Origin of the sequence: Corynebacterium dentalis (assembly GCF_900232865.1) — a bacterium.
Classification (GTDB): Bacteria; Actinomycetota; Actinomycetes; order Mycobacteriales; family Mycobacteriaceae; genus Corynebacterium; species Corynebacterium dentalis.
The window spans coordinates 1-57,671 of sequence record NZ_OCTS01000005.1 but is presented as its reverse complement, the minus strand read 5'-3'; the positions used below and the strand labels follow the sequence as shown (position 1 = coordinate 57,671).

50 protein-coding genes (1 of these 50 running past the window's edge) are annotated in these 57,671 nt (G+C 59.3%); 18 read left to right on the top strand and 32 right to left on the bottom strand.

Annotated elements, in window-relative coordinates; all coding sequences use genetic code 11:
- Together CS919_RS06215 and galE are read left to right on the top strand one after the other, a co-directional pair.
- Positions 1-396, top strand: the 3' portion of a protein-coding gene (locus tag CS919_RS06215; RefSeq protein WP_099298633.1) for a metal-dependent transcriptional regulator. Its footprint begins 321 nt before the window's first position; the window shows 396 of its 717 coding nt (coding positions 322-717); its start codon lies off the left edge, out of view; the stop codon is at positions 394-396.
- Between the two features lie 10 nt (positions 397-406).
- Complete coding sequence (gene galE, locus CS919_RS06210) at positions 407-1,432, top strand: UDP-glucose 4-epimerase GalE (protein ID WP_099298632.1); 1,026 nt, start codon at positions 407-409, stop codon at positions 1,430-1,432.
- On the opposite strand, the gene CS919_RS06205 is transcribed toward galE, so the two are convergent.
- On the bottom strand, positions 1,386-2,639 hold the full coding sequence (locus CS919_RS06205; RefSeq protein ID WP_143341763.1) for a DUF4192 domain-containing protein: 1,254 nt from the start codon (positions 2,637-2,639) through the stop codon (positions 1,386-1,388). The two genes, galE and CS919_RS06205, sit on opposite strands and share 47 nt — an antisense overlap.
- A gap of 142 nt (positions 2,640-2,781) precedes the next feature.
- On the opposite strand from CS919_RS06205, the gene CS919_RS06200 reads away from it, so the two are divergent.
- Together CS919_RS06200 and CS919_RS06195 are read left to right on the top strand one after the other, a co-directional pair.
- Positions 2,782-3,885: a PAC2 family protein gene (locus CS919_RS06200; RefSeq protein ID WP_099298630.1), complete on the top strand. Its 1,104-nt coding sequence runs from the start codon at positions 2,782-2,784 to the stop codon at positions 3,883-3,885.
- Complete coding sequence (locus CS919_RS06195; RefSeq protein ID WP_099298629.1) at positions 3,885-6,455, top strand: DEAD/DEAH box helicase; 2,571 nt, start codon at positions 3,885-3,887, stop codon at positions 6,453-6,455. Before CS919_RS06200 ends, CS919_RS06195 begins: the two co-directional genes overlap by 1 nt.
- 12 nt (positions 6,456-6,467) lie before the next feature.
- Here the strand turns inward: CS919_RS06195 and CS919_RS06190 are convergent, their stop codons facing one another.
- Positions 6,468-7,439 (bottom strand): hydrogen peroxide-inducible genes activator, encoded by a 972-nt coding sequence (locus tag CS919_RS06190; RefSeq protein WP_099298628.1) that lies wholly within the window; start codon positions 7,437-7,439, stop codon positions 6,468-6,470.
- A gap of 20 nt (positions 7,440-7,459) precedes the next feature.
- Entirely contained in the window at positions 7,460-9,559 is a 2,100-nt protein-coding gene (locus CS919_RS06185) for a neutral/alkaline non-lysosomal ceramidase N-terminal domain-containing protein (RefSeq protein ID WP_234990851.1), read from the bottom strand.
- Positions 9,560-9,677: 118 nt separating this feature from the next.
- Here CS919_RS06185 and hrpA point away from each other — a divergent pair, with 118 nt between their 5' ends.
- A complete protein-coding gene (gene hrpA, locus CS919_RS06180; protein ID WP_268803748.1) occupies positions 9,678-13,769 on the top strand; it encodes an ATP-dependent RNA helicase HrpA in 4,092 nt (1,363 codons plus the stop codon).
- A gap of 51 nt (positions 13,770-13,820) precedes the next feature.
- Here hrpA and nrdR read toward each other — a convergent pair whose 3' ends face one another.
- The gene (nrdR, locus tag CS919_RS06175) at positions 13,821-14,276 is read right to left on the bottom strand and encodes a transcriptional regulator NrdR (RefSeq protein WP_099298826.1); all 456 of its coding nucleotides are present in this window, start codon (positions 14,274-14,276) and stop codon (positions 13,821-13,823) included.
- Between the two features lie 773 nt (positions 14,277-15,049).
- Here nrdR and lexA point away from each other — a divergent pair.
- Together lexA and CS919_RS06165 are read left to right on the top strand one after the other, a co-directional pair.
- Positions 15,050-15,817 carry a transcriptional repressor LexA gene (gene lexA, locus CS919_RS06170; RefSeq protein ID WP_099298626.1) on the top strand — a complete coding sequence of 256 codons (768 nt, stop codon included), beginning with the start codon at positions 15,050-15,052 and terminating at the stop codon, positions 15,815-15,817.
- A 47-nt stretch (positions 15,818-15,864) separates the two neighbouring features.
- Positions 15,865-16,680, top strand: coding sequence for a DeoR/GlpR family DNA-binding transcription regulator (locus tag CS919_RS06165; protein WP_099298825.1), 816 nt, complete (start codon positions 15,865-15,867; stop codon positions 16,678-16,680).
- A 30-nt stretch (positions 16,681-16,710) separates the two neighbouring features.
- Here CS919_RS06165 and CS919_RS06160 read toward each other — a convergent pair whose 3' ends face one another.
- Entirely contained in the window at positions 16,711-17,961 is a 1,251-nt protein-coding gene (locus tag CS919_RS06160; protein WP_234990857.1) for a uracil-xanthine permease family protein, read from the bottom strand.
- A gap of 105 nt (positions 17,962-18,066) precedes the next feature.
- Positions 18,067-19,533 carry a GTPase HflX gene (hflX, locus tag CS919_RS06155; protein ID WP_099298624.1) on the bottom strand — a complete coding sequence of 489 codons (1,467 nt, stop codon included), beginning with the start codon at positions 19,531-19,533 and terminating at the stop codon, positions 18,067-18,069.
- 68 nt (positions 19,534-19,601) lie between these two features.
- On the opposite strand from hflX, the gene CS919_RS06150 reads away from it, so the two are divergent.
- Positions 19,602-20,402: a hypothetical protein gene (locus CS919_RS06150; protein WP_099298623.1), complete on the top strand. Its 801-nt coding sequence runs from the start codon at positions 19,602-19,604 to the stop codon at positions 20,400-20,402.
- Between the two features lie 13 nt (positions 20,403-20,415).
- Here the strand turns inward: CS919_RS06150 and dapF are convergent, their stop codons facing one another.
- Positions 20,416-21,309, bottom strand: a complete 894-nt coding sequence (gene dapF, locus CS919_RS06145; protein ID WP_099298622.1) for a diaminopimelate epimerase — start codon at positions 21,307-21,309, stop codon at positions 20,416-20,418.
- Positions 21,310-21,314: 5 nt separating this feature from the next.
- Positions 21,315-22,247, bottom strand: a complete 933-nt coding sequence (gene miaA / locus CS919_RS06140) for a tRNA (adenosine(37)-N6)-dimethylallyltransferase MiaA (protein ID WP_099298621.1) — start codon at positions 22,245-22,247, stop codon at positions 21,315-21,317.
- Positions 22,248-22,427: 180 nt separating this feature from the next.
- Between miaA and CS919_RS06135 the strand changes: the two genes are divergently transcribed.
- Positions 22,428-23,786, top strand: a complete 1,359-nt coding sequence (locus tag CS919_RS06135; RefSeq protein ID WP_099298620.1) for a DUF349 domain-containing protein — start codon at positions 22,428-22,430, stop codon at positions 23,784-23,786.
- A gap of 19 nt (positions 23,787-23,805) precedes the next feature.
- Here CS919_RS06135 and CS919_RS06130 read toward each other — a convergent pair whose 3' ends face one another.
- Positions 23,806-24,534 carry an Rv2732c family membrane protein gene (locus tag CS919_RS06130; protein WP_228073683.1) on the bottom strand — a complete coding sequence of 243 codons (729 nt, stop codon included), beginning with the start codon at positions 24,532-24,534 and terminating at the stop codon, positions 23,806-23,808.
- Positions 24,527-26,140 carry a tRNA (N6-isopentenyl adenosine(37)-C2)-methylthiotransferase MiaB gene (gene miaB / locus CS919_RS06125; RefSeq protein ID WP_099298823.1) on the bottom strand — a complete coding sequence of 538 codons (1,614 nt, stop codon included), beginning with the start codon at positions 26,138-26,140 and terminating at the stop codon, positions 24,527-24,529. Before miaB ends, CS919_RS06130 begins: the two co-directional genes overlap by 8 nt.
- A 130-nt stretch (positions 26,141-26,270) precedes the next feature.
- On the opposite strand from miaB, the gene CS919_RS06120 reads away from it, so the two are divergent.
- The 5 genes from CS919_RS06120 to CS919_RS06100 are packed head-to-tail and all read left to right on the top strand — an operon-like array spanning position 26,271 to position 30,005.
- Positions 26,271-26,999, top strand: a complete 729-nt coding sequence (locus tag CS919_RS06120; protein WP_099298822.1) for an amino acid ABC transporter ATP-binding protein — start codon at positions 26,271-26,273, stop codon at positions 26,997-26,999.
- A gap of 32 nt (positions 27,000-27,031) precedes the next feature.
- Positions 27,032-27,901 (top strand): glutamate ABC transporter substrate-binding protein, encoded by an 870-nt coding sequence (locus tag CS919_RS06115; protein WP_099298619.1) that lies wholly within the window; start codon positions 27,032-27,034, stop codon positions 27,899-27,901.
- A gap of 18 nt (positions 27,902-27,919) precedes the next feature.
- The gene (locus tag CS919_RS06110) at positions 27,920-28,606 is read left to right on the top strand and encodes an amino acid ABC transporter permease (protein ID WP_099298618.1); all 687 of its coding nucleotides are present in this window, start codon (positions 27,920-27,922) and stop codon (positions 28,604-28,606) included.
- Positions 28,606-29,544 (top strand): amino acid ABC transporter permease, encoded by a 939-nt coding sequence (locus CS919_RS06105; RefSeq protein WP_099298617.1) that lies wholly within the window; start codon positions 28,606-28,608, stop codon positions 29,542-29,544. Before CS919_RS06110 ends, CS919_RS06105 begins: the two co-directional genes overlap by 1 nt.
- A 14-nt stretch (positions 29,545-29,558) precedes the next feature.
- A complete protein-coding gene (locus CS919_RS06100; protein ID WP_099298616.1) occupies positions 29,559-30,005 on the top strand; it encodes a DUF6918 family protein in 447 nt (148 codons plus the stop codon).
- Positions 30,006-30,030: 25 nt separating this feature from the next.
- Here the strand turns inward: CS919_RS06100 and recX are convergent, their stop codons facing one another.
- The 3 genes from recX to CS919_RS06085 all read right to left on the bottom strand — a co-directional run bounded on the left by recX (position 30,031) and on the right by CS919_RS06085 (position 32,160).
- The gene (gene recX / locus CS919_RS06095; protein ID WP_099298615.1) at positions 30,031-30,633 is read right to left on the bottom strand and encodes a recombination regulator RecX; all 603 of its coding nucleotides are present in this window, start codon (positions 30,631-30,633) and stop codon (positions 30,031-30,033) included.
- Entirely contained in the window at positions 30,617-31,747 is a 1,131-nt protein-coding gene (gene recA / locus CS919_RS06090; RefSeq protein WP_099298614.1) for a recombinase RecA, read from the bottom strand. Before recA ends, recX begins: the two co-directional genes overlap by 17 nt.
- Positions 31,748-31,953: 206 nt before the next feature.
- On the bottom strand, positions 31,954-32,160 hold the full coding sequence (locus CS919_RS06085) for a DUF3046 domain-containing protein (RefSeq protein ID WP_099298613.1): 207 nt from the start codon (positions 32,158-32,160) through the stop codon (positions 31,954-31,956).
- Between the two features lie 99 nt (positions 32,161-32,259).
- Between CS919_RS06085 and CS919_RS06080 the strand changes: the two genes are divergently transcribed.
- The 3 genes from CS919_RS06080 to CS919_RS06070 are packed head-to-tail and all read left to right on the top strand — an operon-like array spanning position 32,260 to position 34,184.
- Positions 32,260-32,895 carry a biotin transporter BioY gene (locus CS919_RS06080; protein ID WP_099298821.1) on the top strand — a complete coding sequence of 212 codons (636 nt, stop codon included), beginning with the start codon at positions 32,260-32,262 and terminating at the stop codon, positions 32,893-32,895.
- The gene (locus tag CS919_RS06075) at positions 32,882-33,568 is read left to right on the top strand and encodes an energy-coupling factor ABC transporter ATP-binding protein (protein WP_099298612.1); all 687 of its coding nucleotides are present in this window, start codon (positions 32,882-32,884) and stop codon (positions 33,566-33,568) included. The genes CS919_RS06080 and CS919_RS06075 overlap by 14 nt, the downstream gene beginning before the upstream one ends.
- Positions 33,552-34,184 carry an energy-coupling factor transporter transmembrane component T family protein gene (locus tag CS919_RS06070; RefSeq protein ID WP_099298611.1) on the top strand — a complete coding sequence of 211 codons (633 nt, stop codon included), beginning with the start codon at positions 33,552-33,554 and terminating at the stop codon, positions 34,182-34,184. Before CS919_RS06075 ends, CS919_RS06070 begins: the two co-directional genes overlap by 17 nt.
- 56 nt (positions 34,185-34,240) lie before the next feature.
- Here the strand turns inward: CS919_RS06070 and CS919_RS06065 are convergent, their stop codons facing one another.
- From CS919_RS06065 to CS919_RS06000, 14 genes are all read right to left on the bottom strand, one after another.
- A complete protein-coding gene (locus CS919_RS06065; RefSeq protein WP_099298610.1) occupies positions 34,241-35,092 on the bottom strand; it encodes a PspA/IM30 family protein in 852 nt (283 codons plus the stop codon).
- Positions 35,093-35,196: 104 nt separating this feature from the next.
- Positions 35,197-35,601: a helix-turn-helix domain-containing protein gene (locus CS919_RS06060; RefSeq protein WP_099298609.1), complete on the bottom strand. Its 405-nt coding sequence runs from the start codon at positions 35,599-35,601 to the stop codon at positions 35,197-35,199.
- Positions 35,602-35,644: 43 nt separating this feature from the next.
- Complete coding sequence (locus tag CS919_RS06055) at positions 35,645-36,208, bottom strand: CinA family protein (protein WP_099298608.1); 564 nt, start codon at positions 36,206-36,208, stop codon at positions 35,645-35,647.
- A 14-nt stretch (positions 36,209-36,222) separates the two neighbouring features.
- Positions 36,223-36,831, bottom strand: a complete 609-nt coding sequence (gene pgsA / locus CS919_RS06050; RefSeq protein WP_234990850.1) for a CDP-diacylglycerol--glycerol-3-phosphate 3-phosphatidyltransferase — start codon at positions 36,829-36,831, stop codon at positions 36,223-36,225.
- A gap of 115 nt (positions 36,832-36,946) precedes the next feature.
- The gene (locus tag CS919_RS06045; RefSeq protein WP_099298607.1) at positions 36,947-37,981 is read right to left on the bottom strand and encodes a TerC family protein; all 1,035 of its coding nucleotides are present in this window, start codon (positions 37,979-37,981) and stop codon (positions 36,947-36,949) included.
- A gap of 292 nt (positions 37,982-38,273) precedes the next feature.
- Positions 38,274-41,363: an FtsK/SpoIIIE family DNA translocase gene (locus tag CS919_RS06040; protein ID WP_099298606.1), complete on the bottom strand. Its 3,090-nt coding sequence runs from the start codon at positions 41,361-41,363 to the stop codon at positions 38,274-38,276.
- Positions 41,364-41,460: 97 nt separating this feature from the next.
- Positions 41,461-42,150 carry a TIGR03085 family metal-binding protein gene (locus CS919_RS06035; RefSeq protein ID WP_099298605.1) on the bottom strand — a complete coding sequence of 230 codons (690 nt, stop codon included), beginning with the start codon at positions 42,148-42,150 and terminating at the stop codon, positions 41,461-41,463.
- Between the two features lie 18 nt (positions 42,151-42,168).
- Complete coding sequence (locus CS919_RS06030) at positions 42,169-44,415, bottom strand: ribonuclease J (RefSeq protein WP_099298604.1); 2,247 nt, start codon at positions 44,413-44,415, stop codon at positions 42,169-42,171.
- A gap of 7 nt (positions 44,416-44,422) precedes the next feature.
- Positions 44,423-45,325: a 4-hydroxy-tetrahydrodipicolinate synthase gene (gene dapA, locus CS919_RS06025; RefSeq protein WP_099298603.1), complete on the bottom strand. Its 903-nt coding sequence runs from the start codon at positions 45,323-45,325 to the stop codon at positions 44,423-44,425.
- 105 nt (positions 45,326-45,430) lie between these two features.
- A complete protein-coding gene (gene thyX / locus CS919_RS06020; protein ID WP_099298602.1) occupies positions 45,431-46,183 on the bottom strand; it encodes an FAD-dependent thymidylate synthase in 753 nt (250 codons plus the stop codon).
- A 6-nt stretch (positions 46,184-46,189) separates the two neighbouring features.
- A complete protein-coding gene (gene dapB, locus CS919_RS06015; protein WP_099298601.1) occupies positions 46,190-46,933 on the bottom strand; it encodes a 4-hydroxy-tetrahydrodipicolinate reductase in 744 nt (247 codons plus the stop codon).
- Between the two features lie 107 nt (positions 46,934-47,040).
- Positions 47,041-49,308 (bottom strand): polyribonucleotide nucleotidyltransferase, encoded by a 2,268-nt coding sequence (locus tag CS919_RS06010; protein WP_099298600.1) that lies wholly within the window; start codon positions 49,306-49,308, stop codon positions 47,041-47,043.
- A gap of 244 nt (positions 49,309-49,552) precedes the next feature.
- Positions 49,553-49,822, bottom strand: a complete 270-nt coding sequence (gene rpsO / locus CS919_RS06005) for a 30S ribosomal protein S15 (RefSeq protein WP_099298599.1) — start codon at positions 49,820-49,822, stop codon at positions 49,553-49,555.
- A gap of 221 nt (positions 49,823-50,043) precedes the next feature.
- Positions 50,044-51,036 (bottom strand): bifunctional riboflavin kinase/FAD synthetase, encoded by a 993-nt coding sequence (locus CS919_RS06000; RefSeq protein WP_099298598.1) that lies wholly within the window; start codon positions 51,034-51,036, stop codon positions 50,044-50,046.
- 142 nt (positions 51,037-51,178) lie between these two features.
- On the opposite strand from CS919_RS06000, the gene truB reads away from it, so the two are divergent.
- Positions 51,179-52,048 carry a tRNA pseudouridine(55) synthase TruB gene (gene truB, locus CS919_RS05995; RefSeq protein ID WP_234990856.1) on the top strand — a complete coding sequence of 290 codons (870 nt, stop codon included), beginning with the start codon at positions 51,179-51,181 and terminating at the stop codon, positions 52,046-52,048.
- Positions 52,049-52,060: 12 nt separating this feature from the next.
- Here truB and CS919_RS05990 read toward each other — a convergent pair whose 3' ends face one another.
- From CS919_RS05990 to infB, 5 genes are all read right to left on the bottom strand, one after another.
- Complete coding sequence (locus CS919_RS05990; RefSeq protein ID WP_099298819.1) at positions 52,061-52,696, bottom strand: 4'-phosphopantetheinyl transferase family protein; 636 nt, start codon at positions 52,694-52,696, stop codon at positions 52,061-52,063.
- 86 nt (positions 52,697-52,782) lie between these two features.
- Positions 52,783-53,655 (bottom strand): metallophosphoesterase family protein, encoded by an 873-nt coding sequence (locus CS919_RS05985; protein WP_234990849.1) that lies wholly within the window; start codon positions 53,653-53,655, stop codon positions 52,783-52,785.
- A gap of 112 nt (positions 53,656-53,767) precedes the next feature.
- Positions 53,768-55,102, bottom strand: a complete 1,335-nt coding sequence (locus tag CS919_RS05980; RefSeq protein ID WP_099298596.1) for an MATE family efflux transporter — start codon at positions 55,100-55,102, stop codon at positions 53,768-53,770.
- Positions 55,102-55,548 carry a 30S ribosome-binding factor RbfA gene (rbfA, locus tag CS919_RS05975; RefSeq protein WP_099298595.1) on the bottom strand — a complete coding sequence of 149 codons (447 nt, stop codon included), beginning with the start codon at positions 55,546-55,548 and terminating at the stop codon, positions 55,102-55,104. Before rbfA ends, CS919_RS05980 begins: the two co-directional genes overlap by 1 nt.
- Positions 55,549-55,708: 160 nt before the next feature.
- A partial coding sequence (gene infB / locus CS919_RS05970; RefSeq protein WP_099298594.1) for a translation initiation factor IF-2 occupies positions 55,709-57,671 on the bottom strand: 1,963 nt, incomplete at its 5' end.

Below are 57,671 nucleotides of genomic sequence, written 5' to 3'. Positions count from 1 at the left end.
ATGAGCGATGAGGTGGAGCGCCGTCTGGTTACCGTCTTGGACAGCGTCAGCACTTCCCCATTTGGCAACCGCATCCCCGGCTTGAATTCTCTGTTGGAGGATGAGCCAGAGGCCGATGAGCTGCGCGTCAAGATCGCTCCTGAGGTGGAAGGTGATTTCATCCGCGCCTCAGAAATTGAATCCACTGAACCCATCTCCGCGGTTATCCTGAACTTCAATGAGATCGTGCAGGTGGAGCACAAGATCATGGCTAAGCTCAGCGCTTTGTCCATCACTCCGGGTTCCACCGTGAACGTTCGATACAGCGATGACGGCCTCACTATCGGCAGCCCCGAGGGCGAAATGCTCATCCCAGATGAGCTGTGCCATGCCATCTGTCTTCGCCTAGAAAGCTAATTTCACTCGCATGACTGCGCTTCCCGATTCCACTTCACTTGCTCCCGGCAGCCACGTCCTCGTGACTGGAGCCGCAGGTTATGTGGGCAGCGTCTGTGCCACTGTCTTGGTGGAATTGGGTTATCGAGTGACCGTGGTTGACGATCTGTCCACGGGTAACCGGTCCGCTATTCCCGCGGAGGCAACGTTCGTAGAGGGCGATATCCGGGATGTGGCTGAAGAGGTTCTCGGTAATTCAGATATCTCCGCCGTTTTCCACTTCGCGGCTCGTTCCCTGGTGGGCGAATCCGTGGAAAAGCCTGCCGAGTATTGGCACCACAACGTGGTCACCACCCTGGAACTGCTGGATTCCATGCGCGGACATGGAGTGAACAACCTCGTCTTTTCCTCTACGGCCGCCTGCTACGGCGAGCCGGAGCAAGTTCCCATCACCGAGGACATGCCCACCCAGCCCACGAATCCCTACGGCGCATCAAAGTTGACGATCGATAGCATCATCACCAGCTACGCCGCTGCCTATGGGCTGGGCGCCACCAGCTTGCGCTACTTCAATGTCGCTGGCGCATACGGTTCGGTGGGGGAAAATCGCGAGGTGGAAACCCACCTCATCCCCCTTGTTTTGCAGGTTGCCTTGGGGCATCGCGAGCACATTTCCATGTTCGGTACGGATTGGCCCACCGAAGATGGCACTGCAGTGCGCGACTACATCCACATCCGGGACCTCGCGGATGCCCATATCTTGGCCGCAACCTCCAACACTCCCGGTGCCCACAGAATCTTCAACCTGGGCAGCGGAGACGGATTCAGCGTCAAGCAAGTTGTAGACACGTGCCGCGAAGTCACCGGGCACCCCATCCCTGCAGTGGAGGCTCCTCGCCGTGCGGGCGACCCAGCCACCCTCATCGCCTCTAGCGCGAAGGCCATCGCTGAGTTGGGCTGGCAACCATCTCGCTCTGATCTGCACACCATCGTCTCTGATGCGTGGGCCTTCACGCAGAATCTGGGAGATCAGGCACACTCGGCACGCAAGCACTAAACGCGTCCCAGTCGACGGCCTGTTCCAAACAGTTGAGGAACGTCGCGTAGTGCTGTGTGAATTCTCGACGCAAGCGTTCAGTCGTTTCCGCTTCGTCCGGCAAGCCCCAGTTGATGGCCCAAAATACTCCATGTTCGGCAACCCGGATCATCTGGGCTTTGCTCTTGCCTTCCATGTGGCCCTGCCATAGATGGCCACGCATGAGCGTGGTCAGTGCATCGATCTCCCCCGCCCTGCTTGGCCTGCGCAGTTCTTCCCCACAGCGCTGCAACGTGTGGAACGCTGGCATGCCTTCCCCGTTGCCGGCCAGCACCGTGGACAAAAGCGCCAGGATTCTACGCCTGACTTGAGTGCGCGTCTTGCGCGCCGTTTCCGCCAGCAGTTCTCGCACAATGGGCGCCCGGTCCCCCACGCTCAACGTCACCAGCAGTGGATGCAGGCGCTCGTCACGAGATAACGCTGCGATTGCCAGCAGTACCTTGCGGCGGGTACAGGCCTGTTCCAGGGCAGCTTCACCGCGAACAATCTCGGTAATGGACTCCATAACGGTGATGGCATCGCGCACAATGGCTAGAGATTCTTTTTCTGATTCCCCGGAGTCCACAAACGTCCGTGCGTAGAGGGGCTGGATGTTCGTCGTAGGATCCAACCAGTGATCGAGCTCGGCTCGGCTCGAAAACACCTTGGCTCCATGTACTGCACTGTGCGAATGCATGGGGTTGTCCGTCAGAGGTGCAATCTCACCAGTTTCCTCGGACTCTAGGTCGATCCACGTAGCCCCAGTTTCAATCGCTGTTGCCCACCAGGATCCGAGTACCCGCATGTCTCGATCGTCGAGGATCTGGTCGGCACACTCTGAGTACTCTTCCGCCACGTCTCGGTGCGGGTGCACGCAGTACAGCAACGCACGAACGTCCTCCATGTCACACAGAGCGTGATCCATTGCGCGCACGGCATCGTCAATAGATTCTTCGGCGAGATCTGCACGCACCACAGGTCCTACTCGGAAGCGTGTGGAATGTGGAGCCTCTGGGATGATTCCCACGATGATCAGTGAACGATCTGGGACGAAGCCCATCATGGAGGGAAGTGCGGCGAAGATTGCTCCGGGATCGGATCCGATAAGAATCGGGTGGTGCGGAATATCGGGGTCGGTGGTGGTGTTGGATGAAGTGTCATCGAAGAACGTCATGGGGTTATCTTCCACGGATCACATCCCGCATCGCTTTCCCGCAGTGGGAAGCAGAATGGGTTTTCCCAGCACGGTGTGGATAACCCTCAAGCTGTGAATAGTCGTCCGATACGGCTGCTAACCTAGACAAATACCTGAGCGAGAAGGGAGCGCCAGCATGACCACCAATGATCGCCCGGCATTTGATCGCTACAACCAACCAGACAACGGACGCAAAAAGGATTCCATGTATGAATTGGAATTCCCTGGTCCGCTGTCTACTCACGGGCAGCAAGAATCCCTTCCGATGGTCGTGGCTCTTGAGGGCTACGCTGATGCTGGTCAAGCCATCAACCAGGCCTCTACTCACCTCCTGCAGGCCTTGGACCACAGCCCCGTTGCCTCGTTCAATGTGGATGAGTTGATCGACTACCGCTCTCGTCGTCCCAGCGTGACCTTGGATCACTCCAGCGTGGCAGATCGGGAGAGCTTGGCACTCACGTTGAATCTGGTCAAGGACACAGAAGACCGCCCCTTCCTGCTGCTTTCCGGGCCAGAACCGGATCTCAAATGGGAAACGTTCAGCCGTTCCGTGGTGGACCTGGCCAAGCGCTGCTCCGTAGACCGCGTGGTCACTCTGTATGCCGCACCCATGACGGTGCCGCACACTCGCCCACTGATGATCAGCGCCCACGCCTCGGATCGCTCCTTAGTCAAGGACTTCCACACGTGGGAAGCACGCATGATCATTCCTGGTTCGGCGGCTTTGGAGATCGAGCTGAACCTGAAAAAGGCCGGCATCGAGACCGTCGGCGTGACTGCGCACGTTCCGCACTACATCTCCGCTTCGGACTACCCAGAGGCTACCCGGGCACTGCTTTCCGCCGCGGGCAAGGTCACTGAGCGCGAGATTCCACTGGGAGCTTTGGACGCTGACATCGACCGCATGAAGCGCCAACTTGCTGATCAGGTGGAAGAAAACCAAGAGATCGCCGCGATCGTGGGCGCTCTGGAGCAGCAGTACGATCTGGAGGCAGAGCGCCAGCGCAAGCGTCGGGAGAACAACCTTCTGGCACCCGGTGAAGACATTCCTACGGGAGACGAACTAGGCGCAGAGTTTGAGGCGTTCCTCGCCGAAATGTCCACGAGTCCAGGGGAACAAGCTGAATCCCAGGGATCTGGCGGTGCCGCTGAGCAGAATGACTCCGAGCAGGAAGACTCGGCGGAAAGTACTGAGGAAGATCAAGCTTGGCGTCGAGAAGAAGGAAATGAGGACAGTTAGTGGGCGTTGCCGCTGACCTCGCTCGTCTACTCCCGGACATCGAGGAAGTTCCAGAAAGCCTGGTCGACGATGCCATTCTGGAATCTTTTCTCGGATGGACCAGGGACCGTGGAATCACCCTCTACCCTGCCCAGCAAGAGGCAGCCACGGCGCTTGTCGCGGAGGACAACGTCATCCTGGCCACGCCAACCGGTTCGGGCAAATCCATGGTGGCGATCGCCGCGCACTTCGTGGCGCTGGCACGCAAACAGCGCAGCTTCTACACCGCCCCCATCAAAGCCCTGGTCAGCGAGAAATTCTTCGACCTGTGCCAGACGTTCGGCCCGGAAAACGTCGGCATGATGACCGGCGATGCGACCGTCAACGGCAACGCTCCCATCATCTGCGCTACTGCGGAGATCGTTGCCAACATTTCGCTCCGCGACGGCGCGAATGCCCGCATCGACCAAGTGGTCATGGACGAGTTCCACTACTACTCCGAACCCGATCGCGGTTGGGCGTGGCAAGTACCGCTTTTAGAACTTCCGAACGTCCAGTTCCTGCTGATGAGCGCCACGCTCGGCGACACGCAATGGCTGCAGGAAGACCTCACCCGCCGCACCGGCCGCACCACCACCCACGTCACGGGCAGCGTCCGCCCTGTCCCCCTGGAATTCCAGTACGTCTACACGCCGATCCACGAGACGGTGGAGAGTCTTCTCGACGCAGGCCTCGCCCCGATCTACATCGTGCATTTCACCCAGCGAGAGGCTGCCGAGCACGCCCAGGCGCTGACCAGCGTGTCGATGATCGATGCCGAACGGAAGCAACAGATTGCCGAGGCGATCGGTGATTTCCGCTTTACGTCCGCCTTCGGCAAGGTGCTGTCTAAGCTGCTGCGCAAGGGTATCGGCATCCACCACGCGGGTATGTTGCCGAAGTATCGTCGCCTGGTGGAGAGACTGTCTCAACAGGGCCTGCTCAAGGTCATTTGCGGTACAGACACCCTCGGCGTGGGCATCAATGTGCCCATCCGCACGGTGTTGTTTGCCGAGCTGGCGAAGTACGACGGTATCCGACATCGCATCTTGAAGTCCCGCGAATTTCACCAGATCGCCGGACGTGCCGGACGCGCGGGCTACGACACGCAGGGAACCGTGGTGGTTCAGGCGCCCGAGCACGAGGTGGAAAACTTCCGCCTCCGTCAGCGTGCGGGCTCCGATCCGACGAAGCTAAAGAAGCTTCGCAAGAAGGCCGCCCCGGAGGGCCGTGCGACGTGGTCGGAAAAGACATTTGAGCGCCTGACCACCGCAGAGCCCGAGGAATTAGTCAGCCAATTCCACGTCAGCAACTCAATGCTGTTGAACGTCGTGGCACGTCCCGAAGGGACATATGGCGCGTTGCGTCACCTCATTCGTGGCAATCACGATACGCGGACGAAGCAAAACGCCTCCATTCACCGGATCATCGAGCTCTACCGTGGCGTGCTGCGGGCTGGCGTCGTCGAAGAATACGACGACCCACAGACTCCGACCGGAAAGAACGCGCGGCTGACAGAGGATATGCCGGTCAATTTTGCTCTCAATCAGCCACTGTCTCCCTTTGCCTTGGCCGCATTAGATCTTCTTGATCCCGAATCGGACACGTACACGATGGACATCATCAGCACGTTCGAAGCCGTGCTGGATGACCCGCGACAGATTCTGACCGCCCAGATGAAGGCCGCGAAATCCGAAGAAATCGCAACGCTGAAGGCCGAAGGCGTGGACTATACCGAACGCATGGCGCTGCTGGAAGAAGTCACGTGGCCCAAGCCCTTGGAAGAGCACCTCGAAAATGCCTTCGAGATGTTTTGTGAAGGCAGCCCGTGGGCCCGAGATTTCGATATCAGCCCGAAGTCCATCGTCCGGGACATGATTGATAAGGCGATGACGTTCTCAGACTTCATTGCCACCTATGGCCTGGCCCGGTCCGAAGGCGTGCTGCTGCGCTATCTCACGGATGCATGGAAGACACTCGATCACTCTGTGCCCGCCAAGCACCGCACGGAGCAGTTGGAAGACGTCATCGTGTGGCTTGGCGAGCTGATCCGACAGGTGGACTCCTCACTCATCGAAGAGTGGGCGACGATGGGCGACGAAGATACGCCGCTCACCGAAGAGCAAGTGGCTGAGATCGCATTTGGCGTGGAAGATGCGTCCTTGCTGTCCTCCAACCCGCGTGCCTTGACGACTATGGTGCGCAACTTGTTCTTCAGGCACGTGGAGCTGTTCGCCTTCGAGCGCGAAAACACGCTGGCTGCATTGGACGACTATATGGATTCCCCACCAGAGTGGCCCGCTGCGATGGACGATTACTTCGAGGAGTACGCCGACCTCGGACTCGATGCTGATGCGCGTTCGGGCGCGATGATCCGCATCCAACGCGGTCAAGGCTGGGATGGGCCAGACAACAACCTGTGGTTGGTCCGGCAAACCTTAGATGACCCAGAGAAGGACCACGGTTGGGCTTTCGAGGGAGAGGTTGACCTCGCAGCTACCGATGAAGCTGGCGAAGTGCGATTGCGTGCGCTGCGCATAATCCAGGGCTAGCAGCCTGTGGAACTAGCGCGCCAAACCATGGGATTCGAGAAATTCGTGGCTTTCCGCCTCCGCGTCCCGATACGCGCTTGTGAGCATTTCGCTTAACTCCGCGTAGTCACTGGTTCGCGTGGTGCTCGCACGAAACGCCAGAACCACGGAGCGGCTCGCGGTGTGTGCTCCACCGGCGAAGCGAGCAAACGCCAGGTGTGGGCGGCGGCATTCAGCGGCCACTGCGCTCAAGGGAACCAGCGTGGCTCCAAAACCAGCCGCCACTAGTTGCATCACGGTGGTCAGGCTGGCCGCTCGAGTCAACGCCGTGCGGGGATCCACAGGGATATCCACCGCGTGGCAAATGTCCACCACTTGGTCTGTCAGGCAGTGTCCGTCGTCAAGTAAAAGAATGTTTTCCCCGGCGATCTCGCTGAGCGCCAAATCTGTTCGTCCCGCCAGCGGGGAATCGTACGGAACCACAAGCACGAATTCTTCGTCGTAGAGCTCGATGGAATCAAAAGTGGTGCTATCCACAGAACCGCCGAGTACCGCTACTTCCAGATTTCCGGAACGCAAGCCCTCCTCCAGCGCGTGAGTTCTGTCTTCCACGATCTGCGGCTGCAGCTCCGGCGCGGCCTCGGGAAGCCGGCCCAGCAAATGCGGCAGCAGGTATGGGGCGATGGTCGGGATGATTCCCACCATTAGATCCCCCACCAGTCCGCCTTGTGCGCCGCGGGCCTGCCCCACGAACGCATCGAGGCTTTCCAGCGTGGCCTGGGCAAACGGCAACAGGGTTCTGCCGATGGGTGTGATGATCACCTTGCGCGTGGAGCGTTCCACGAGCTGCACTCCCAGTCCGGTTTCTAACGCCGCGAGCCCCTGCGACAGCGAGGGTTGGGAAATGCCCAAGTGTCGCGCTGCCGCACCAAAATGCTTGAACTCCGCGATGATCGCGAAAGTTCGCAGCTGGGCGAAGGTCGGCCGAAAGTCTTTATAAACCACCCTTTCACCCTACCTAAGCGTTAGACCACGGTAATGGTAGTTTTCGCCTCATATGGCGTGAGTTGCCCGCCAATGGACTTGGAATCACCACGGAAGCTCAAGGCGTACTTGCCTGGCTTCATCTCTGCGGTATTCCACGAGACGGTGACGGTGGTACTCCCCCACGAGTTCGCGAAGGTAATGAGCGTGGATTCGCTGGAATCGTTGGCCACCACTGCGCCGTCCTCATCGGTGATGGTCAAATACCCTTCGCCGTGGCGCAGGTTGTTGTTTGGGTTGGCGCCCACAAATTTTGCGGTGGCGCTGTTTCCCGACGTCACCACGCCCGGCTGTTGCACGATATCGCCAAACTTCTTGCCGAAGGGAGCGATGTCCATCCACGGGTTGGCTCCCGGTGCAGGAGGGATATGTCCCGTGAGATCCCCGGCCGGGCCACCTACTGGCACCTCTTTGCCTTCGTGCATGGCTTGCGTCAGATCGTGGAAAATCTGTTGCATCGCTGGGAGTTGGTTCCTTCCGAAGGCGGTGGCTCCACCTTCATAGTTCTGAGTGGAATACTCCTCTGGAGTGGTGACGTAGTGCCCGTAAGAGTTGACGTATCCCTGGGAAATGACCGTGTCCAAGGGCACATTCAAAGTCTCGGCAACCACTCGGCGCAGCCGCAGTCCAGACACGATAGTGGCCTCAAATCCGTGAGAGATGAGCACGAGTCCACCGATCCGATGAATGTAGAACGGGAAGACCTGCTGCAGCATGCCGGGGATGAAGCCGACGGGAAGCAACATTTCTTTCGGATCATGGATCTCATGCATCTGCGGAGGAACCACGACTTTGCCCACTTGCTCGACCCACGGTGTGCCGCCTCGCTCACCCTCTTGGAAGCCCAGCAGAGGTTCGCCACCGCCGTCTTCCTGCGAGGACGCGGCAAAGGCGGCGCCGAGGATGGCCGGGCTGGTCTTGCCCGGTTTGCCATCCGGGGTCCATTTTCCGTCGACCTGCTGGTTTGAGATGTCCATCCACCGATAGATGCCGCTGACCCCTCCACCAGAGATTCCGGGGATGTCGCTGGATCCCGCGATGCCACCCATCAGCCGCTCGCCGATGATGCGCGCGGAGTCCATGGAGTTGACTCCCGGTCCACTATCAGGCGTGAGCCCGAGGTTTGGAGTGATGTCTCCTGGGGAGGAATTGGCGAATGCGGCTACGAATGTAGCATTCTCTGGATGTTGGTGATCCACGCCGAGCGCTTCTTCGGTGGCCCATGCGGCATAGCCCTTGTTATCTGTACCGACGTGACGGTACGTGTGTCCGTTGCTCGTGGGGTGCACAGCGAACCAGTTGATAAAGCCCACGGTCTTGTCACCACGATGGATGCGCAGCGTTGTTGCCGCTGGATCGATGCCCTCCGGGAATACGTCTTTGTCTTCCTGCGGGTTCTTGTCGAAGGCCTCTCGTGAGCGATTCACGCTGGCGTTATGCACCTCGGCACGGGACAGGGTGATGTCTGAGGGCTGAATATCGTCATGCGCACGCACGATGGAATCTACAATGCCTGAGACGTTGGCCTCAAAAGTGATGGGACGGAATCCGCCCACAGTGATGTCCACCATGAGGTGGGCAGAGGTACCACCCGGGGCAATGTGCGTGTGCTGGGCGTGCAGCAGCACGTTGTGCTGGCCGTACAAGTCGCCGAACTTTGCCTTTAACCGCCGCAACACTTCTAGGTGAATGGACTGAAACATCAGGCCCACATCCGCTGTGCAGTGCACCACTCGCTGCCCGCTATCGGGGTCCACGAAGATGAACGAACGTGCATATTGACGACGCTGTAGCCCAATGGACGATTGCTCCAGCACGGCATACCCATTCATTCCCGCGCCCCACGGCTCTCCAGTCATGTCTGCCATGCCACGGCCAACTTCGAGGGATCCTCCAGATTGCGCCCCGGCGGCTCTTTGGGAGATGGAAGACCACAGCACGCTGCCGCTGATTGCGGCCATCCCAGCGAAAAAGATGCGGCGGGAAAACGGGGAATTGAACACGCTTCCCGCTACCTCGGTGGCTTGAGCCAGAGTGGCTTCGGTGTGCGTGCGGGACTGCCCCATGGTGTCTTTAACCATCAGCGTCGTTCACTTTCTTCGAATTAGATATTCATTAGCTAGGCAATACTAAACAAACGAGAGTCGAGCGTGGGGCGGAAATGAAGAAGCCCGCAGGCCACTTGTTAGAATCTTTTTGGTGAGTACCCCCAATAGCGACAAACCACGACATGACGGACACCCCCGCGGCACGTCCGGTCCCCAACGTCGTAAACGTCGGAGAGGTCGCTCGTCCCGCCCCTCACGCCCCGTGCGCACCATTGGTCCCATTAGCTTTCCGGATCAACTGCCGGTCAGCGAGCGGCGTGAAGAGATCATGAAGACGATCTCTGAAAACCAGGTGGTCATCATCGCGGGCGAAACTGGATCCGGCAAGACCACCCAGATTCCGAAAATGTGCCTCGAGCTCGGTCGTGGACGTTCCCAGCTCATAGGTCATACTCAACCTCGCCGTATCGCCGCCCGCAGCGTCGCGGAGCGTATCGATGAAGAACTCACCTCCTCCAGTTCAGAGAACGCAAAGCTGGTGGGCTACAAGATCCGCTTCGATGACAACATCAGTTCGTCCACCGCCATCAAGCTCATGACGGACGGTGTGCTTCTCAATGAGATTCAACGCGACCGGCTCTTGCGTGATTACGACACACTCATCATCGATGAAGCCCACGAACGCAGCCTCAACATCGACTTCCTCTTGGGCTACCTCAAGCAGTTGCTACCCAAGCGCCCGGATCTCAAACTGATCATCACCTCCGCGACCATCAACCCCCAGGCATTCGCAGAGCACTTCTGCGATGCTGCAGGAAAGCCCGCGCCGATCATCGAAGTGTCCGGTCGCACTTACCCGGTGGAAGTTCGCTACCGGCCGCTGGTTCGCGAGCATCTCAACGACAAGACTGGCGAGATTACGGAAACGGAAGTCGATCCTCTCGACGGTCTCGTGGAAGCCTGCCGCGAACTCGTGCGGACTGGCCCCGGCGATATCCTCTGCTTCTTCTCTGGAGAACGAGAGATCCGCGATGCCGCAGACGCCTTACACGCCGCCTTCCCCCACAACCGGGGCGAGCAGATCGACATACTCCCGCTATTCGGCAGACTCTCCAACGCCGAGCAACATCGAGTCTTCTCCCCTGGTGGTAAGCGACGCATCGTGCTAGCTACCAACATTGCGGAGACCTCGCTGACCGTGCCCGGCATTCATTACGTGGTGGATACCGGCCTGGCACGCATCTCCCGCTACTCCCACCGCACAAAAGTCCAGCGCCTCCCAGTCGAAGAGATCAGCCAAGCTAGTGCAACGCAGCGATCCGGCCGCTGTGGCCGAACCGCAGACGGCATCGCCATCCGCCTGTACTCGGAAGAAAACTTCCACGCTCGCCCGGAGTTCACCGACCCGGAAATTCTTCGCACGCACCTGGCCAGCGTCATTCTTTCCATGATCGCACTGGGTCTCGGGGATATCGACGAGTTTCCCTTCCTCCAAGCTCCCGATAAGAAGTCCGTCCGCGATGGTGTGGCGCTGTTGCACGAGCTGGGCGCGCTGAAGGTGGCGTCGGGAAAAAAGCACCAGGCCGGCGGGCAACAAGAACTAACCCAAACTGGCCGCGATATGGCTCGCATTCCCACCGATCCTCGGTTGGCACGCATGCTCGAGGCAGCCCACCACAACAACGTTCTGGAACAAGTCGCGGTGATTGTGGCCTCCTTGAGCATTCAGGATGTGCGGGAACGTCCGCTCGAACACCAAGGCAAGGCGGACCAGCTGCACGCCCGCTTCGGTGCGGACTCGGACTTCATCAGCGTGCTCAAGCTCTGGAACTACCTGCAGCACAATCGTCGGGAACTCAGCGGCAACCAGTTCCGCAAGCTCTGCCAGAGCGAATTCATCCACTACATGCGCTCTCGCGAATGGATGGATTTGGTGCGCCAGCTGCTGACAGTCATCCAGGAACTCTCGTGGAGCATCCCCAACATTGCCCACGTGCGCGACATGGACTTCGACGAAGAAAACATCCATGAAGACGCGGTGCACAAATCAGTACTCACCGGCCTGCTGACTAATATTGGCATGCGGGAAGGCAACTCCAAGCAGTTCACTGGCACGCGCAATACGCACTTCGTCATCCACCCCAGTTCCCAGCTGTCCAAAAAACCACCGCAGTGGGTCATGGCTGCCGAACTGGTGGAAACCTCCCAGGTTTTCGCGCGCACGGCCGGTCCAATTGATCCTGCGTGGGTGGAAACCATCGCGCCACACATGACCAAGACTGTGCATTCCGAACCACATTGGTCTAGCTCTCGCGGCGCAGCGATGGTCCACGAAAAGGTCTTGATGCTCGGATTGCCGCTGGTTGCGGACCGAACCGTCAACCTGGGACGAATCGACAAACCACTGGCGCGCGAACTGTTCATCAGAAATGCCCTGGTGGAAGGCGATTGGACCACGCGCCACAAGTTCTTCCATCACAACCAGGAGTTGTTGAACGAGGCCAGCTTGTTGGAAGACAAGGCCCGCAGGCGGGACATTATTGTCGACGACGACACTCTGTTCCGGTTCTACGATTCCCGGATCCCTGCCTCTGTCACCTCAGCTCGGCATTTCGACGCGTGGTGGAAGAAGGCCCGTCATACCGACGCCGGTTTGCTGAACTTTTCCGCCGATGCGCTAATCGAATCCGCTGAGGGGGCGACAGCCGCCCACGAGTTCCCTGACGTGTGGCAGCAGGGCAGCTTAGAGTTCGAACTCAGCTATGTCTTCCAGCCGGGAGACCCGCGTGACGGAATCACCATGCGCGTGCCACTTCCCTTGTTGGCTACGGTCGATTCCCAAGCCACGCAGTGGCTGGTCAGCGGGCTGCGCAAGGAACTGTGTGTATCGCTGATTAAGAGCTTGCCCAAGCCACTACGCAGGAGCGTGGTGCCCGCTACGGACTTCGCGGAACACGCACTGCAACGTATGACGCCTTTCGACGGAGCCATCGATGCAGCGCTGGCTGATGCGCTTCGGTCACTTGGTGGCAGTGGAATCTCCGCATCGGACTTTGATTGGTCCAAGGTGCCATCCCACCTGCGGATGAACGTGGCTGCCATTGATCGACGAGGCCATGTGGTGGATCAGGACCGCGACGTCGCTGCGCTCCAACAGCGACTCACCTCTCAGGTCACCAACGCTATTGCGCAAGCCGCAGCCCGCAGCCTGGGTTCTGGATCTGATGCGCCCGATCCCGCCGACGCAGCTTCTCATGGTCGCCACGGAAGGCCGAAAAGTGGCGATAAGACTAAGTCCGGGAATGGTCGAGATAAGAATTCTGCGCAGGGTAAACCTGGCGGACGCAACGCTTCAGGACGCGGCGGTGCTGCCACTGGCGGTGTGCTGGCCCGCGCCGCCAACTGGGATGCAGAAAACATAGGGACGGTTCCAGAGACGGTAGAAACCATCGTCGATGGGCAGACTGTGGTGGCCTACCCCGCGATCGTCTCCGTGGACAAGGGCGTGGTGTTACGAGCGTTCCCCACGCCGCAAGCGGCTGCTGCACAGCAGTTCAAGACGGTTTTGACCATGATGACGAAGACGGTAGCCGTCTCGCGCGCACAGATGCTCAAAGGCCTGCCGCTGCGACAGCGCGTTGCGTTGGAGAATTTCCCGTATGTGGGCTTTGACTCACTGTTGGAAGATCTTGTCACCGTGACGTGCAAGAGTATTTTGCAGGAGCACGGACCAGTTATTCGAGATCCAGACCGGTGCGCAGAAGTCATTAAAATTGCTCGGAAGCAGGGTGCCACTGGGGTCCGAAAGGCTGTGGTGGAAGTTGCACCTGCAGTTTTGGCGGTTGCGGACATGGCCGAGGAACTAAGGGAGTGGAGTGGCGAGCCCATAGAGGCAATGCGTCAGCAACTGGATTTCTATGTGGGATCTCATGCCGTGGCGCGCCATGGGGTTGCTCAGCTTAGGCATGTTCCGCGGTACGTGGCTGCCATGCAGGCCAGGTTGGACCTGATGGAGACTGATCCGGACAAGGAAGAAGTGCTGGACGGGCAAGTCTTAGACGCGGAAAGATACCTGGCTAAGACCCTGGATAGATTGCCTGAGGCGCGAGCGGCTTCTCCGCAGATCAAGGAGATCCACTGGATGATTGAAGAGCTCAGGGTCAGCTTGTTTGCGCAAAACTTGGGTACTGCACGCTCGGTATCTGTCCAGAGGATTAAGAAGGCACTCGACAAGATTCGCTAGGGGTTGTGCTTCAAGGCCTCGGAAGATTCAGTGCTGAGCTCTGCATCTTAGCTAGCTACGGGCGCGGTGAGCGCGGAGTGATTCGATCTCCTGCTCAAAATCCTCTGCGCTATCGAAGGACTTGTACACAGAGGCGAAGCGGAGATAGGCCACTGCATCCAGGTTCCTTAGAGGTTCCAGAATCGCGAGGCCAATTTGGTTGGCCTGCACTTGTGAACCGTGAACAGCGCGAACGTTCTGCTCTACTTCGTGGGCCAGTCTCTTAAGTGCATCATCTGACACATCACGACCCTGGCATGCCCGGCGAACGCCTTTGATCATTTTCTCGCGGCTAAATTCTTCTGTCACCCCGCTGCGCTTAGTAACCAGCAAAATGGAGCGTTCCACGGTGGTAAAACGGGTTTCACATTCGAGACATTCTCGACGACGGCGAATCGCGACACCGCTTTCCACGGTTCGGGAATCAACTACACGCGACTGTTGGGAACTACAAGAAGGGCACAGCACGCCACTCATGCTAGTCCCGATGCAGCGTTTAAAGGAATAGCGGGCTCAAACCCATAGTCAGAACCATGGTCCCCACCGAAAGGGACATACCACCTAGAGAGGTAACGAACTTCTTTACATTCTGCGTCCATCGTTCCAAGAACCTAGATGATGCGTTATCGAACGCTGCAGAAGAATCTTCCACCAGACGCTCGCTCCTACGAACACGCGCTCGTGAAGGAACGATCGCCCTTCCCTGCCCATGGGTGTTCGAACGCTGCGTGGATTCAGGAACTTTCGGAACAAGAAGGTCCGGGAAAGATTCCCGAGGTGGACTGATGGTAGAACCGCTCTGTGCGGGGATCGACGACACGATACGCTCTGCACGTGCAGTACGAACAGAACGGGAATCCGGGCGAGTCAGCGCAGTAGTCATATTGGCCTTCTTTCTTCTCAAACAATCGTCATGAGGACAAACCTCGGTGATTTCATGCATTTGCCACTTCGGCTAGCTCACGCATGTAATTCTCACGACCAGTGCGGCCATCGACTACCTGCGAGCCATCCGAACAGGCACGAAGATCATTAAACTCACCGGCTAGACAACCAGAGTGGATTTAATCGAACACTGAACGCCTTTGGTACGAACGTTCGATTTCATGCCTTAATGGAAAAATAGCACGCCCGTTCTAAACTGTCCATTCATTTTCCAAGCTTTTTCGAACAGATGAACCAGACTAAGTGACGTTGATGAGGTAGGGTGAGAACCACGTCGAAATCTTCAAGGAGCACACATGAGTCCACTTTCTTCCGCCGGAGATGAGCAGCCCGTCGCACCCGAGGCCCGCCGCAAGCCAGGCCGACCCCGTAAGTCCGCAGCAGATAAGGCGGCAAGCGCCAAGGGAAAGGGTCGCGATTCTCTCAGTGAGCGCCAGCGGCGCATTCTAGAAGTCATCACTGATTCCAAGGTGCTGCGTGGCTACCCCCCAAGCATCCGCGAAATTGCAGAGGCCGTTGGTCTGCAGTCCACTTCGTCGGTGTCCTATCACTTGACCCAGCTCGAGGAGAAGGGGCTGCTTCGCCGAGAAGACAAGAAGCCGCGTGCAGTTGATGTTCGCGGATATGAATCATCCCCAGGACGGTCTAAGCCAAGCGAAACCGCCACTGAAGCCAGTGATGCGCGCCCTGAAGCCTCGTATGTTCCCGTCGTCGGTCAGATCGCCGCTGGTTCTCCGATATTGGCTGAGGAAAACGTAGAAGCGGTCTTCCCCCTCCCAAATGAACTCGTGGGCAGTGGAGAACTTTTCCTCCTGCAGGTTGTCGGTGAATCCATGCGAGATGCCGGCATCTTCAATGGAGACTGGGTCGTCGTCAAGTCCCAAAAGGTCGCAGAACTGGGCGATTTTGTGGCCGCGATGATTGATGGAGACGCCACCGTTAAGGAATGGCACAAGAACGAAGACGGATTGTGGCTGCTCCCCCACAACGATCTGTTCGAACCAATTCCTGCTGAAGAGGCGGAGATCTTGGGCAAGGTCGTCGCCGTCCTCCGTAAGATCTAGACGAGGTAATCGATTAGCCCTAGGAGAAAGGTCGTCCGCCCATGCCGTTGCGGTCCACTGAACGTCGCCGGCAAATATTGTCGTTGACCGCCGTTAAGGGTCGCGTCACGGTAATTGAGCTCGCGGAGAAGTTTGGCGTCACGGCAGAAACAATTCGGCGCGACCTGGCCACACTCGATGCACAAGGCGGAATTCGCCGAGTACACGGTGGCGCGGTCCCGTCACAGAACTACCGCACGGAATTCACCCCATTCGAATCGCGCGCCCAATCTGCGCTCGACGCTAAACGGCGTATTGCTCGCAGAGCTCTCGAGCTACTTCCGCCTCCTGGCCGCACCTTGTTTCTCGACGGAGGAACCACTACCGCTCTCATGGCAGAAGCTCTCGCCACCTCGGGACTAGAGAGCATCCCCCACGCCCCTACCAGCGGTTATGTTCCTCCCTACAAGCTGATCACGAATTCACTACCCATCGCCAAAACTCTGGCAGATTCCGAATACTTCGATATCCAGCTTCTCGGCGGCAAAGTACGCCCACAGGCGCAAGCGGTCGTAGGCAATATCGCCACTCAAACCATCGCAGTTCTCAGAGCTGATGTGGCATTTGTAGGCACCAACGCTCTTACCCTAAATCACGGGCTCTCCACCCCTGATGAAGAAGAGGGCGCTGTGAAACGCGCCATGGTCACACACGCCGAGCACGTCATAGCCCTCGTAGATGCCACAAAGTTCGGGCTGGATTACTTAGTCAGCTTCGCTGCTATTGAAGACATCAGCACCGTTGTCACTGACCTACAACCACACGAGTCCTACGTCGCCGCACTAGAGAATGCTGGAGTTTCTGTAGCCTTCGCTAAAAAGTAGCCACCCGGTATTCAGCAGTCGCCACCACGACTATTCCGCGCGTGCCGTATTGACGTATCGGCCATCCCCCACGTGATCGTAAAGCCAACGCATCACTGGATAGCCCACAATGATGCCAACCGAACCCCACGCAATGCCCTCCAGCTGAACGCTGCCTACCGTCAACGTTAGATTTCCAATGCCGGCGATGATGGCGACGGATGCCGCTGTGAGATTGACTGGATCCGTGAGACGAACGTTGTTGTCCTGCCAAATGCGCACTCCCAGCAGCCCAATCATTCCGTACAAGACGATCGTTGCCCCACCCAATACACCGACTGGAATCGTCAAGATGGCAGCCCCGAACTTCGGGATAAAAGCCAACGCAATGGCAGTGAACGCAGCCACCCAATACGCCGCAGAGGAATACACCTTGGTGGCAGCCATGACACCGATATTCTCTGCGTAAGTAGTGGTACCGGAACCGCCGAACCCACCAGCAAACATCGTGGATGCGCCGTCTGCCATCAATGCTCGTCCAGCAAGGTCATCCAAGTTCCGCCCTGTCATGGTGGATACAGCCTTCACGTGACCGATGTTTTCTGCCAACAAAACCACCACTACCGGCAAGGTCACAGCCACCGCAGCTAGATGGAACTCGGGAGTAGCAAAGTGTGGCAGCCCCACCCAGCTCGCAGCGTTCACAGACTCCTTGGACTCCGCCGAAATTCCACCTGCCATGAATGCAAATGCCCAGCCCACAATCACTCCGAGCAGAATACTCAGCCGTCCAACCATCCCGCGGCCCATCACGGTGAACAGCACGATCGCCAACGTAGTCACAAAGGCAATCAGTGGCTGGGCTTCAAAGTTGTCGATCGCTGTCGGAGCCAAGTTCAGACCGATCAACGCGACGATCGCTCCGGTCACCACGGGCGGCATGATGGCGTCGATAACACGAGAACCCGCCCAGTGAGTCACCGCACCAATGAGGAACAACAGCAACCCGGCTGCAACAATGCCTCCGAGCTGCGCGGCGAAACCGTGCGCTTGTGACGCCGAAAGCGGGGCGATGAACGCGAAGGAACTGCCCAAATAGGACGGGAGTCGGTTCCGGGTGACCAACAGAAACAGGATTGTTCCCACGCCAGAGAACAGCAGCGTGGTGTTCACGGGAAACCCGGTCAACGTAGGAACCAGCAGCGTGGCGCCAAACATGGCCACCACGTGCTGCATTCCGATGCCAATGGTTCGGCCCCACGAAAGTCGCTGCTCGGGCGTCACCACACTGCCCGGGCGGATCGTGCGGCCATCACCGTGGAGTTCCCATCCAAAGAATCTGCCACGGGTACTTGCTGGAGTTGTTCCTGTCTCGACAGGTTTTTGCGGAGTGCTCACGCGGAGCAATTATTCCGTATCAGGGTCCGTATCTACCAAAAACTCTTTCAAGTCTCCGGCCAGCGACGCAGGCAGGCGCACCTCAATGAGCGTGCCGGCATCGTCGTAATCCTCACTGAGCACCGTGCCCAGCTCGTGCACACGTGCCACAACATCCCCGCGGGTGAACGGAACGCGCAGGTGAACATGCGCATCCAAACTATTCAGGAACAGCTCTAGCCGAGTCTCCAGTTCCTCGATGCCCTCGCCAGTGTGGGCTGAGACAAACACCACGTCATCGAGACGGTGACGCAGCTCCGCAAGCACAAATGGATCCGCGGCATCGATCTTGTTGACCACCAGGATTTCCGGCGGCGCAGGGCGTCCCGTCTCCTCCACGATGTCCCCAATGACCTTGTTCACGGCAACAATCTGCTCCAAGGGGAAGGGATCAGAGCCATCCACCACGTGCAGCACCACGTCCGCAGCCAGCACTTCCTCCAACGTGGAGCGGAATGCCTCCACCAACTGTGTGGGTAGGTGACGAACAAACCCCACGGTGTCGGTGAAGACCACCGCCCGGCCGTCGCGCAGATTCGCCCGGCGAGTAGTGGGATCCAGCGTGGCGAACAGGGCGTCTTCCACCAACACGCCAGCGCCTGTCAAAGAGTTAATTAGCGAAGATTTTCCTGCATTGGTGTAGCCCGCGATGGCCACCTGTGGAATCGCCGCGGCATCGCGCCGTTCGCGCTTGATCTCGCGGGAGGTTTTCATCCCCGCAATCTCCTTGCGCAGCTTGGCCATGTCCATCCGCAGACGTCGACGGTCTGCCTCGATCTTCGTCTCACCGGGACCACGCAAACCCACGCCGCCGTTGGAGCCTGCTCGTCCACCAGCCTGGCGAGACAACGCGCCGCCCCAACCACGTACTCGAGTGATCAGGTACTCCATCTGGGCAAGCGCGACCTGCGCCTTACCTTCCTTGGACTTCGCATGCTGAGCGAAAATGTCCAGGATTAGCATGGTGCGGTCAATCACCTTGACGTCCAAGGCCTTTTCAAGCGCGATCATCTGGCCAGGTGACAGCTCACCATCGCAGATCACGGTGTCCGCACCGGATTCCATCACGATGGTCTTGAGTTCGTTGACCTTTCCGCTACCGATGTAGGTGCCGGAATCTGGCTTGTCTCGCTTTTGGTAGAGCATGTCCACGATGTCCGAGCCCGCGGTTTCCGCCAGCGCTCTCAGCTCTGCCAATCGGGCTTCGATCTGGGCTACCGTGCCCTCGGTCCACACGCCTACAAGGACCACTTTCTCCAGGCGGAGTTTGCGGTACTCGACGTCGTAACCGTCTGATTGTTCGTCGGTGTACGTGTTGACGCCTCGTGTGAGTCGACGCAAACTCGAGCGCTGCTCGAGATCAAGTTCACCGACGGTGGGCGTGGCGCTAGAGCCAGAGGTTTCGTTGAATTCGAGATCAGGAAAATTTTCTGTCATTGCCTTTCCATCTAACACGTTCACCTGCGGAAAAGTAAACTTCTTGGGCTAAGCGTTATGGTGGATGAATGATTCCAGAACTGCGCAGCGTTGGCCTTGATTTCCCCCGGTGGCAGGATGCTTTAGAAGCCGCTTATTCCACCGGTCAGCTCAGCGTAACGGGTGAGATTCACGATGGACAGGTGTTGCAGTTTGACGACCCTTCCGGCTCTCGGCTCGTCATCCTGACTGCACCTCCGTATGGGTCTTTTGCCAGCTACGTGGGCGGCCCTCAGGCATCAGCCCACTTGAGCATGGTTAATGACATCATCGGCGTGATCGACGTGGTGGAGGACTCTCCATTCCTGCAGGTCTCCGGCCGGCAGGCTCCCACGATTGCCTCGGTCACGGCGACGGTAGCTCAAGGCCCGATGCTCGCGGAGGCCGAGCCACTGGAATACCAACCAATGAACATTGCGGCTCTAGCTACCGACGTGAAGATTTACGCCAATGCATCCGAGTTTGCTGCGGATGGCGGGGACAGGGTCGGCACCGTTGATTCTTCAGGATTAGCCGAGATCAACAGTGGTTCCACTGCTCCTCACGCTGCAGCTCGGATCGCGGTGGAAACCAGTGATATTGCCCTGCACGTCTCCGAGCTCACTGGGCAGAAATTCTGGGTGGCCTCCGTGCATACTCCGTTTGACTTCTCTGTGGTTCTGCCCGCTGATGCCTTGGAAGCGGAGGTGGATGCCGTGGGACACACCAAGGCTCTAGGAACCCTCATCCTGGCGGGCACCGTTCAATTCACGTGCAGCACAATCGAGGCGTCCTCGTGTTCCACGGGCGGCGGTTGTGGCTCCGGTAACTGCGGATGTGGCGGTCACTAAGCCCCAAGGGGCATTAGCCCACCAAGGTGCCGCGAGCCACAATCTCCGATGGCCCCTTGAGAACTGAAGTGCCCTCGCCCACCGTCACTTCTACCTGCCCACCAGGAACGTTTACGAGAACAGTGCCGGTCACGGCGCCAGAATCGGCCAATGCTGCCACTGCGGCAGCGACTGTTCCGGTTCCACAGGATCGCGTCTCTCCCACGCCGCGCTCATGCACGCGCATGTGCACAGCTCCATGGGAATCAAGCGGGGTAACTACCTCTAGGTTCACACCCTGTGGGAAGAAATCGGAATCCCACGTCACGGGCTGATCGATGGGCAGCTCCTCCAATGCCTCGGCGGTTAATTGCGGAACCACAGCGGCCAGGTGGGGGTTACCCATGTCCACGGCTAGTCCGGCAAAGCGCTCGCCAGAGACTTGAACGGTAGAAAGCCCCATCACCTCTGGCTCCCCCATCTGCACGGACACCACGGCGTGCCGCTCGGTGCTTTCGTGAACAGTCACCTCCTTACGCCCTGCCCGGGTGCCGATTCCAAATGTGCCGGCATCATCAAGTTCAACCAAGCCTTCAGCCACCAGGACGTGCGCAAATACGCGCACGCCGTTGCCACACATCTCCGCAATCGAACCATCGGCATTACGGTAGTCCATGAACCACTCATCTTCACGGCAGTCCGCGGGCAGCGCCCGCAACACACCCTGCTCCATCAACGTTGTCGCCGTGGCCACGCGGATCACGCCATCGCCGCCAATTCCTGCCCGACGGTCAGCCAGAGCACGCACTACATCGTCCGTAAGCTCAAAACGTGCCTGCGGATCTAAGAGCACCACGAAGTCATTTTCCGTGCCATGAGCCTTGATAAACGACTGTGAAACTGGGGCGAGCGTGTGGGAATCAGACATGTCCGCTAGCTTACATCCGCCAGTTCCAACACCCGTTGGACTGCGTCTGGCTCCCATGCGTCCACCCACTGGATGCGCGGATCGCGCTTGAACCAGCTACGTTGCCTACGCGCATAGCGGCGCGTCCCTAGGTAGGTTGCCTCGATAGCCTCTTCTAAACTCATCTCCCCCGCCAGATAATCCAGTACCTGCGAGTACCCAATCGCCTGCCCTGCGGTGGAATCTCGGCGCAATCCTTGAGCTTGCAGCTGGCGCACCTCGTCCACCAGACCCGCCTCGAACATCTGCTGCACACGCACTTTCAGTCGAGGATCCAACCACTCCGCCGGTGCGTGCAAGCCAATGATGCGGCAATTCCACCGTGCCGGCCGATCCTTCGGCGGCTGTGACGCAGCAAAGGGCCTACCGGTCAGCTCAATGACCTCGAGGGCGCGGACAGTACGCCGTGGATCCCGAGACTCAATAATGCCTGCGGCCTCCGGGTCCACGGTGGCCAGATGAGTATGAAGCGCTTCCACCCCCACTCGCTCCAGCTCGCGCTCCCACCGGGCGCGCACCTCCGGATCCGTGGGCGGGAAGTCCCACTCGTCCACCACGGACTGCACGTACATCATCGAACCACCCACCAGCACTGGGCGCTTCCCACGAGACATAATTCCTTCTACTTGCCGCACCGCGAGGTTGCCGTACTCCGCAACGCTGGCCGGTTGCGTGACATCCCAGATGTCCAACAAGTGGTGTGGAATACCTTCACGCTCTGCTTCGGTGAGCTTGGCCGTGCCAATGTCCATGCCCGCGTACAGCTGCATCGAGTCGATGTTCACGATCTCGCCATCACTGGACTTTGCCACCGCTACGGAGGCCGCGGACTTCCCCGACCCGGTGGGTCCCACGATGGCGATGGGCCGAATGGTGGACCTCCCGCGTTGTTCAGACATACTCCTCAGTGTAAGTCACCTTCCTCTCGTCACTGCGCTTCACCAGCGATTTCGAAGCAATACAGTCCAGCGATCCGCCCGCTCTGTCATAATTGCGCAATGGCCCCTTTTACTAGGGCACCAGCTTTCGCAACCGCGTCGCGCGGTAACCCACTTCCTCTCCTGAAGGAGCACCGACAGATGAACGCCCCCACTAATCCTTCGTCCGCACCCAAGCCAGGTCCAAAGCCAGGCGCCAAGCCCGGCCCTCGCCCCGGTGCGACGAACAGCGGCAAGCCAGCGGTGCAGTCCCCCGTCAGTGCGACTCCTTCCGTGCCAACCAAGCGCCCAGCAGATTGCGGCAGGGTCGATGCAGATGGCACCGCCTGGGTCATGGGAGTAGACGGAGCCGAGCGCCAGATTGGCCAGTTCCACGCCGGCACTCCCGAGGAAGGCTTGCAGCACTTCATCAACCGCTACGAGGATCTTGCTACCGAGGTCTCCCTGCTGGAAGCTCGCCTGAAGTCCCACCCCGACGAGGCCCAGAAGCTGCGCAAGGATGCTGCGGCCCTGCGCGAATCCCTTCCCACGGCAACCGTGATTGGTGATCTTCCGGCCCTGGATAAGCGCCTCGCTGCGTTCGCTGAGCAGTCCGAAGAGGCCGAGCAGCAGGCTGATCGAGAGAAGCAGGAGCGCCGGAAGCGTGGCGTCGAACGAAAGAAAGCCCTGGCCACCGAGGCCGAAGAGATCGGCGAGAACTCCACCGAATGGAAGGCGGCCGGCGATCGCCTGCGGGAGATCCTAGCCGAGTGGAAAACGATTCGTGGCGTGGATCGGGCCACCGACGATGCGTTGTGGAAGCGGTATTCGGCTGGTCGGGATGCTTTTTCTCGACGCCGAGGCGCTCACTTTTCCGAGTTGGATCGCAACCGCGGACTGGCAAAGCAGAAGAAGGAAGACATCGTGGAGCGCGCTGAGGCGATGCAAGACTCCACCGATTGGGGCGAGACGACTCAGGCATACAAGTCACTGATGCAGGAGTGGAAGGCAGCGGGCCGCGCTACCAAGGAGGCAGACGACCAGCTATGGGATCGCTTCCGTGCTGCGCAGGACAAGTTCTTCGACGCGAAAAAGGCCGATGCGGCGAAGAAGGATGACGAGTTTGCGGGCAATGCGGACGCCAAGCAGAAGCTGCTGGATGAGTACGGCGCCCTGATCGACCCGAGCCAGGGCATCGACAAGGCCCGCCAGCTGCTGCGAGAGTTGCAGGACAAGTGGGAAGAGATCGGCTTTGTGCCGCGTGCCCGCATTCGCGAGTTCGAGCAGAAGATCGGCGAGTTGGAACAGCGCGTGTCCGACGCTGCCGACGAGCAGTGGCGACGCACCGACCCAGAGGCACTAGCCCGCGTGGCGCAGTTCCAAGCGAAGGTGGATCAGTTCGTCGCCGAGGCCGAAGCTGCTGAGGCTAAAGGCAATCCGAACAAAGCCGCCCAGCTCCGAGAGCAGGCGGCACAGTGGCAGGAATGGGCGGACGCTGCGGCGAACGCCACCCAGGGCTAATACAAGCCCTGACTAACCTCTAGTTATTGCGGCGGGCGCGGGCCCGTGCGCGACGGTCGTCCACGATCTCATCCGTACTAACCCGCTCCATGAGTCCCGTGCGCAGTCGCTGTTGCGCCATCCGGGATTCCTCGTTTTCGTGCGCCATCTCGCGGCGCAGGTTAGCTAGCGCCTTCTGCAACGGATTGCGGCGGAAGAGCACGAAGGTCATGGTCAAAAAGACAATCGTCATGCCCACGGCACCAATGATGAGTCCATAGCTCGGCGGCTCGCCGGTTGAGGTCACCGGTCGAGTCTGCCCCATCCAGATGGCGAATACGCTGTACCACCAGCCCACGCCGGCGAAAGCCCAGTTGAACCAGGCGACCAACCAACTGCGGCTCACGATGGTGCCCACGGTGAGCAGCACTCCGCCGATCAGTGCCAGCCAGGAGTAGATCCTCTCCGGCATGGTCGTATCGAAGCCCTCCGCCTTAGGCGTGTACAGCAGAACGTCGAAGCCAAACACTTGCCCGGAATGGGGCAAGAAGTAGCTCATCAGTACCGCAAACATTCCCAACGCCATGGGAATGAGCGCGGGTCCGTAGTCCACTTCGCGTCCGGCCCTGCGCTCTGCCGTGGCAAGGTCCCCTCCGGACTTCTTCACGTGCTGATCCAGCGTCTCGCGTGCCTTATCGGCGCGAGGGTCGTTAGGGGAAGTCGTGTGTGGGGCTGGCTGCTTCTGTTCTGACTGCTCTGGTTTAGGCATCGCAACCACATCCTTCTGATCCGCATCCGCTGGCCGCCGCGGCGGTCTCGATGTTCAACAGGTTCTTGTTCGTCGTGCGCAGTGTGGGAAGTCCCAGTCCGACGCCAACCGGCGCAGTGGTGGGAACCTGGCCTGCTGCCCAGTTGTCACCGGCCTTCGTCGTCCTATGGCTCAACACTCCGGAATCCGCGATGAGGAAGTATGGGGCGGCATCGGTGACTTCCACCTCCACGATATCCCCGGGCCGGATGCTTTCCGAAAGCAGTTTCGCCTGATCGGGGTTAGCGTGAGCGCCGGTCTCCTGTGCCTGCGGCGCCCACGCGGGCATGAAGTGGACGAGTCTGCCATCGCGGGCGCGACCGGAGATGCGGTGTGTGCGGTCGTTCTTCCGTCCACCTTGATCCTGCACCAGCAATTCCTGGACACTGCCCACCAGCTGCAGGTTGTCTTCCTTCATGATGCGATCTTGCAGCTCCACCAAGCGCTCGTAGCGCTCCTGTACCACTGCCTTAGGGATCTGCTCGTCCATCTCCGCCGCCGGAGTGCCCGGGCGCGGCGAATACTGAAAGGTGAAAGCAGAGGCAAAGCGAGCCTTCTCCACCACATCCAACGTCGCTTGGAAATCTTCCTCGGTCTCTCCCGGGAAGCCCACTATAATGTCCGTGGTGATGGCCGCGTGAGGAATCTGCTCGCGCACCTTGTCCAAAATGCCCAAGAACTTCTTCGAGCGATACGAGCGCTTCATGTCCTTGAGGACCTTGTCCGAACCAGACTGCAACGGCATGTGCAGTTGCGGGCACACGGCCGGGGTCTCCGCCATCGCCTCAATCACGTCGTCCGTGAACTCAGCAGGGTGCGGGCTCGTGAAGCGCACGCGCTCCAAGCCCTCGACCTCACCGCAGGCACGCAAAAGCTTGGCGAAGGCACCGCGGTCCCGCTCCAGGTCGGCGTCGGAAAAATTAACGCCGTAGGCGTTCACGTTCTGGCCCAACAACGTCACCTCGGAGACACCCTGCTCCACCAATGCGGAGACCTCCGCCAAAATATCGCCGGGGCGACGGTCCTGCTCCTTGCCACGCAGCGAGGGAACGATGCAGAACGTGCAGGTGTTATTGCAACCCACGGACACGGAGACCCAGCCCGCATAGGCGGACTCGCGCTTGGCCGGCAAAACGGAGGGGAACTGCTCCAAGGAATCGGCGATCTCCACCTGAGCTTCCTCATTGTGCGCAGCCCGCTGCAGCAACGTGGGCAAACTACCCAAGTTATGCGTGCCAAAGACCACATCCACCCACGGGGCCTTCTCCACCACAACCTGCTTGTCCTTCTGCGCCATGCAGCCACCCACGGCAATCTGCATGCCGGGGTGCGAATCCTTAACCCCCTTCATCATGCCGAGCGTTCCGTATAGACGATTGTCCGCATTCTCACGAACTGCACAGGTGTTGAACACCACCACATCCGGGGTCTCGCCATTTGGAACCGGCTGATAACCAGAATCTTCGAGTAATCCAGACAGGCGCTCGGAATCGTGCACGTTCATCTGACAGCCGAAGGTACGGACCTCGTACGTGCGGGAGTCATCAGGGCGAGAGGGAGAAATCATGTGCGTCACGGGGTCTGATCCTACTCACCACCGTGCCCATAAGAAACTGGCCATTTTTGAAAAGTTAACGTGGATGTAACCTAGGTCACGGTAATCTTCCTTTATGTCAGACACGCAAACTAAAACCGCAATGATCAGCTTGCGGGATGTGAACAAGCACTTCGGCGAATATCACGCCCTCCGCGACATCAACCTCAGCGTTCCTGCAGGTCAAGTGGTTGTCCTGCTTGGCCCCTCTGGTTCCGGAAAATCCACCCTGTGCCGCACCATTAATCGTCTCGAGACAATCGATTCCGGCGAGATCCATATCAATGGAGAATTACTCCCAGAAGAAGGCAAGGATCTAGCCAAGCTACGCGCAGACGTAGGCATGGTTTTTCAGTCCTTCAATTTGTTCAGCCACATGACCATTCTGGACAACGTCACGCTGGCGCCCATGAAGGTACGCAACCAATCTAAGGCACAGGCCAAGAAGCGCGCGATGGAGCTGCTGGAACGCGTGGGTATTGCTGCTCAAGCGGAGAAGTACCCGGCGCAGCTCTCCGGTGGCCAGCAACAGCGCGTAGCCATCGCCCGCGCGCTGGCGATGGATCCCAAGGTGATGCTGTTCGATGAGCCCACCTCCGCGCTGGATCCGGAAATGATCAACGAAGTGCTGGAAGTGATGGCTGACCTGGCCCGCTCCGGCATGACCATGGTCTGCGTGACCCACGAGATGGGCTTTGCCCGCAAGGTCGCCAAGCGCGTGCTGTTCATGGCGGACGGCGCGATCGAGGAAGACACCACTCCGGAAAACTTCTTCGCCAATCCGGAATCCGACCGCGCCAAGGACTTCCTGGCCAAGATCCTCGACCACTAATCGCCGCACTCAGCGAGATTGAGCAAAACACCATGACATATATTCGACGCCTCACCGCCGCGGTGGTTGTGGCCCTCAGTATGGTTGCCCTGGCAGCCTGCGGCGCTAATGAAGCACGCAGTCTGCTGAGCTCCATTGAATCCGGCCGAGTGATCCTCGGCACCAAGTTCGACCAACCCGGCCTCGGTGTACGCACTCCGGAAAAGACCTTCCAGGGCGTGGACACGGACGTCTCCCGCTATGTGATCAACTACATCGCGGACAAAAAGGGATGGGCCGTCCCCGAGATGAGCTGGCGGGAAACCCCATCTTCGCAGCGTGAAACGCTGATCAACAACGGCGAGGTCGACATGAGCACCGCCACCTATTCCATCAGCAAGTCCCGCCTGAATTCCGTGGACTTTGGTGGTCCCTACTTGCTGACCCACCAGGCCCTGTTGGTTCGCTCCGGCGACAAGATCCAGGGGCTCGAAGACATGGATGCAGAAACCAAGCTCTGTTCTGTGACCGGCTCTACCCCGGCGCAAAAGGTCAAGGCAGCGCTGCCTGAAGTTCAGCTTCAAGAGTTCGATACGTACTCCGCCTGCGTGGAAGCACTGTCCCGCGGGAAGGTCGATGCCATGACCACAGATGCCACGATCCTCGCGGGATTCGCTGAGCAGTACCCCGGCGAGATGCGCGTGGTGGAACTGAAGAAGCCGGACGGCTCCTATTGGACCAATGAAAACTACGGCATCGGCCTGGCAAAGGGCCAGCCAGAGGCCGTGGAACTGATCAACGAAGCACTCAATGAAATGCACGATTCCGGCGAGTACGAACGAATCATCAAAAACAACCTGGGAGATGCCATTCAGCCTGGCGCCAAGCCGGACATCGGTGACCTCTCCTTCGTGAATAGTTAGGAAGGAGGCACAAGAACAATGAATGCAGAACTATGGGCAGAAATGGGCCCCGAACTGCTGCCCGCTTTCTGGACCACCATCAAGCTGACTTTCTGGTCCGCACTGGGATCCATGATCTTGGGCACCATCTTGACGGCGATGCGCGTCTCCCCCGTCGCAATCTTGCGTACTATCGCGACCTTCTACATCAACACCACGCGTAACACGCCTCTGACGTTGATCGTGCTGTTCGCATCACTGGGTTTGTACGTGAACCTAGACATCACTCTGGCGCCAGAAGGGCCAAACTTCACCACGCAGAATAACTTCAACCTCGCGGTGTTGGCCTTTGTTATCTACACTTCGTCTTTCGTGGCCGAGTCCCTACGCTCCGGCATCAACACCGTGCCTTTTGGACAGGCCGAAGCGGCCCGCTCTTTGGGCTTGACGTTCATGCAGAACTTCCGGCACATCATTTTCCCGCAGGCTTTCCGCGGCGCGATCGTTCCTTTGGGCAACACGTTGATCGCGCTGACGAAGAACACCACAATCGCCTCGGTCATCGGTGTGGCGGAAGCCAGCCTGCTCATGAAGGCCACGGTGGAGGACTATGCCGACCAGGTCTTCGTGATCTTCGGCATCATCGCTTTGGGCTTCATCATTCTCACGCTGCCGACCGGGCTCATCTTCGGCGCAGCAGGCAAGCGATTGGCGGTGAAGCGCTAATGTCTACTCGCGCTACTGTTTTATATGACGCGCCCGGTCCCAAGGGCATTCGTTTCAACCGTATTCTCACCGCAGCCACAGTGGTGGTCATCGCTGCTGTGCTTCTGTGGGCAGGCCGGATTCTTTACGCCAACGGTCAGTTCGAGGCCGGTAGGTGGACGCCGTTCCTCGAAGGCAATATGTGGACCACCTACATCCTGCCTGGCCTGTGGGGAACGGTGAAGGCGGCTGTGGTCTCCATCCTGCTTGCGCTGCTTATCGGTGCGGTATTGGGCATCGGTCGCCTGTCCGAAAACGCTCTGATCCGTGGCGTGTGCGGCGTGATCGTGGAATTCTTCCGCTCTATCCCCGTGCTTTTGCTGATGATCTTCGCCTACCAGGTCTTTGCCATTTACGGCATGGTTCCCACGAAGCATCTGGCTTTTGCCGCAGTAGTGTTTGGCCTGACCATGTACAACGGGTCGGTGATCGCGGAGATTCTGCGTTCGGGAATCCTGTCCCTACCTTCTGGTCAGGAAGAAGCTGCTAAGGCATTGGGACTCTCCCGGACTCAGACGATGATGCGCATTTTGCTGCCGCAGGCTGTGGCTGCGATGCTGCCTGCTTTGATCTCGCAGATGGTCATCGCACTGAAGGATTCTGCGTTGGGTTACCTCATTGGCTACGTGGAGATCGTCCGTTCGGGCTTGCAGTCCGCGTCCTGGTTCCGCAACTACTTCACCGCGATGATTGTGGTGGCTGTGATCATGATCCTGCTGAACTACACCTTGAGTCGCTTGGCTGAGCGTATGGAGCGTCAGCTGCGTGCTGGTCGTGCGCGCAAGAACATTGTGGCTAAGGTTCCGGTACAAAAGGGTCAGGGCATCGAGACCAAGGATCAGGCTAATGTGGATTGGCATGACCGGTCTCACCGAGACCTCCGAAGTACGTACGAATAGGAGCGCTGACCGCATTGGCTAGTTTCAAGGAACAACTCACGGGTGCACACAAGGACGCTGTGGTAGCTGACTTGGTGTCCCTGACCGAACGCACTGTAGATGCGCAGTCCGGAATTTCCGGAAAGCTTGTCCAAGGCGCGTACAAGGCTGGCAAGAAGGTGGACAGTGGGTTGCCGGAAAAGGCCATGCGCGGGCTTCTTCCCGAATTAGCTTCCGACCTGGAGCCTTTTTGGGACGAGTACGCCGGCGGCGATCGTTCTGGTTCTTTCGGAGAATTTCTCGACGCCCGCAAGGAGCAGGTCAGCTCCATTCTTCTGGAGACTGCTGACCGCCAGGCGGGGAAGGTGAACAATCCCACGATCAATAAGGTCTACTCGCCCATTCGCGGCAAGGTAGCCAAGATCGTGGAGAAGACCGTTCCCGAAATTGGCGACACGCTGGCCAAGCACGTGGAGGGCTAGCTAACTCGCGCAGTTGGCAAGATTGCTAGTCGCCTTGGATCTCTGCGATCCGCTGGTCTAATGCCTGCCGTGCGGCGGCGATGCACGCTCCTTCGGGAAACCCCCGACGGGCGGGCACGCCGACTATGCGCCGCAGGCATTTTTCATACTCAGCTCGATCCGCCGGGGGATTTTTAATGCTTCCGGCTTTCTTCGTCACTAGCTGATCAATGATGTCCCGCTGGTCATCCCACGTGATGTCTTGGAGTGCATCCTCAATGAGCGAGGCTTGCACTCCTTTGCGCTGCAGTTCGCGGCGCAGCACTGCGGGAGACTTCATTTGGTTGAGATGCCGCTGGCGCACCCACTCTGCGGCAAACCGGGAATCGTCAATCATCCCGTTTTCTATACAGCGCTGCACCACTTGATCGACTAGCTCTGAGTCAAACTCCGCATCGAGCAGCCGTCCGCGCAGCTCTTCAGCGGAGCGGTCTCGGTGATTAAGCAAGCGGACTGCCTTGGCTTTCACAGGAGCCAGCGCCTTTTCCGCCTCTGAATCAATCAGTGGTGGCACCTCGCCGGCCTCCCACTGTTGCAAGGCCCCTCTTAAGGCATCGAGCTTCTTCTGCTGGCTATTCCTCGTCATCATCGTCGAAGTTTGGAGACAGGTTGATCGGTTGATCGTCTGGATCCAGTGCATCCTCGCCCTCGAGAGGACTTACGTCATCCTTTTGGTTTGCGTACGGACCTACCTTGAGAACCTGCATGATGCGATCCTCCAGAGTTTCCGCGAGATCCGGGTTCTGCTTGAGGAACTCACGGGCCTTCTCCTTGCCCTGTCCCAGCTGGTCTCCCTCATAGGTAAACCACGCACCGGACTTCTTAATGATTCCTGCATCCACGCCGAGGTCGATGATTGAGCCCTCGCGAGAGATGCCTTCACCGTAGAGGATGTCGAACTCAGCGATCTTAAACGGTGGAGACACCTTATTCTTGACCACCTTGATGCGGGTGCGGTTACCCACCACATCCGTGCCGTCCTTAAGAGCCTGAATACGGCGAATATCGCAACGCACAGAAGCATAGAACTTCAATGCCTTACCACCGGTAGTGGTCTCCGGAGAACCGAACATCACGCCGATCTTTTCACGCAACTGGTTAATGAAGATGGCGGTAGTACCTGTTTGGTGCAGCGCGCCGGTCATCTTGCGCAGCGCCTGGCTCATCAGACGTGCTTGTAGACCAACGTGGGAATCACCCATGTCGCCGTCGATTTCTGCCTTAGGAGTCAGTGCTGCCACGGAGTCGATGACCACCACGTCGATGGCACCAGAGCGCACCAGCATGTCTGCAATCTCCAATGCCTGCTCACCCGTGTCCGGCTGAGAGACCAACAGTGCGTCCGTATCTACGCCCAAAGCCTTGGCATATTCCGGATCCAGGGCGTGCTCGGCGTCGATAAACGCAGCAATGCCACCGCCACGCTGGGCCTGTGCGATCGCATGGAGTGCCACGGTCGTCTTACCCGAAGACTCCGGACCATAAATCTCCACTACGCGCCCACGGGGAAATCCGCCGATGCCCAGTGCCACGTTAATGGCGATATTGCCCGAAGGAATCGCGCTAATGGGCGGGCGCTTGTCATCGCCCAAACGCATGATGGCGCCCTTGCCGAAGTCCTTTTCGATCTGAGCCATTGCCAGATCAAGTGCCTTGGATCGGTCTCCGGTAGGTGCGCCGGTGCTCTTCTTCTTCGGTGGCATGCTTGTCAGCTCCTTGTTGGTTTCTTTAGCGTTACCCTGTTCACTCATGCTCACGTTAGACCACGGGAGCACCGCGAAGGTTCTTAGAAAGTTCTACGCTATATCCGAGACATCAGCCTACACTATAGGAACGAGTGTTCGATATATATTTCTTCGGCGCGTCTGGTCATAGCGGAAGCCACTGATTGCTTGCGTCGAAAAAGAAGTCAAAGATCCTCCCCCAACCGCCTTTCCGCAGGCACATCGAAATCGTGACACAAGGCCAGCCAAATGTCGCGTAGCTCGACTCCCTGTTCGATAAGGGTCGAGGAACTCTCCCCAAAGCCCTCCAAGACGTGCATATCGGCGATCCAAGAACCAAAGGATCCGCCAAACTCACCTTCTACCAGCCGATCAAATTCTGCACGTCGCATGGTCCCCGACCTTACAAACCTTCGGACGTACCGCGCCATTCCGCACCCAATACGCCCACAATTGAACGGTGTTTAAGGCCAGGGTTTAAGATGATCCGCATGCACGAAACCTCAGCTGCCACACAGCCAACTAACCAGACCGCATCCCCACGCACGCACACGGCCACCGACATTGCCTATATCGCCACCTTCGCCGCGCTCATCATCGTTCTCGGCGCGATAGCAATCCCCGTGGGCTCTGCGGGCGTGCCCATCGTTTTGCAGAACATGGGAATCTTGCTGGCATCGATGCTTCTGGGCATGTGGCGTGGCGGGCTGACCACCGCACTGTTTCTCGGCGTGGGACTCTTGGGCGTGCCAAATCTTTCCGGTTGGACACCCACCATCAGTGCACTAGCCGGACCCAAGGTGGGCTACATCGTGGGCTACCTAATCTCTGCCTTTGTGGTGGGTGCCATCGCTCAGCTGGCTCCCATGCAAGCTCGCACCGGCGCCGGCGCAACGCGCTTCGCCCTGTTCGTTCTAGCCGGCCTGGCCGGTGTGTTGGTGCAGTACGCCTGCGGCACCATCGGCCTCATGCTTCGTCTCAATCTCGATCTTCCTGCCGCCATGGCCACCAACCTGCCGTTCGTTCCAGGCGATCTCCTGAAGATCGTCGCGGCCGCTGGCATCGTCACAGCTGTGGTCAAGGCTGTGCCCCACTTGCTTCCAGTGAGCCGCAGTGTCCGTCGTTGAGTTCACCGGAGCTTCCGTCGCCGCTCCGGATTCCACGATTCTACATCCCACCGACCTACGCATTACTGAACACCGCGTGGGGATCATCGGTGCCAACGGCTCGGGAAAGTCCACGCTGGCGCGCCTCATCAACGGCCTGACGCTGGCGTCTGCAGGCCGAGTCACGGTCGATGGTGTAGATCTCGCTCACCGTGCCCGTGAGGTGCGTAAGCGGGTCGGGTTCATTTTTTCCGACGCCGACAGTCAGATAGTCATGCCTACCGTCGCCGAAGACATCGCGTTTTCCCTACGGAAGCAGAAACTCTCCCGCCAACAAAAGGCGCAGAGAGTCCAGGAGGCCCTGGCCTCAGTGGGATTGGACGGGCACGAGGATCAGTCCCCTCACCTGCTCTCCGGAGGTGAAAAGCAACTGCTGGCGCTCGCCGCCATCACCGTCTTAAACCCTGCGCTCATTGTGGCCGATGAGCCCACCACGTTGCTGGATCTGGGGAATCGAATGCGTGTGCAGCGCATGTTCACAGAACTGCCCCAGCAGATGATCATCTTGACGCACGATCTAGATTTGGTACGTGATGCTGACCGCGTGATCTGCCTTGCTTCTGGCCGCGTGGTGGACGATAGCCTGCAGAGCAGTCCTGGTGAGGTGATCGATCGGTATGTTTCTCAGTTCTAAGCGCGGCCCACGTCTGACCCGGAGCACGTATATCCCGGCGGACAGTCCGATTCATCATCTACCCGCTGGCGCTAAGGCTCTGGCGGTGATCTTGGTTCTCCTGCTCACGGCTCTATTTGTGACCTCGATCCCGGTTGCCGGGTTGGTCTTGGTTCTAACGCTTGTCTTGTACGCCGTCGCACGGATCCCCTGGCGCGCTGCCTTGTTGAACCTCAGGACTCCCCTTCCCGTGCTGCTTATTCTTTGCGGATTGCTGTGGTGGAGGGTGGGTTTTGCGGTGGCGGCCCATCGTTTTCTGGTGCTTTACGCAGCGGTAGCACTGGCGATACTTCTGACGCTGACCACGCGGGTTTCGGACATGTTGGACTCCTTGGAACGCGGACTGCGTCCATTAGAGAGATTTGGCTTTCCGGTAGACAGCGTGACACTGGCGCTGTCCCTGACCATGCGGTTGATCCCACTCCAGTGGGATCTGGTGAATGAAGTCCTCGACGCGCGTAAGGCCCGCGGGGTGTCTGGATCTCCACTGGCTTTCGGTGTGCCAGTGATTGTCCGTTCGCTCCTGCGGGCCAAAGCAGTCGGTGATGCATTGATCAGCCGAGGTGTGGGCGACTAAGTCTGCACTTTCCGCGAAATTCTCAACCGCAGCCCGGCCGGAACGCGTGAAAAGTTCTAGGACTCTCCTCGCAGCTGGCGCATGCGCTCTGCCACGGCATCGTTAGCCAGGTTGCCTGCGGCAGGTTGTCCACCGGAGATGGCCTGCTGATTCTGTCCGCCCTGCACCTGGTTCTGGCCAGCGTTTGCTCCGCCGCCCATCTCTGCCCGAATCTGCTCCAAGCGGGAGTGTCCGGCCAGCTTGACGCTTGCCTGCTCCACTTCCATCATCCGGCCCTGTACGGAGTTCTGCGCCAGTTCCGCCTGACCCAACGCGTTAGCGTACCGAGACTCGATCTTCTCCCGAACCTGGTCCAGGGAAGGACCGCCGTTATTGGTCAGAGAGTCCATGGACTGCAGGGTGTCCGCCACGCGCTCCTGCATCTTTGCCTGCTCCAACTGGCTCAGCAGCTTGGTGCGCTCGGTGGTCTTCTGCTGCAGCTGCATCGCGTTGCGCTCTACGGCCTGGCGAGCCTGTGCGGCGGTCTGCAGAGCTTGGTCATGCATAACCTTCAAGTCTTCAACGGACTGCTCGGCGGTGACCAGTTGTGCGGCGAAAGCCTCGGCGGCATTTTCATACTCCGAAGCCTTCTGGTTATCGCCGTTGGCGCGAGCATCGTCAGCCAGCTGCAGTGCGTTCTTGGTACGAGCCTGCAGGCTTTCGATATCCTGCAGTTGGCGGTCGAGCTTCATCTCCAGCTGGCGCTGGTTACCGATCACGGCTGCTGCTTGCTGTGACAGTGCACGGTGCTGGCGCTGTGCTTCCTGAATGGCCTGCTCAATCTGGATCTTGGGATCCGCGTTCTCTTCGATCTTGCTATCGAACAAAGCCATAAGGTACTTCCATCCCTTAGTGAATGGATTAGCCATTGCGAGAACTCCTTAAACAGGGTGCATCCGGACAAGCCGCCGCACACTCTAGTGATTGTTGTAGATCGGGCTTGATTCTACCAGTGACAAGCCACGCACACGGGCTAGTTCCGTGCAGCTTCAGGCACGGCAGGCTGGCTGTTCATCGAGGCGGCCAGCTGTGCGGCAGCGGCATCCAGCGCCATCATGTCCGCGGCTTCCAGGATCACGGAGGCCACGGATACTCCCATCGCGTGGCAGACGCTCGCGAGCAGCTCCGAGGACACTTCCTTGCGCCCGCGCTCTAGCTCGGACAGGTAGCCGGGGCTGATGTTTGCCATCTTGGCCAGCTCCCGCAGAGTAAATCCACTCTGCGAACGGAACTCCTTCATCGTGGCACCCAATGCCTCGCGCAGCAGTGGTTCGTTGTCCGGAACGTGCAGCGCTGACGGCACGTTGGCGTGCTCGTTCCGCGATTCGGTGCCTACGGCTACCGAATTGTCTTCCCTCACCATCGTTTGTTGTGTCATCACACATCCCAACGGATAATCGCGCGGTTTTGTTCCCGCAATCCTAACCTTTCAGACGCTCGAGCAACCCCGAGAGCGCAAAATTGACCGCTAGCTGCCGAATCATCGCCCGCTGGTGCGAAATCTCCGCCTCCGTTGGGTCCCCTGTGGTTGAGCTAGCGTGCTCAAGGAACGGTGGTCGGGGCATTCTTTGTGCCGACGCCAAGCCCCTGACCGACCACCCAACGTAAACCTCCCCCACGGGATGACCATCCTGGGGATCCGGGCCTGCCACTCCCGTTAGTCCAATGCCTACATCCGCTGTGCAGCGCTGCGCTGCGCCACTCGCCAATAGTTCAGCTACGTCGGGATCAATGGGTCCCTGTTGACTAAGAAGTTCCGCATTCACGTCCGCCAAAGAATGCTTGAGGTCCGTGGCATAAACCACGAGCCCGCCGCGCAAGACGTTCGAGGCTCCAGGCACGCTGGCCAACGATGCAGCACACAGGCCTGCCGTTAGCGATTCAGCAGTGGCAAGAGTCAAACCTTCTTGCCTGCATCGTTCGATCACCGCACGGGACAGCCGAGATGTCTCGTCAACCAGCTCATTCAAAGACGTAGAGACCATCAGGCAACCAGCACTTAAGCCTGTTGTTTGCGACTGTCTAAGAGATACTGCACACCGGAGACAACGGTAACGATCACCGCGGCCGCCATTACGCCATGAGCAACCCATTCCATGGGGCCTTCCATGGGAAGGATATAGAGAGTCACTGCCAGTGTCTGCAGTACAGTTTTCAGCTTTCCTCCCTTGGAGGCTGGAACCACTTGTCCCTGGCGAGCCAAAACCATTCGCCAGGCAGTAATTCCCAGTTCGCGGACCACGATGACCACCGTGACCCACCACCACAGATCGGCCAAGATATTCAGGCTGACCAGAGCGGAGATCATCAGCGCCTTATCCGCGATGGGATCTGCCAGTTTGCCGAAGTCCGTAACGACCTCGTACTTACGGGCTAAAAAGCCGTCTAGCTGATCGGTGAACATCAGCAGGATGAACGTGAGAAGCGCCCACCACCGAGAGCTCAGTGCGGAGCCTCCGTCTTCCCAACCGCCACTGGACAGGATCAGCCACAGGAACACCGGGATCAAAAGGATGCGCACGGTGGTCAACACGTTGGGCAAACTCATGCTGTACACCAGACGTCCGAACGCCGAGCGCTCAACCTGGTGCGCTGTCTGCCTAGTCATGAGTGTGAAGTGTGTCCTATTCCCTCGTGCGCGAGACGGTGCGGTGAATGTCTATTTACGACTCTAGTGCGAACTCGTAGTCTACCGAACAACTCGCCGCGTACAGGTGTGAGTTTTACTCGGAAGCCGCGCCAGCTTTCGACTCTTCTGCGGAAGCCTTTTCCGCCCGCTTCTTACCAATGGTCAGCGAAGCCACCGTGGTGATAACCAAAATGCCCACGATCACCAGCAAGGACATCTCCACCGGCACCTCTGGCACCGCAATACTCTCGCCACCATTGATGAACGGAAGATTGTTTTCATGCAGGGCGTGCAGCAACAGCTTGATACCGATAAAGCCCAGGATCAGAGACAGGCCATAGGACAGGTACACCAGCTTGTCCAACAGTCCGTCCAGCAAGAAGTAGAGCTGGCGCAGACCCAGCAATGCGAAGGCATTGGTGGTAAACACGATGTATGGCTCTTGGGTAATGCCGTAAATAGCTGGAATGGAATCCAGCGCAAACAGCAGATCCACAAAACCGATGGCCACCAGGGCAACAAACAGCGGAGTCAGGACGCGCTTGCCATTTTCCTTAAACCACAGTGCGTCGCCGTGAGTTTCTCCCTTCACAGGAATGACCTTGCGGATCAGTTTGATGATCGGCATGTCATTGGGGTCAGTCTCTTCCTTGTCTGCCACCTCATCCCACAGCAACTTCGCTGCAGTCCACAGCAGGAAGATCGCGAACAAGTAGAACACGTCGGACCAGGCCGAAATAACTGCAGCGCCCAGCAGGATGAACAGCAATCGCATAGCCAATGCGATGGCGATACCGATCAACAGCACCTTTTGCTGGTACTGACGCGGAATCTTAAAGGCACCCAAAATGAGCGCGAAAATGAACAAATTGTCCACGCTCAGTGCCTTCTCCGTCACATAGCCGGTGAAGAACTCGATGCCATGCTGATGTGGATTGCCGGGCTCACCCCAGGTCAGCCACAGGAAACCGCCGAACACGCACGCCAAGGCGATATAGAAGATGGACCAGCCTGCGGACTCCTTCATCGAAGGGTCATGCGGGGTTTTTACGTGCGAGTAGAAATCGAAAATGAAAAAGCCAGCGACCACCACAATGGTGATAGTCCACGTCAAAGCATTTACTTCCATGAAAAAAGACCTCCGGTCTCAAAGCGTTCAAAAAGGACCGGAGGTCTCCCCCACTGTGTGCGCCAGCATATTTTCAGCTTTTGTCGCTGCTGGGCATGACAGCCGACATGACCGAGTACCGCCAGCCGAAGCTGAGGTGACCGTGTTGACGGCCGATGTCGTGGAATCGGGGTACTCCCCTCCATTGCCTACAACTGTACACGGCAATGTACTTATTCCCGTATTCCCAAATCAATACTCGGCACCGAGGCGCTATCGGCGCCGAGGGGAAAGATCCTGAGATCTAGTTCTCCTAGAAGGAACCGGTGGTCGGGCGGGCAGAGACCACCCGTGGAGAATCATGACCGGAGCCGGAGGCCTGGTCTGAGTTGGCGTCGGAAATAACACCATCCTCATCCCCTTCCGAACCGGGTTCATCGCCATCCAGATCCACGTCCTTAGGAGCATCCTCCGGATTGGCACCCTTGATCATCCAAATGATGGTCTCCAACTCATCCGGCTTAACCAGCACCTCGCGGGCCTTGGAACCCTCGGACGGGCCCACTACTCCGCGGGTTTCCATCAAGTCCATCAAGCGACCTGCCTTGGCGAAACCGATGCGGAGCTTGCGCTGCAGCATGGAGGTAGAACCGAACTGGCTGGCGACAACCAACTCCACGGCCTGGATGAGGTCTTCGAGGTCGTTGCCGATATCGGCGTCGATGTCCTTCTTCGCCTCGGCAGCCTTGTTCTCGGTGACACCTTCGGTGTAGTTCGGGTCCGCCTGATCCTTGGCAGCATCCACCACGGCCTGAACTTCTTCATCGGTGACGAAGGCGCCCTGAATACGCCGCGGCTTGCCCGCACCCTGTGGAATGAACAGGCCATCGCCCATGCCGATCAACTTCTCCGCACCAGCCTGATCCAAGATCACGCGGGAATCCGTCAGCGAGGACGTGGCAAAGGCCAAGCGGGACGGAACGTTGGTCTTAATCAAACCAGTGACCACGTCCACAGACGGACGCTGCGTGGCCAGGACCAGGTGAATACCCGCCGCACGAGCCTTCTGCGTGATGCGCACAATCGCATCCTCAATCTCACGCGGAGCAGTCATCATCAGATCGGCCAGCTCGTCGACCACACACACGATGTAGGGGTACGGACGGTACTCGCGCTCGCTGCCCAACGGAGTGGTGATCTCGCCAGACTTGACCTTGCGGTTGAAGTCCTTGATGTGGCGCACACGGCAGCTCTTCATGTCCATGTAGCGCTGTTCCATCTCTTCCACCAGCCACGTCAGCGCGGCCGCTGCCTTCTTCGGCTGGGTGATGATCGGCGTGATCAGGTGTGGAATGCCCTCGTAGGGCGTCAGCTCCACCATCTTCGGGTCCACCAGGATCATGCGGACTTCCTCCGGAGTGGCGCGCGTCAGGATGCTGACCAGCAGCGAGTTGACGAACGCGGACTTACCGGAGCCCGTGGAACCAGCCACCAACAGGTGCGGCATCTTCTGGATCGAGTGCGCCACAAAGTCGCCTTCGATGTCCTTGCCCAGGCCCACCAGCATTGGGTCGTGATCGCCGACCACCTTGGGAGCGCTCAGCACATCGCCCAGGCGCACCATTTCACGGTCCGAGTTCGGCACCTCGATGCCCACTGCGGACTTGCCAGGTATTGGGGTCAGCAGACGCACGTTGTCCGTAGCCGCAGCGTAGGCCAGGTTGGACTGCAAGTTGGTGATCTTGGAGACCTTCACGCCCGGTCCCAGCGCGATCTCGTAGCGAGTCACTGTAGGGCCACGAGAAAAGCCGGTGACGGTGGCATCGATATTGAACTCTTCGAAGACGTCCGTGATCGCCTCGATCATCAGATCGTTTGCCTCGGAGCGCGTCTTCGGTGCTTCACCGGGAACCAACAGGTCCGTGGACGGCAGGTTGTAATCCGTCTCCGGGTCTCGTGCCGTGGTGTCTTCGTTTCCGACGCCAGCTCCTGCCTGTTCCACCTCTGACTTCGGAGTAGAGGCGGGAACGGCCGAAGCATCGATGCCGGAACGGGCGATGATCGCTTGCCGCATGGCCTCGCGGGAATCGTCCACGGGATCCTTCGCTGCGGCCTTGGCTGCGGGCTTGTTGTCCACTGCCTTCTTCTTCGCTGGCGCAGGAGCAGAAGAGGCGGCCGCTACAGGAGTTGCTGCCGGTTCGTCATCTTCGAGCAGCTCCGCCGCGTCATCCAGCGGCGCGGACTTTCCCACCTTGGCGCGCGTGCTCCTGCGACTGCGAGGTGCAGCGGTCTCCGCATCAGCTGAGGCTGCCACACCAGCACGGCCTGCACGTCCTGCAGAGGTGTCCAGCACTTGGGTCTGGTCTGCTGGTTCCACCGGATAGTTGTCCATTGGGGTGGGCGCGGTTCGCGCACGGGACGGCCGCGCGGATGCAGGCGCACCGCGGGTTCGTCGAGGCGCGCGATCGTCCTCGATGGACTGCTCCAGTTCGGCATCCACATCGCTATAACGATCATCTACGTCAGCATCGTCATCCTCGGAATAGTCTCGGCGCAGTCCGAGCCATCCGGTGACCTCTCCCCACACCTGCGCAATGGTCAGTCCCGTCAGCTGCAGGGCTCCGTACACTACCGCTAGCAGCAACAGCGGTACCGCCAGGTACGGCGTGAAGCCCACGGCCATGGGGCTGCCAACCAGCTGGCCCACGAGGCCACCGGCGGCGGCCTTGCCTTCCGAGCCAGTTGGTGTGCCGGCGAAGATATGGATGATTCCCAACGTGGATACCACGATCAGGATCGATCCCAACCACAAGCGCAGCGGGGATCGTTGAGTGGTCCATACGCCGACCATGAGGATCCAGGCGCCGAACAACAGCAGGACGGGAACCAGCAGAGAGCCAGCACCAATGAAGAACTGCAGAACGCTCGCGATGCCGTTACCCACGGCTCCGCCCACGTTGAACCACAGCGTGCTTCCCAAGATGATAGCCAGTGCGAACAGTCCCAGTGCTGCACCATCATGGCCTCCGCCTACCTCACGGTAGGAGTAGCCTTCGGCATCCTCAGTATCCATATCTGTGTCAAAGACTTCAGTAGGAGCGTCTGGGTTATCCACGAAGTCATTATCTTCGCGGAATCCGCTGGAAGCCGCCTTGCGCGTCAATCCGCCGATGCCGCGAGCCGCTCCGGAAAACACAGATCCTAAAGAACTGCCCACAGCACCGAAGGCGCTTCCGGTCCTCTCGTAGTCCGATCCAGCGTGGAAGCTGCCCGGAGATTGTCGACGTGGGGCCGGACGCGCAGACGAGTTATGACCGCCTTGGGACTTCCGACGGTTCTGGGAACCATGGGAACCACTGGGGCGGCTGGTCGTGCGGGATCGCGAACGGCTAGACACAGTCATGCCTCCACTCTAGTCGCACTAATCACATCAGTAACAGTCGCAACACGCGCCCCGACGGAGAAACTACTTACATCCGTGGGATTTTGCTCTCCCAGGCCTAGATGCTGCGCCGAGAGATGCGCTTCTGCGCGCCTGGCTTATCCTCGGAGATCTCCACTTCGGCAGCGTCTTCCCTGCCGAATACCCACAGCAGCAGCTCGCCAACAGGCCCAGAGATTCGCACCTCATCGCCCTGTTTGGCACCACAAATGTGACGCTCTGGGGATGCAGCGGAACTGTCAGGGTTGGCGTCGACTGCCTCAAAAACTACCTGGACACCGTCGGCGCGCACCATGACCCGCGAGGCCTGCTGCACCACACGCCACAACTCGGCACGCATCTCGGCAGGCAGCTCTCGAGGAGCAACCCGCTCCCCTCCCCCACGGCGCACATCCTCGTGGTGAATGAAGTTTTCGGAAAGATTCACGAAGGAATCCGCGAAGCGAATGGGGTTCCACTTCGGAGGACCCTGACGGAAACCCTCCACTAGCTCCTCATAGGGGCGCTTCTCCAAGGTGCTGGTCACGCATTCCAAGTGACTCTTGACGGGAGGAAGGAACATGCCGGCGGCCGCGTCCGGACGATGCTCGCGAAGGTAGAGGTGAACGGCCATATCACGGGTCTGCCAACCCTCACACAGCGTGGGGGCAGAAGGGCCCTGGGACAGCAAAAGACCCGCCAGAGCCTCGCGCTCTTGACGAGCGAAAGACTCTGAACGGGCCGAATTGGACTGGGATGCGGAAGTCATGCAACCCAGCCTAACCGCTTACTGAGCTGGCTGAGTGTCTTCCTCGTCCAGCTCTTCCACGATCTCGCTGGTCATCGGAACCACAGTTGGAACGATGAACGGCTTGCGCTTCCACTTATCGGAAATCAGCTTCCCCACGCGACGACGCAGCGCCTGAGCCATGCGGTAAGGATCATTCTCACCCTCACCAGCAAGGTCCATCATGATGTTGTCCACCAGCTCGGTGATCTCGCGCATCATGTCGCGCGCATCATCCGAGAAGCCCTTGGTCTGCACGGATGGTGCTTCCAGCGGGCGACCAGTGCGGTTGTCGATGACCACGGTGATGGACACCAGGCCACCCTCGGCCATCGCGGTGCGGTCCTCGAGGACCTCGGTATCGATATCGCCCATACGAGAGCCATCGACGTAGAGGTTACCCACGGTCATCTGACCAACGACCTTCGCATGACCGTTGACCAGGTCCACGAACACACCGTTTTGCGCGATGGGGATGTTATCGCCATTAACGCCGGTGCTGATGGCCAGATCGCGGTTAGCGCGCAGGTGACGCCACTCGCCGTGGACTGGCATCGCATTGCGCGGACGGGCAGCGTTGTACAAGAACAACAGCTCGCCGGAGTAACCGTGGCCAGAGGTGTGCACCTTGGCATCGCGGCCGGTGATCACGGTCGCGCCGATCTGGGACAGGTTGTTGATGACGCCAAACACGGCCTCTTCGTTACCTGGAACCAGGGAGGACGAGAGGATAATCAAGTCTCCAGCCCTGACAGTGATCTGTCGGTGCTCGCGACGTGCCATGCGGGACAGCGCTGCCATTGGCTCGCCCTGCGTACCCGTAGTGATGAGCATGACCTTGTGCGGAGCCATGCGGGAGGCATCATCCATAGAGACGATGGTTCCGCGCGGTGCATTCAGGTAGCCCATGCGCTCCGCGATCTCCATGTTGCGGATCATCGAGCGACCGTTGAAGGCCACCTTACGACCAGCGGCCACGGCGGCGTCCACTGCGGACTGCACGCGGGAGACGTTAGAGGCGAAGGATGCCAAGATCACGCGCTGCTTGGCCTCGCCCACGATGCGCTTCAGCGTCGGAGCAATGTCTGCCTCGGATCCGGACACGCCAGGGGTGGTGGCGTTAGTGGAATCACACAGGAACAGATCGATGCCCTCATCGCCGAAGCGAGACAGTGCAGGCAGATCCGTCGGACGGTTGTCCAGTGGAGTCTGATCCAGCTTGATATCGCCGGTGTGAACAACCAGGCCAGCGCCAGTCTTCAACGCGATGCCCAAGCACTCCGGGATGGAGTGGTTCACAGCGAAGAAACGGATATCGAACGGTCCGCGGTTCTCGTGGGAGTTCTCGTCCACCTCGATCAGCTTCGGACGCTGACGGTGTTCCTGGGTCTTGGCAGCAATCAGCGCGCAGGTGAAGCGAGAGGCAATGATCGGAATGTCCGAACGCTGCTTGAGCAGCCAAGGGATAGCGCCGATGTGATCCTCGTGGCCGTGGGTGACAACCAAGGCCTCCACGCGATCCCACTTGTCCTCCAGGTAGGAGAAATCAGGCAGGATCAGGTCCACGCCAGGCTCGTCGGAGCTGGGGAACAACACACCACAGTCGATGATGAGCAAGCGGTTGTTGTACTCGAAGACGGTCATGTTGCGACCGATCTCGGAGATACCGCCCAGGGCCACGATGCGCAGACCGTTCTGCGGTGCCTTTGGAGGCGATGGCAGGCGCTGGGTCAGGTCCATGCCCTGCATGGCCTTGAGTCCGCCCTTACGACGATCGCCGCCGTTGTTGTTGCCTCCACGTCCGCGACCACCCCGGTTGTTTCCGCCGTTGTTGTTGCCACCGTTTCCACGGCCGCCATCACGGTTGTTGTTTCCGCCACGGTTGTTGTTGCGGTTGGAGCCGTTGTTGTCTCCACCGTTGCCGCCGTTGTTACCGCCACCGTTGTTGCCACCATTGCGGCCCCGGCCACGGGAGCGGCGAGAACGACCACGGTTACCACCCTGGTTGTTATCGTCACCACCCTCGTTGGAGTCGTTTCCGTCGTTGCCGGACTGGTCGTTAGCAGGCTGCTCAGCGGCAGCGCGTGCTGATCCACCGTCGTTAAAGGTGGTTGCTACAGCCTCGTTGGCTGCGGAGGCCTGAGATACGGCATCGATATTCGTCGCTTCCGAGTTAGCGGCAGTTTCCGCGCTTGGCGGAGCTGCCTTCCGGGTCACCTTGCGGCCCCGGGAACGCTGTTCAGTCATATTTTCCTTACACGCCTGCTTCTTGCAGGTCTTGTTCAAGCTGAGTCAGTTCAGCATCAGTTGGTTCAATGATGGGCAGACGTGGGGATCCCACGTCGATGCCTCGGAGCTTCAAAGCAGCCTTCGCGAACGTCACTCCACCCAATCGAGCCTGTGCCCGCTGCAGCGGTGCCAGGCTTACGGCGATGCGCCGTGCTTCGGCCAGATCGTTGGCGTCAAAAGCATCGCGCAATGCGCGCAAACGATCCGCCGCAACGTGACCGATCACCGAGATGAAGCCGGTGGCACCGGAGGCCAGCCAGGCCAAGTTCAGTGGGTCATCGCCGGAGTACCACGCCAGGTCGGTGCTCTCCATCAGCTGCATTGCTGGGTAGAGGTCACCCTTGGCGTCCTTGACCGCGGCGATGTTGGGGTGTTCAGCCAAACGGGCAATGGTCTGTGGCTCGATCGGCACGACAGACCGAGAAGGAATGTCGTACAAGCACACGGGGATGTCTACAGCATCCGCAACTGCGGAAAAGTGCTGCACGAGTCCCTCTTGGCTGGGTCGGGAGTAGTACGGAGTGACCACCAACAGAGAGTCCGCTCCGGCCTCCTGGGAGGCGCGGGAGATCTCGATGGATTCCGCGGTGTCGTAGGTTCCACTGCCGGCGATGATCTTCAATCGGTCGCCCAGCTCGGAACGTACAGCTTTGAGCAGGTCCAGTTTCTCCTCCAACTTCACAGTTGGGGACTCGCCGGTGGTACCAGCAAGAACCAGAGAGTCACAGCCCTTGTCCACCAGATGTCCTGCTAGGGACACGCCGGCTTCCAAGTCAATGGATCCGTCCTTGTTAAAGGGCGTTGCCATCGCTACCGAGATTGTGCCGAACGCGTCGGTTCCTCGAGTCGCTGCATTACCTGTGCTCATGAGTCACCAGATTACCTTCCTGCCCGTTGTTTGGGCGTATTAGGGTGACATCGGCCATGTTGTGTGCGGGCCGTTTTATTTTTTCGACGCCAACTCTGCGCCGTGTTAGATATCGCTCACGTACGGGCTGGTGGCCATCTCGCCGCCGTCACGCAACGTGGTGATGGAGAAGTCTTCGAAGACCTCTGGTACGGACTGTTGAAGCAAGCGCAAGCTGCGGACGGCGATACGTCGGATTTCCGGATCGGCGTGTTCAGCGGCGCGCATCCCGATGAAGTGCCTCCAGCTGCGCAGGTTTCCGCTCATGACGAAACGGGTTTCTGCACAGTTGGGCAGCACTGCCCTGGCTGCTTGCCTTGCTTGTTTCATCCGTAGCACCGCGTTGGGCTCCTGGGCGAAGCTCTCGCTAATGCCGTCCAGGAGTTCACCGTAAGCATCGTAGGCCACGTCTGCAGACTGAAGGAATAACTTAGTCAGCCTCTCGTCCTTGAGCACCACTTCCGGCACCACCACGCGGGCTTCGTCCGAAGGAACGTAGCGCTGTGAGAGTTGGCTGAAAGAAAAGTGCCGGTGGCGCATGATCTCATGACTGCAGGATCGGGACACTCCCCGCAGGTACATGGTGGCGCTGGAGTGTTCCAGCACCGTCATGTGGCCGACGTCCAAGATGTGGCGCACGTATGCCTCGTTGGTGGCGGTGTGTGGGTTGGGCTTGTCCCACGTTTCGTAGCAAGCTCGCCCTGCAAACTCCACCAGTGATCCGCCGGCGGATGCTTCGGTTTCCCAGTCGATATTGGTGGGCTTATCGAAATCCGAGTGGCTCACCAGCTGGATATCGAGTTCAGCAACAGTAGCCATCGCAGATTAGAGCCCCAGGAAGCTTTCCAGACCAATGGTCAGGCCGGGATTCTTTCCGATCTTTTCCACGCCGATCAGCACGCCGGGAACGAAGGATTCGCGATCGTAGGAATCCTGCTTAATCGTCAACGACTGTCCGCGGGTACCGAAGATGACCTGCTCGTGGGCAACCATGCCGGTCATGCGCACGGCGTGAACAGGAATTCCGTCCACGTCGGCACCGCGAGCGCCTTCGAGACTCTGCTCGGTGGCGTCTGGCTGCTCCCCCATGCCCGCGTCCTTGCGGGCTCGCGCGATGCCCTCCGCCGTGTGCACGGCGGTTCCGGACGGTGCGTCCTTCTTGTTCGGGTGGTGCAGCTCGATGACCTCTGCCGATTCGAAGAAAGGCGCTGCCATCTCCGCGAACTTCATGGTCAACACAGCAGAAATGGCGAAGTTGGGAGCCACCAGCACGCCGGTGGCCTCGGAATCCTGCAACCATTCGCGAACCTGGCTATAGCGCTCTTCGGTCCATCCCGTGGTGCCGATAACGCAGTGGATGCCGTGCTTGACGCAGAACTCGACGTTGTTCATCACAGCGTTAGGAGCGGTGAAGTCCACCACAACTTCAGCGCCAGAATCCACCAGCTGCTGCAAGTCATCGCCGTGATCCAGTGCTGCGGCCAGCGTGAGGTTGTCATCAGCCTCTACCGCCGCAACGATTGCGGTGCCCACACGACCGTGTGCACCCAGCACTCCAACCTTGGTCATCTTCTATCCTTTCCTCACACCGCTGATTCTCCCCATGGAGAATTCAACGCTTCTCATGAATGAAGGGTTGTTCCTTGGTGAAAAGGAGCAACCCCACATGGTGAATTTTAGTCTTCGACGAGAACCAGGGAAATCTTGCCGCGGTTATCGATATCCGCGATTTCTACCTGGAGCTTCTCGCCCACGGACACTTCGTCCTCTACCTTCTCCACTCGACGATCGCCGCCGATGTTAGAGATGTGCAGCAGACCGTCGCGGCCTGGCATCAAGGAGATGAAGGCACCGAACGCGGTGGTCTTGACCACGGTGCCCAGGAAGCGATCCCCTACCTTGGGCAGCTGCGGATTAGCAATCGCGTTGATGCGCTCCAGCGCATCCTCAGCAGCCTTGCCACCCACGGCGGAGACGAACACGGTGCCATCGTCTTCGATGGTGATGTCCGCACCGGTTTCCTCGGTGATCTGGTTAATGTTCTTGCCCTTCGGTCCGATCAGCTCACCGATCTTGTTGACCGGGATGCTCACGGAGGTGATGCGAGGGGCGAACTCGCTCATGTCATCAGGGGAATCGATGGCATCGTTCATCAAGCTCAGAATCTCGAGACGAGCGGTACGAGCTTGAGTCAGGGCGTCGGTAAGAACACCGGAAGGAATGCCGTCCAACTTGGTATCCAGCTGCAATGCCGTGACGAACTCTTCGGTACCGGCAACCTTGAAGTCCATGTCACCGAAGGCATCTTCGGCGCCGAGGATATCGGTCAAGGTCACAAACTTTTCCTTCTTGCCCACCATGCCGGAGACCAAGCCCATGGCGATGCCGGCAACAGGAGCCTTCAGTGGCACGCCCGCGTTGTACAGCGACAGGGTGGATGCACACACAGAGCCCATCGAGGTGGAGCCGTTAGAGCTCAGCGCCTCGGAGACCTGACGGATGGTGTACGGGAAGTCCTCGCGGGAAGGAATGACGGGAGTCAAGGCGCGCTCAGCCAGCGCACCGTGTCCGATCTCGCGACGCTTCGGGGAACCCACGCGCCCGGTCTCGCCGGTGGAGTATGGCGGGAAGTTGTAGTGGTGGATGTAGCGCTTAGATTCCGCTGGGCTCAGCGAATCGATGGTCTGCTCCATCTTCAGCATGTCCAAGGTGGTCACGCCCAGGATCTGGGTCTCTCCACGCTCGAACAGCGCCGAACCGTGAGCGCGTGGCACCAGCTGCACCACGATGCCGAGATCGCGGATGGTGGTGTGATCGCGTCCGTCGATGCGGAAGCCATCTTCCAGAATGCGACGACGCACCTGTTGCTTGGTCACATCGTTGTGTGCTGCACGGATCTCTGCTTCGCGCTCTGGGAACTCCTCGAGGAGGTTATCCACGGCTTCCTGCATGTTTTCTGCCAGTGCCTCATCGCGTTCCTGCTTGTCCGCGATCTGCATGATGGACTCGAGCTCCTTGGAGGACTCGGACTCCACGGCAGCGAAGACATCTTCAGCAAACGGTGGGAACAGCTCGAACTCGCGAGTTTGTGCGTCCACGGCTTCTGCCAGCGCACGCTGCGCCTCGCACAAGGTGGCAATGAAAGGCTTCGCCGCTTCAATACCTTCGGCTACAACAGCCTCGGTGGGGGCAGGCGCACCTTCAGCGATGCGCTCCACCACGTTGTTGGTCGCGCCGGCTTCCACCATCATCACGGCGACGTTAGGCTCCTGGGAGCCCTTAGCGCGGCGGCCACGGCCGCCGGTCGGCTGCGAATCAGTCACACGTCCAGCAACCACCAGCTCAAAGACCGCCTGGCTTTGCTGCTCGTGGGTTGGGAAGGCAATCCACTGGCCTTCGGGGTGCTTGGCGTCGGCAACAAGGGCCATACGAACGCCACCAACCGGGCCGGAGACAGGGAGGCCGGACAACTGCGTGGAGGCGGAAGCCGCGTTGATGGCGACCACGTCATACATGTCCTTGGTATCCAGGGACATCACGGTGACGATGACCTGGACCTCGTTGCGCAGGCCCTTGACGAAGGTTGGGCGCAGAGGACGGTCGATCTGACGAGCAGCCAGGATCGCATCAGTGCCGGGGCGACCTTCGCGGCGGAAGAAGCTACCGGGAATGCGACCGGCGGCGTACATGCGCTCTTCCACATCCACGGTCAGTGGGAAGAAGTCGATGCCCTGGCGAGGGTTGCGGGAGGCGGTGGTGGTGGACAAGAGCATCGTGTCTTCGTCCAAGTATGCGGCGACGGCTCCATCAGCCTGACGAGCCAGCAGGCCAGTCTCAAAACGGATGGTGCGGGTGCCAAAATCGCCATTGTCGATGGTGGCGACGGTTTCCCAAACTCCTGCGTCTGGGTCAACAAGTTCTGCTTCGATTTTTTGTGCGCTCATAGCGATAGTTGCAATCGCCTTTCTTTTGCGTTTGCTTCTCCCCACCAAAACAGCTGATCATCGGTGCCAGTAGTTCGACGAGGAATTGTTCTTCTTACAAGCTTTTGTTCACTTGTCCAGCCACGAGAGTACCAAAGAAATACCAGAACTCTGCATACACAAAATCCCGGCCACCATGTCCATAGTCTTGGACGGCGGTGACCGGGAGGGTGTGCGCTGTGTTTTTCAGCGCAGTGTGCTTCGACTAGCGACGCAGGCCGAGGCGCTCGATCAAAGTACGGTAACGCTCGACGTTGTTTTCTGCCAGGTACTTCAGCAGACGCTTACGACGACCAACCAGCAGCAGCAAGCCGCGGCGGGAGTGGTGATCGTGCTTGTGGAACTTCAGGTGCTCGGTCAACTGACGGATACGCACGGTCATCAGAGCAATCTGTGCCTCTGGGGAGCCGGTATCGGTCTCGTGTACGCCGAACTCCTTGAGAGTGTCAGCCTTCTGATCCTTGGTCAAAGCCATGGGATTCTCCTAGTAGATAGTTGTTTCAGTCCGCGCATTCAATGCCTGTGCCTTCACGCAAGTGAAGGGCTGTACTTCGAAAAGCAATTAAGGCGTGTTCACACGACTACCGCGAACCACAGTCGTAGACCGAACTACCCTAGCACCGGCAACCGGCGGCAACCAAAACCTGGAGCGCTGGCCAATTCTTGCGCTAGTACCCCGGCACCAGGCCTCCATCATCAGTCCAAGACGCTACGCGTATCCGCGACGTCCTTGTTGATGGCCGTGATCAGCTCATCCAGCGAGTTGTAGGTCTCCATCCCGCGCAGGCGGTGCAGGAACTCCACGGACACTTCCAAGCCGTAGAGGTCTGCCTCGTGATCCAGCACGAAGGACTCCACGCTGCGTGGCTCGTGACCAAACGTGGGATTGGTTCCCACAGAAATTGCCGCTGGCAGCTTGGCTCCCACCGGCATGGTGCCCACCTGCTGAGCATCCTTGAGTTCCGGATTTCCCTGATCCGTGGACTTCACCGTGAGATAACCGGCATAGACACCATCAGCAGGCAAGGCGAACTTTTCCGGGAAGTACAAGTTTGCCGTCGGGAAACCGAGGGCGCGTCCACCACGACCGGCACCGTGAGTAACCTCGCCGTACACAGAGAACGGCCGACCCAGCGCTTCGTTAGCCGCCTCGATGTTGCCCTCTTCCAGCTGCTGGCGGATGTAGGTGGAGCTGACGGTGTGGTCGCTGTCCTGCAGCAAATCCAGGACGTGGACATCGATCCCCCGCTCTTGGCCGAGCCGCTGCAAATCCTCCGGCTTGCCTGCTGCCTTGTGCCCGAAGGTGAAGTTATCGCCCACGAACACTGCCTTGGCATTCAGCAGCTCCACCAGCACCTTGTCCACGTACTCGGCGGGGCTCCAGCTGGCGATCTCCTTGGTGAACCCGATGACCACCACGTGATCAATGCCGATCTCGGTAGCTAAGCGGGCGCGCTCCTCCACGGTCGCCAGCAGGGCTGGCACCGCTTGGGGGCGGAACACCACGGTGGGGTGCGGGTCGAAGGTGAACATGACAGACGGCACTGACCTGCGTCGTGCTTCGTCTACTGCCGCGCGCACCAGAGTCTGATGTCCGCGGTGTACACCGTCGAACACGCCGATGGTGACCACGGTTCCCTGTTCGCCCAAGTCCTGCGGCACTCTGTCCAGTCCGTACCAGATATTCACGGTGTTTTAGCCTACGTCATACACTGTCTGCATGACTCACTCCCACCCCTCCCCAAAGCAGCAGTCCACTGACCGCCCGCGTCCCGTCGAGGGCACGATTCTGCAGCGTTCCGGGGTGGTCATCGTGGATAAACCCGCGGGAATGACCAGTCACGATGTGGTGGGCAAGATGCGCCGGATCATGGGCACGCGTCGCGTGGGGCATTCCGGCACGCTGGATCCGATGGCCACGGGCGTTCTCGTCGTGGGCGTAGAGCGGGGCACAAAGTTCTTAGCGCACGTGGTCACGCACGATAAGCGCTATGAGGCCACGGTGCGCCTGGGTGCTTCGACGCTCTCGGATGACTTCGAGGGTGAGGTGCTCGCGGAGGCGTCGCCGGAGGCGCTGCACGCGCTGACTGAGCAAGACATTCGCGATGCGTTCGCGGCTCAGATCGGCGAGATCATGCAGCGCCCCTCGTCCGTGTCTTCCATCAAGATCAATGGCCGCAGGGCGCACGAACTGGTTCGAGAGGGTCACGACGTGGTGCTCCCCGAGCGCCCCGTGACCGTACATTCGTTGGAGGTGGGTGAGGTTTGTCTTGTTTCCGACGCCAACTCCGACTCCCCGCACTGGTCAGCCACGATCTCAGTACATTGCTCCTCGGGCACCTACATTCGCTCTATCGCCCGTGATGTCGGCGATGCCCTGGGGGTTGGTGGCCATCTCACGGCACTGCGCCGGACGTCCGCCGGACCTTTCGACATTGCGGAGAGCGTGACTCTAGAGCAGTTAGCGGAGGCACCACAGCTGTCGTTGAGCCTGGATGAGGTCATGGCGCGCTGCTTCCCGGTGCGGGACATCACTCAGGAGCAGGCGCAGGACTTGTCCCTGGGCAAGTGGCTGGCGCCGGTGGGGCTCACTGACGTTCACGCAGCGGTGGCTCCGGATGGTAAGGCGATTGCCTTGCTCAAAGAGAAGGGCAAGCGTGCGGCGAGCGTGTTCGTGGCCCGTCCGGACGGGATGGAGTAGCGCGGGTTCGCGCTAGCGGCGCACGCCAGCGACGGTGACTACGAAGCCGTTGCGGATGGTCCAGTAGCCCTCGATGAAGGGCACGGGCACGGGGCGCACCAGCAGATACGAAGTGAACGTGCCATCCGGCCGGATGTCGATGTCCGCTTCGTCGAAGTCCAAGAAGCGACGAGCTAACGGGAACCACGTCTTGTAGGTGGTTTCCTTCGCGGAGAACAGCACCTTGTCTAGGTGTTCGATGCCTTCGTGGCGTGCGAGTCGACGCAAGCGTCGCTGCTCCTCCGGGCGGGCAATCGCATTGAATACGCCTTCCGGCAAGGCGGACGCGGGCTCGGCGTCGATTCCCAGAGAACGCCAACGAGAAGTCCTACCCACCAACGCGGCGCGGTAGCCTTCGGTGTGCGTGAGCGATCCGGTCACACCTTCTGGAAATGCTGGCATTCCGCGCTCGCCGCGGAGGATGGGTTCATCTTCTGCAAGATCCGCCATGGCTTGGTGCGCGCACCAGCGGGAATCGCCGAAGTCTGCCTTGCGCCGGTCCACGGCGTGCGAGACCAAGTCTTGCTCAGCAGGATGAAGATCATAGAAATGGTCGAGGTTCACGGATGAGGTGTGCAGCTCTACACAGCGGGTGCCTTTGGGCAGCATCGGCTCGGGAATGACGGCGGGAACGGACTGACCAGCGTAATCTGTCGCGGTCGCGCCGAACAGTGTCCTGGTGCGGATGTCACTTCTCATCGTGTCACCTCCTCTGTGAGTACTGGGCATGGCCATCGCCCTGCGTTAAGCCGCGGGGGCAAGGTTCGTTCTCTGTCCCTCGGATAACCGAGGGAGACCTCCGCGTGCGTTACATCTTCGACGCAAATATCTATCGGAATATGTAAATGACCATAGATCACGCAGGTCGCTTTGTATCTTCGAGGCCAGCTTTGGGTGTGCCGAGTCCCCGACCACAGCCCAATTTCCTGATGCACAACCTTTTCCATCGCCTCGCGCACCAGAGGCCAGTGGTTGATCAAGATCGTGGGCCCTTCCACGTGGGACAGGCGGCGGACGGTGTAGCTGAGACGCTCCCTGCACCACACAGGGATGTCCACGAAGGGTGCGATGGCGTAGTGATCCGTGAGCACCACGGAGCTCTCTTCTGCGGCGGCGATGGCTTCCTCGGGTGTAGTTCCGGGGGTACGCCAGGAGTGATCGTAGAGCGTGAACAGTGGCACGATCGTGTGTCCCGCGAAAGTAACGTACGGGTCTTCCGGGGTGAGCACGCCGATCTTTCGACATCCCTCTACCAAGTACTTGTACTTGTTGCGCCCCTTGAGGGGATCGTCCCCGCGGGAATACAGCTCGTGGTTTCCGGGAACCCAGATCACCGTCTCAAATCGCTCCGCTAGCCCGCGTAGAGCTCCCAGGACAGTGTCCGCATCCTCAGCCACGTCACCTGCGACGATGAGCCAATCTGCGGGATGGTTGGGACGCACGAATTCCGCGACCGCTTCCCTATTGCCGGGCGAGTTGATGTGCAGATCGCTGACCGCCCACAGGGTACGGACTTCAGGCTGGCCGGAAGAAGTGGCGCGCGTGTGAGCGCGGGGCAGCAATCGCACGACGTATCTCCTTGACCTTCCTGGACGTAACTGTGACTGGTGTTACTCAAGTGATTGTAGTTGTTTGTGGGGCAAAAGATAGAGCTGTTGCATTATGACGTTTGGCGTCGAACTACAAAGCAGGGCGCAACCACGCATCACCGCGATAACGCCACCAGACCGCGAGCAATCGCAACGCGATGAACGCCAACAGGCCGCACCAGACGCCAGTCAGGCCCCAACTGAAGATCCAGGCCAACCAGACTACGGGAATGAAACCCAACACCACCGAGGCGATGGTCGCGTTGCGCAAGAAGGAGACGTCGGCAGCGCCGAGGAGCACACCGTCCAGGGCGAACACCACTCCACCCAACAACACCAGCACGATAAGCAGCCACCACGGGACCTGCATCGTGTCCAGCACAGATGTGTCTTGGGTAAATATCCGTGGGAAAACGTGGTAGCCCGCGGCCAACACCACGGCGAGTAGCCCGGCCACCAGCACCGAAAACCGCAGCACGCGGTTCGCTACTTCCCTGGCCACAGGCGCCGAACGGGCTCCCAGCGCCGCCCCCACCAGAGCTTGGGCAGCGATCGCCATGGAATCTAACACAAGCGTGAGGAAGTTCCACAGCTGCAGCAGAATCTGGTGCGCTGCCAAGCTCGCCGGCCCCATGCGCCCCGCCACCGCAGCAGCGGACAGAAACGCCACTTGGAAAGATAGAGAACGCGCGATCAGATCCTTGCCCATCACCAACTGCGGCTTGATCACCGACCAACGCGGAGCAATCGAACGATCATCGCCCTCACGTGCCCATGCACGCCCTAGAACGACCAGAAAGCACGCTGCGATGATCCACTCACCCAGCACATTCGCATATGCGGAACCCACCAGGCCAAAGCGATTGACCGCCCATGGCACCGCCACGGCCATGGGAATCACACCCGCCAACGTGAAGTACAACGGCAGCCGAGTGTTGGACATTCCGCGCAACCAGCCATTGCCCGCCATGGTCACTAGAGCGGGAATGATGGACGCGCAGGTCACGTGCATCCATTCCCTCGCTTTGTCCGCGACCTGCTGATCATGAGCCAGCCACAGCATGATCTGCGGTGAAGCGACAAACACCACAGACGCGAGAACAGCGCCCACGAATACCGCTACCCACGTGGCTTGCAACCCCTCGTAGAGCGCATCCGCGCGCCGGTTCGCGCCAAACAATCGCGCCGCGCGAGCCGTAGTGCCATAGGACAAGAACGTCAGCTGCGTAGTCACGGTGCCCAGCACCGTTGCGCCAGCAGCCAACGCCGCCAAGTCCTGTGCACCCAGCCGGCCCACCACTGCCGTGTCCAGCAGCAAATACAGCGGCGTTGCCGCCAGCACCACTAGCGCGGGCCACGCCAGGCCAAGAATGCGACGGGTCGAAGCGTCTACAGACGCACCCGCAGTGGCGTTCTCAGCCTGCACTACTGCTCCTCGGAATCCTCACCCTTGCGGTAAGGATCCGCCTCGCCTGCCGGCTGCGCACCAGCGGAACGCTCGCGGATGGCCGCATCTTGAGCGCGTGCCTTCTCCAACAGCTCCTCCATGTGCGCAGAAGCTTCCGGAACAGTATCGACAGCGAAGGACAGCGTCGGCGTGAAACGCACGGACAGCTGATCTCCGACGATCTTGCGCAACTGACCCTTTGCCTTAGCCAGCGCGTCCTCGGCCAGCTTCACGTCCGGCTCCTCATCCACCGTGCGCCCACGCACCGTGTAAAACACCGTCGCGTCATGCAGGTCACCCGTGACACGAGCATCCGTAATAGTCACCAGCTCCAGCCGGGGATCCTTGATTTCGCGTTCAATAGACGTCGCAACAATCTGCTGGATACGCTTCGCCATCCGCGCAGCACGTGCGTGATCGACCATCGTCAACACTCCTTGAGTAGTACTCGCCCGACCAGAGTTTGGCGTCGGGAAAAAAGAAAAAGAAACCTAAATGAGAGCGAGCCCCGCGCCGGCCTCCCACCGAAGCGGGGGCACGGAGACGGGGCTCCACTCGCGGTGCGTGCTGCACCAGATTACGCGACTAGTCGCGAGGTACTTCCACCAGCTCGTAGGCCTCGACAAAGTCGCCGACCTGGATGTCTGGGTAGGACAGAACCATACCGCACTCGTAGCCCGCAGAAACCTCGGTGACATCGTCCTTCTCGCGACGGAGGGAATCGATGTTCGCCTTTTCTGCCACCACGTTGCCATCGCGCACCAGGCGAACCTGGGCGTTGCGGCGGACCTTGCCGGATTCCACCATGCAACCTGCAATCAGGCCCACAGCAGAAGCCTTGAAGATCGCACGGATCTCGGCCTTGCCGATCTCGCGCTCCTCGTAGATTGGCTTGAGCATGCCCTTCAGAGCAGACTCAATCTCTTCGATCGCGCGGTAAATCACGGAGTAGTAGCGGATGTCTACGCCCTCAGAGTTAGCAACCTCAGTTGCCTTACCCTCGGCGCGAACGTTGAAGCCGATGATCACTGCATCAGAAGCAGCAGCCAGGTTCACGTTCGTCTCCGTCACAGCGCCCACGCCGCGATCGATGATGTTCAGTGCAACCTCATCATCTACCTCGATCTTGAGGAGAGCGTCCTCGAGCGCTTCGACCGTACCGGCGTTATCGCCCTTGAGGATCAGGTTCAAGGTGCTGGTTTCCTTCAGCACCGCATCCAGATCTTCCAAGGAGACGCGCTTGCGAGAACGAGCCTGCATAGCGTTACGACGACGAGCATTACGCTGATCCGCAATCTGACGAGCGGTGCGGTCATCGTCAACAACCAACAGGCTATCGCCAGCGCCAGAGACGCTAGTCAGACCAAGCACCTGCACGGGACGTGATGGGCCAGCTTCCTGGACATCCTCACCGTGCTCGTCAATCATGCGGCGCACACGACCGTGCGCATCGCCGACCACGATGGAATCGCCGACTTGCAGCGTACCGCGCTGGATGATGACCGTAGCCACTGGTCCGCGACCGCGGTCCAAGTGAGCTTCGATGGCCACACCCTGGGCGTCCATCTCTGGGTTCGCACGCAGATCCAGCGATGCATCAGCAGTCAACAGCACAGCCTCGAGCAACTGATCGATGTTGGTGCCCTGCTTCGCGGAGATGTCCACGAACATCGTGTCACCGCCGTACTCTTCAGGAACGAGTTCGTACTCGGTGAGCTGTCCACGGATCTTGTCCGGAGCAGCACCTTCCTTATCGATCTTGTTCACTGCGACCACGATCGGAATATCCGCGGCCTTAGCGTGGTTGATCGCCTCCACGGTCTGTGGCATCACGCCGTCATCCGCTGCGACCACGAGGATGGCGATGTCCGTGGACTTCGCACCGCGGGCACGCATGGCCGTGAAGGCCTCGTGACCTGGGGTATCCAGGAAGGTCACCAGACGCTCTTCGCCTTCCAGCTCCACTGGAACCTGGTAGGCGCCGATGTGCTGGGTGATGCCACCGGCCTCGCCGCCACCGACGTTCGCCTGGCGGACAGAGTCCAAAAGGCGGGTCTTACCGTGGTCGACGTGACCCATGACGGTCACCACTGGAGGACGCTGTGCCAGCTGCTCTTCGCCGCCGACGTCCTCACCGAACTGGAGGTCGAAGGTCTCGAGGAGCTCGCGATCCTCGTCCTCAGGAGAGACAACCTCAACCTTGTAGTCCATCTCGTCACCCAACAGCTGCAGGGTTTCGTCAGACACGGACTGGGTAGCGGTCACCATCTCGCCGAGGTTAAACAATGCCTGCACCAATGCAGCTGCATCGGCATCGATCTTGTCCGCGAAATCGGACAGGGACGCACCGCGTGCGAGACGAATCTTGGAACCCTTGCCGTTAGGCAGCTTCACGCCACCGACGACAGAAGGTGCCTGCATTGCCTCGTACTCGTTGCGCTTCTGCCGCTTTGACTTGCGTCCCTTACGTGGAGCGCCGCCTGGACGGCCGAATGCACCTGCGGTGCCACCGCGACGTCCGCCGCGACCGCCGCGTGGGCCACCTGGA

Bases quoted from the DNA above. Each gene is read 5' to 3' on its own strand.
- galE (WP_099298632.1), top strand. From the start codon at position 407: ATGACTGCGCTTCCCGATTCCACTTCACTTGCTCCCGGCAGCCACGTC.
- CS919_RS06200 (WP_099298630.1), top strand. From the start codon at position 2,782: ATGACCACCAATGATCGCCCGGCATTTGATCGCTACAACCAACCAGAC.
- CS919_RS06185 (WP_234990851.1), bottom strand. From the start codon at position 9,559: ATGGTTAAAGACACCATGGGGCAGTCCCGCACGCACACCGAAGCCACT.
- lexA (WP_099298626.1), top strand. From the start codon at position 15,050: ATGAGTCCACTTTCTTCCGCCGGAGATGAGCAGCCCGTCGCACCCGAG.
- hflX (WP_099298624.1), bottom strand. From the start codon at position 19,533: ATGACAGAAAATTTTCCTGATCTCGAATTCAACGAAACCTCTGGCTCT.
- CS919_RS06150 (WP_099298623.1), top strand. From the start codon at position 19,602: ATGATTCCAGAACTGCGCAGCGTTGGCCTTGATTTCCCCCGGTGGCAG.
- dapF (WP_099298622.1), bottom strand. From the start codon at position 21,309: ATGTCTGATTCCCACACGCTCGCCCCAGTTTCACAGTCGTTTATCAAG.
- miaA (WP_099298621.1), bottom strand. From the start codon at position 22,247: ATGTCTGAACAACGCGGGAGGTCCACCATTCGGCCCATCGCCATCGTG.
- CS919_RS06135 (WP_099298620.1), top strand. From the start codon at position 22,428: ATGAACGCCCCCACTAATCCTTCGTCCGCACCCAAGCCAGGTCCAAAG.
- CS919_RS06130 (WP_228073683.1), bottom strand. From the start codon at position 24,534: ATGCCTAAACCAGAGCAGTCAGAACAGAAGCAGCCAGCCCCACACACG.
- miaB (WP_099298823.1), bottom strand. From the start codon at position 26,140: ATGATTTCTCCCTCTCGCCCTGATGACTCCCGCACGTACGAGGTCCGT.
- CS919_RS06120 (WP_099298822.1), top strand. From the start codon at position 26,271: ATGATCAGCTTGCGGGATGTGAACAAGCACTTCGGCGAATATCACGCC.
- CS919_RS06115 (WP_099298619.1), top strand. From the start codon at position 27,032: ATGACATATATTCGACGCCTCACCGCCGCGGTGGTTGTGGCCCTCAGT.
- CS919_RS06110 (WP_099298618.1), top strand. From the start codon at position 27,920: ATGAATGCAGAACTATGGGCAGAAATGGGCCCCGAACTGCTGCCCGCT.
- CS919_RS06105 (WP_099298617.1), top strand. From the start codon at position 28,606: ATGTCTACTCGCGCTACTGTTTTATATGACGCGCCCGGTCCCAAGGGC.
- recX (WP_099298615.1), bottom strand. From the start codon at position 30,633: ATGATGACGAGGAATAGCCAGCAGAAGAAGCTCGATGCCTTAAGAGGG.
- recA (WP_099298614.1), bottom strand. From the start codon at position 31,747: ATGCCACCGAAGAAGAAGAGCACCGGCGCACCTACCGGAGACCGATCC.
- CS919_RS06085 (WP_099298613.1), bottom strand. From the start codon at position 32,160: ATGCGACGTGCAGAATTTGATCGGCTGGTAGAAGGTGAGTTTGGCGGA.
- CS919_RS06080 (WP_099298821.1), top strand. From the start codon at position 32,260: ATGCACGAAACCTCAGCTGCCACACAGCCAACTAACCAGACCGCATCC.
- CS919_RS06070 (WP_099298611.1), top strand. From the start codon at position 33,552: ATGTTTCTCAGTTCTAAGCGCGGCCCACGTCTGACCCGGAGCACGTAT.
- CS919_RS06065 (WP_099298610.1), bottom strand. From the start codon at position 35,092: ATGGCTAATCCATTCACTAAGGGATGGAAGTACCTTATGGCTTTGTTC.
- CS919_RS06060 (WP_099298609.1), bottom strand. From the start codon at position 35,601: ATGACACAACAAACGATGGTGAGGGAAGACAATTCGGTAGCCGTAGGC.
- CS919_RS06055 (WP_099298608.1), bottom strand. From the start codon at position 36,208: ATGGTCTCTACGTCTTTGAATGAGCTGGTTGACGAGACATCTCGGCTG.
- pgsA (WP_234990850.1), bottom strand. From the start codon at position 36,831: ATGACTAGGCAGACAGCGCACCAGGTTGAGCGCTCGGCGTTCGGACGT.
- CS919_RS06045 (WP_099298607.1), bottom strand. From the start codon at position 37,981: ATGGAAGTAAATGCTTTGACGTGGACTATCACCATTGTGGTGGTCGCT.
- CS919_RS06040 (WP_099298606.1), bottom strand. From the start codon at position 41,363: ATGACTGTGTCTAGCCGTTCGCGATCCCGCACGACCAGCCGCCCCAGT.
- CS919_RS06035 (WP_099298605.1), bottom strand. From the start codon at position 42,150: ATGACTTCCGCATCCCAGTCCAATTCGGCCCGTTCAGAGTCTTTCGCT.
- CS919_RS06030 (WP_099298604.1), bottom strand. From the start codon at position 44,415: ATGACTGAACAGCGTTCCCGGGGCCGCAAGGTGACCCGGAAGGCAGCT.
- dapA (WP_099298603.1), bottom strand. From the start codon at position 45,325: ATGAGCACAGGTAATGCAGCGACTCGAGGAACCGACGCGTTCGGCACA.
- thyX (WP_099298602.1), bottom strand. From the start codon at position 46,183: ATGGCTACTGTTGCTGAACTCGATATCCAGCTGGTGAGCCACTCGGAT.
- dapB (WP_099298601.1), bottom strand. From the start codon at position 46,933: ATGACCAAGGTTGGAGTGCTGGGTGCACACGGTCGTGTGGGCACCGCA.
- CS919_RS06010 (WP_099298600.1), bottom strand. From the start codon at position 49,308: ATGAGCGCACAAAAAATCGAAGCAGAACTTGTTGACCCAGACGCAGGA.
- rpsO (WP_099298599.1), bottom strand. From the start codon at position 49,822: ATGGCTTTGACCAAGGATCAGAAGGCTGACACTCTCAAGGAGTTCGGC.
- truB (WP_234990856.1), top strand. From the start codon at position 51,179: ATGACCAGTCACGATGTGGTGGGCAAGATGCGCCGGATCATGGGCACG.
- CS919_RS05990 (WP_099298819.1), bottom strand. From the start codon at position 52,696: ATGCTGCCCAAAGGCACCCGCTGTGTAGAGCTGCACACCTCATCCGTG.
- rbfA (WP_099298595.1), bottom strand. From the start codon at position 55,548: ATGGTCGATCACGCACGTGCTGCGCGGATGGCGAAGCGTATCCAGCAG.